The 52,964-nt window shown below is 50.6% G+C and carries 49 protein-coding genes, 1 tRNA gene and 1 pseudogene; 39 read left to right on the top strand and 12 right to left on the bottom strand.

The window, feature by feature from the left end; all coding sequences use genetic code 11:
* The first annotated feature begins 23 nt into the window (after nt 1-23).
* A tRNA-Gly gene (locus BIZ37_RS08415) sits at nt 24-99 on the top strand.
* A 786-nt stretch (nt 100-885) separates the two neighbouring features.
* Here BIZ37_RS08415 and queG read toward each other — a convergent pair.
* Nucleotides 886-2,013 carry a tRNA epoxyqueuosine(34) reductase QueG gene (queG, locus tag BIZ37_RS08410; protein ID WP_187461124.1) on the bottom strand — a complete coding sequence of 376 codons (1,128 nt, stop codon included), beginning with the start codon at nt 2,011-2,013 and terminating at the stop codon, nt 886-888.
* A gap of 181 nt (nt 2,014-2,194) precedes the next feature.
* Between queG and BIZ37_RS08405 the strand changes: the two genes are divergently transcribed.
* The 12 genes from BIZ37_RS08405 (at nt 2,195) to BIZ37_RS08350 (ending at nt 15,652) form a co-directional block, all read left to right on the top strand.
* Nucleotides 2,195-3,685: an NAD(P)H-hydrate dehydratase gene (locus tag BIZ37_RS08405; protein ID WP_187461121.1), complete on the top strand. Its 1,491-nt coding sequence runs from the start codon at nt 2,195-2,197 to the stop codon at nt 3,683-3,685.
* Nucleotides 3,686-3,692: 7 nt separating this feature from the next.
* On the top strand, nt 3,693-4,157 hold the full coding sequence (tsaE, locus tag BIZ37_RS08400; RefSeq protein ID WP_187461120.1) for a tRNA (adenosine(37)-N6)-threonylcarbamoyltransferase complex ATPase subunit type 1 TsaE: 465 nt from the start codon (nt 3,693-3,695) through the stop codon (nt 4,155-4,157).
* A 4-nt stretch (nt 4,158-4,161) separates the two neighbouring features.
* The gene (locus BIZ37_RS08395) at nt 4,162-6,063 is read left to right on the top strand and encodes a LysM peptidoglycan-binding domain-containing protein (protein WP_187461119.1); all 1,902 of its coding nucleotides are present in this window, start codon (nt 4,162-4,164) and stop codon (nt 6,061-6,063) included.
* A gap of 2 nt (nt 6,064-6,065) precedes the next feature.
* The gene (gene mutL / locus BIZ37_RS08390) at nt 6,066-8,198 is read left to right on the top strand and encodes a DNA mismatch repair endonuclease MutL (protein ID WP_187461118.1); all 2,133 of its coding nucleotides are present in this window, start codon (nt 6,066-6,068) and stop codon (nt 8,196-8,198) included.
* A complete protein-coding gene (gene miaA / locus BIZ37_RS08385; protein WP_107300932.1) occupies nt 8,191-9,126 on the top strand; it encodes a tRNA (adenosine(37)-N6)-dimethylallyltransferase MiaA in 936 nt (311 codons plus the stop codon). The genes mutL and miaA overlap by 8 nt, the downstream gene beginning before the upstream one ends.
* Nucleotides 9,127-9,212: 86 nt before the next feature.
* Nucleotides 9,213-9,482 (top strand): RNA chaperone Hfq, encoded by a 270-nt coding sequence (gene hfq, locus BIZ37_RS08380; protein ID WP_107300933.1) that lies wholly within the window; start codon nt 9,213-9,215, stop codon nt 9,480-9,482.
* Nucleotides 9,483-9,507: 25 nt separating this feature from the next.
* On the top strand, nt 9,508-10,797 hold the full coding sequence (hflX, locus tag BIZ37_RS08375; protein WP_107300934.1) for a ribosome rescue GTPase HflX: 1,290 nt from the start codon (nt 9,508-9,510) through the stop codon (nt 10,795-10,797).
* Nucleotides 10,798-10,853: 56 nt separating this feature from the next.
* Nucleotides 10,854-12,011, top strand: a complete 1,158-nt coding sequence (gene hflK, locus BIZ37_RS08370) for an FtsH protease activity modulator HflK (protein WP_107300935.1) — start codon at nt 10,854-10,856, stop codon at nt 12,009-12,011.
* A gap of 2 nt (nt 12,012-12,013) precedes the next feature.
* On the top strand, nt 12,014-13,012 hold the full coding sequence (gene hflC, locus BIZ37_RS08365) for a protease modulator HflC (RefSeq protein ID WP_187461117.1): 999 nt from the start codon (nt 12,014-12,016) through the stop codon (nt 13,010-13,012).
* Nucleotides 13,013-13,100: 88 nt separating this feature from the next.
* A complete protein-coding gene (locus BIZ37_RS08360; RefSeq protein WP_107300937.1) occupies nt 13,101-13,295 on the top strand; it encodes a DUF2065 domain-containing protein in 195 nt (64 codons plus the stop codon).
* 122 nt (nt 13,296-13,417) lie between these two features.
* The gene (locus BIZ37_RS08355) at nt 13,418-14,734 is read left to right on the top strand and encodes an adenylosuccinate synthase (RefSeq protein ID WP_107300938.1); all 1,317 of its coding nucleotides are present in this window, start codon (nt 13,418-13,420) and stop codon (nt 14,732-14,734) included.
* Between the two features lie 288 nt (nt 14,735-15,022).
* Nucleotides 15,023-15,652: a tetratricopeptide repeat protein gene (locus BIZ37_RS08350; protein ID WP_107300939.1), complete on the top strand. Its 630-nt coding sequence runs from the start codon at nt 15,023-15,025 to the stop codon at nt 15,650-15,652.
* 87 nt (nt 15,653-15,739) lie between these two features.
* On the opposite strand, the gene hmpA is transcribed toward BIZ37_RS08350, so the two are convergent.
* Nucleotides 15,740-16,924: an NO-inducible flavohemoprotein gene (gene hmpA / locus BIZ37_RS08345; protein ID WP_187461116.1), complete on the bottom strand. Its 1,185-nt coding sequence runs from the start codon at nt 16,922-16,924 to the stop codon at nt 15,740-15,742.
* A gap of 103 nt (nt 16,925-17,027) precedes the next feature.
* On the opposite strand from hmpA, the gene nsrR reads away from it, so the two are divergent.
* The 7 genes from nsrR to rplI all read left to right on the top strand — a co-directional run bounded on the left by nsrR (nt 17,028) and on the right by rplI (nt 22,651).
* The gene (nsrR, locus tag BIZ37_RS08340) at nt 17,028-17,459 is read left to right on the top strand and encodes a nitric oxide-sensing transcriptional repressor NsrR (RefSeq protein WP_107300941.1); all 432 of its coding nucleotides are present in this window, start codon (nt 17,028-17,030) and stop codon (nt 17,457-17,459) included.
* A 117-nt stretch (nt 17,460-17,576) separates the two neighbouring features.
* Nucleotides 17,577-20,132 (top strand): ribonuclease R, encoded by a 2,556-nt coding sequence (rnr, locus tag BIZ37_RS08335; RefSeq protein ID WP_187461115.1) that lies wholly within the window; start codon nt 17,577-17,579, stop codon nt 20,130-20,132.
* A gap of 3 nt (nt 20,133-20,135) precedes the next feature.
* A complete protein-coding gene (rlmB, locus tag BIZ37_RS08330) occupies nt 20,136-20,870 on the top strand; it encodes a 23S rRNA (guanosine(2251)-2'-O)-methyltransferase RlmB (RefSeq protein ID WP_107300943.1) in 735 nt (244 codons plus the stop codon).
* Between the two features lie 344 nt (nt 20,871-21,214).
* Nucleotides 21,215-21,607, top strand: coding sequence for a 30S ribosomal protein S6 (rpsF, locus tag BIZ37_RS08325; protein ID WP_107300944.1), 393 nt, complete (start codon nt 21,215-21,217; stop codon nt 21,605-21,607).
* 7 nt (nt 21,608-21,614) lie between these two features.
* A complete protein-coding gene (gene priB, locus BIZ37_RS08320) occupies nt 21,615-21,917 on the top strand; it encodes a primosomal replication protein N (protein ID WP_107300945.1) in 303 nt (100 codons plus the stop codon).
* A gap of 16 nt (nt 21,918-21,933) precedes the next feature.
* On the top strand, nt 21,934-22,161 hold the full coding sequence (rpsR, locus tag BIZ37_RS08315; protein WP_002539422.1) for a 30S ribosomal protein S18: 228 nt from the start codon (nt 21,934-21,936) through the stop codon (nt 22,159-22,161).
* Between the two features lie 37 nt (nt 22,162-22,198).
* Nucleotides 22,199-22,651, top strand: a complete 453-nt coding sequence (gene rplI, locus BIZ37_RS08310; RefSeq protein ID WP_107300946.1) for a 50S ribosomal protein L9 — start codon at nt 22,199-22,201, stop codon at nt 22,649-22,651.
* A 126-nt stretch (nt 22,652-22,777) separates the two neighbouring features.
* Here rplI and BIZ37_RS08305 read toward each other — a convergent pair whose 3' ends face one another.
* The gene (locus BIZ37_RS08305; protein WP_107300947.1) at nt 22,778-23,533 is read right to left on the bottom strand and encodes a YdiY family protein; all 756 of its coding nucleotides are present in this window, start codon (nt 23,531-23,533) and stop codon (nt 22,778-22,780) included.
* 226 nt (nt 23,534-23,759) lie between these two features.
* Here BIZ37_RS08305 and BIZ37_RS08300 point away from each other — a divergent pair, with 226 nt between their 5' ends.
* The 3 genes from BIZ37_RS08300 to BIZ37_RS08290 are packed head-to-tail and all read left to right on the top strand — an operon-like array spanning nt 23,760 to nt 27,594.
* Nucleotides 23,760-25,157 (top strand): replicative DNA helicase, encoded by a 1,398-nt coding sequence (locus BIZ37_RS08300; RefSeq protein WP_107300948.1) that lies wholly within the window; start codon nt 23,760-23,762, stop codon nt 25,155-25,157.
* Nucleotides 25,158-25,216: 59 nt separating this feature from the next.
* Complete coding sequence (gene alr / locus BIZ37_RS08295; protein ID WP_187461114.1) at nt 25,217-26,296, top strand: alanine racemase; 1,080 nt, start codon at nt 25,217-25,219, stop codon at nt 26,294-26,296.
* A gap of 47 nt (nt 26,297-26,343) precedes the next feature.
* Nucleotides 26,344-27,594, top strand: coding sequence for a BamA/TamA family outer membrane protein (locus BIZ37_RS08290; protein WP_187461113.1), 1,251 nt, complete (start codon nt 26,344-26,346; stop codon nt 27,592-27,594).
* A gap of 44 nt (nt 27,595-27,638) precedes the next feature.
* Here BIZ37_RS08290 and BIZ37_RS08285 read toward each other — a convergent pair whose 3' ends face one another.
* Nucleotides 27,639-28,058: a secondary thiamine-phosphate synthase enzyme YjbQ gene (locus BIZ37_RS08285; protein ID WP_187461112.1), complete on the bottom strand. Its 420-nt coding sequence runs from the start codon at nt 28,056-28,058 to the stop codon at nt 27,639-27,641.
* 293 nt (nt 28,059-28,351) lie between these two features.
* Here BIZ37_RS08285 and pgi point away from each other — a divergent pair, with 293 nt between their 5' ends.
* Entirely contained in the window at nt 28,352-30,004 is a 1,653-nt protein-coding gene (gene pgi, locus BIZ37_RS08280) for a glucose-6-phosphate isomerase (protein WP_107300952.1), read from the top strand.
* Nucleotides 30,005-30,075: 71 nt separating this feature from the next.
* Here pgi and BIZ37_RS08275 read toward each other — a convergent pair whose 3' ends face one another.
* The 3 genes from BIZ37_RS08275 to zur all read right to left on the bottom strand — a co-directional run bounded on the left by BIZ37_RS08275 (nt 30,076) and on the right by zur (nt 31,499).
* A complete protein-coding gene (locus tag BIZ37_RS08275) occupies nt 30,076-30,285 on the bottom strand; it encodes a cold-shock protein (RefSeq protein ID WP_036822839.1) in 210 nt (69 codons plus the stop codon).
* A 268-nt stretch (nt 30,286-30,553) separates the two neighbouring features.
* Nucleotides 30,554-31,018, bottom strand: coding sequence for a chemotaxis protein CheX (locus BIZ37_RS08270; RefSeq protein ID WP_187461111.1), 465 nt, complete (start codon nt 31,016-31,018; stop codon nt 30,554-30,556).
* 37 nt (nt 31,019-31,055) lie between these two features.
* Nucleotides 31,056-31,499, bottom strand: coding sequence for a zinc uptake transcriptional repressor Zur (gene zur / locus BIZ37_RS08265; protein WP_187461110.1), 444 nt, complete (start codon nt 31,497-31,499; stop codon nt 31,056-31,058).
* A 1,003-nt stretch (nt 31,500-32,502) separates the two neighbouring features.
* Here zur and dusA point away from each other — a divergent pair.
* The 7 genes from dusA to BIZ37_RS08230 all read left to right on the top strand — a co-directional run bounded on the left by dusA (nt 32,503) and on the right by BIZ37_RS08230 (nt 39,532).
* Entirely contained in the window at nt 32,503-33,522 is a 1,020-nt protein-coding gene (gene dusA / locus BIZ37_RS08260) for a tRNA dihydrouridine(20/20a) synthase DusA (protein WP_187461123.1), read from the top strand.
* Nucleotides 33,523-33,741: 219 nt separating this feature from the next.
* Entirely contained in the window at nt 33,742-33,972 is a 231-nt protein-coding gene (pspG, locus tag BIZ37_RS08255) for an envelope stress response protein PspG (RefSeq protein WP_187461109.1), read from the top strand.
* 148 nt (nt 33,973-34,120) lie between these two features.
* The gene (locus BIZ37_RS08250; RefSeq protein WP_187461108.1) at nt 34,121-34,765 is read left to right on the top strand and encodes a TIGR04219 family outer membrane beta-barrel protein; all 645 of its coding nucleotides are present in this window, start codon (nt 34,121-34,123) and stop codon (nt 34,763-34,765) included.
* Nucleotides 34,766-34,882: 117 nt separating this feature from the next.
* On the top strand, nt 34,883-35,116 hold the full coding sequence (locus BIZ37_RS08245; protein ID WP_107300958.1) for a thymidylate kinase: 234 nt from the start codon (nt 34,883-34,885) through the stop codon (nt 35,114-35,116).
* A gap of 147 nt (nt 35,117-35,263) precedes the next feature.
* The gene (locus BIZ37_RS08240; RefSeq protein ID WP_187461107.1) at nt 35,264-37,087 is read left to right on the top strand and encodes an assimilatory sulfite reductase (NADPH) flavoprotein subunit; all 1,824 of its coding nucleotides are present in this window, start codon (nt 35,264-35,266) and stop codon (nt 37,085-37,087) included.
* Nucleotides 37,087-38,778, top strand: a complete 1,692-nt coding sequence (cysI, locus tag BIZ37_RS08235; RefSeq protein WP_187461106.1) for an assimilatory sulfite reductase (NADPH) hemoprotein subunit — start codon at nt 37,087-37,089, stop codon at nt 38,776-38,778. The genes BIZ37_RS08240 and cysI overlap by 1 nt, the downstream gene beginning before the upstream one ends.
* Nucleotides 38,771-39,532 (top strand): phosphoadenylyl-sulfate reductase, encoded by a 762-nt coding sequence (locus BIZ37_RS08230; protein WP_187461105.1) that lies wholly within the window; start codon nt 38,771-38,773, stop codon nt 39,530-39,532. The genes cysI and BIZ37_RS08230 overlap by 8 nt, the downstream gene beginning before the upstream one ends.
* Nucleotides 39,533-39,663: 131 nt before the next feature.
* Here the strand turns inward: BIZ37_RS08230 and BIZ37_RS08225 are convergent, their stop codons facing one another.
* Together BIZ37_RS08225 and BIZ37_RS08220 are read right to left on the bottom strand one after the other, a co-directional pair.
* On the bottom strand, nt 39,664-40,152 hold the full coding sequence (locus BIZ37_RS08225) for a DUF2780 domain-containing protein (protein WP_187461104.1): 489 nt from the start codon (nt 40,150-40,152) through the stop codon (nt 39,664-39,666).
* A gap of 208 nt (nt 40,153-40,360) precedes the next feature.
* Entirely contained in the window at nt 40,361-40,981 is a 621-nt protein-coding gene (locus tag BIZ37_RS08220) for an FKBP-type peptidyl-prolyl cis-trans isomerase (RefSeq protein ID WP_107300963.1), read from the bottom strand.
* Nucleotides 40,982-41,103: 122 nt separating this feature from the next.
* Here BIZ37_RS08220 and BIZ37_RS08215 point away from each other — a divergent pair, with 122 nt between their 5' ends.
* Nucleotides 41,104-41,814 (top strand): LysM-like peptidoglycan-binding domain-containing protein, encoded by a 711-nt coding sequence (locus BIZ37_RS08215; RefSeq protein WP_187461103.1) that lies wholly within the window; start codon nt 41,104-41,106, stop codon nt 41,812-41,814.
* Nucleotides 41,815-41,901: 87 nt separating this feature from the next.
* On the opposite strand, the gene BIZ37_RS08210 is transcribed toward BIZ37_RS08215, so the two are convergent.
* From BIZ37_RS08210 to BIZ37_RS08200, 3 genes are all read right to left on the bottom strand, one after another.
* The gene (locus BIZ37_RS08210) at nt 41,902-42,351 is read right to left on the bottom strand and encodes a GNAT family N-acetyltransferase (protein ID WP_187461102.1); all 450 of its coding nucleotides are present in this window, start codon (nt 42,349-42,351) and stop codon (nt 41,902-41,904) included.
* Between the two features lie 96 nt (nt 42,352-42,447).
* Nucleotides 42,448-43,017, bottom strand: a complete 570-nt coding sequence (locus BIZ37_RS08205) for a Crp/Fnr family transcriptional regulator (RefSeq protein WP_187461101.1) — start codon at nt 43,015-43,017, stop codon at nt 42,448-42,450.
* Nucleotides 43,018-43,121: 104 nt separating this feature from the next.
* Nucleotides 43,122-45,083, bottom strand: coding sequence for a bifunctional 2',3'-cyclic-nucleotide 2'-phosphodiesterase/3'-nucleotidase (locus BIZ37_RS08200; protein WP_187461100.1), 1,962 nt, complete (start codon nt 45,081-45,083; stop codon nt 43,122-43,124).
* Nucleotides 45,084-45,494: 411 nt separating this feature from the next.
* Here BIZ37_RS08200 and cysG point away from each other — a divergent pair, with 411 nt between their 5' ends.
* The 7 genes and pseudogenes from cysG to BIZ37_RS30420 all read left to right on the top strand — a co-directional run bounded on the left by cysG (nt 45,495) and on the right by BIZ37_RS30420 (nt 52,322).
* Nucleotides 45,495-46,919, top strand: coding sequence for a siroheme synthase CysG (gene cysG, locus BIZ37_RS08195; RefSeq protein ID WP_107300968.1), 1,425 nt, complete (start codon nt 45,495-45,497; stop codon nt 46,917-46,919).
* A 13-nt stretch (nt 46,920-46,932) separates the two neighbouring features.
* Nucleotides 46,933-47,841, top strand: a complete 909-nt coding sequence (gene cysD / locus BIZ37_RS08190; protein WP_187461099.1) for a sulfate adenylyltransferase subunit CysD — start codon at nt 46,933-46,935, stop codon at nt 47,839-47,841.
* Between the two features lie 10 nt (nt 47,842-47,851).
* Complete coding sequence (cysN, locus tag BIZ37_RS08185; RefSeq protein WP_187461098.1) at nt 47,852-49,282, top strand: sulfate adenylyltransferase subunit CysN; 1,431 nt, start codon at nt 47,852-47,854, stop codon at nt 49,280-49,282.
* Between the two features lie 6 nt (nt 49,283-49,288).
* Complete coding sequence (locus BIZ37_RS08180; RefSeq protein WP_187461122.1) at nt 49,289-51,016, top strand: SLC13 family permease; 1,728 nt, start codon at nt 49,289-49,291, stop codon at nt 51,014-51,016.
* A gap of 23 nt (nt 51,017-51,039) precedes the next feature.
* Nucleotides 51,040-51,660 (top strand): adenylyl-sulfate kinase, encoded by a 621-nt coding sequence (gene cysC, locus BIZ37_RS08175; RefSeq protein WP_187461097.1) that lies wholly within the window; start codon nt 51,040-51,042, stop codon nt 51,658-51,660.
* A 40-nt stretch (nt 51,661-51,700) separates the two neighbouring features.
* Nucleotides 51,701-52,078, top strand: a pseudogene (locus BIZ37_RS30425) (3'(2'),5'-bisphosphate nucleotidase CysQ).
* Nucleotides 52,002-52,322: a 3'(2'),5'-bisphosphate nucleotidase CysQ gene (locus BIZ37_RS30420; RefSeq protein WP_255526704.1), complete on the top strand. Its 321-nt coding sequence runs from the start codon at nt 52,002-52,004 to the stop codon at nt 52,320-52,322. Before BIZ37_RS30425 ends, BIZ37_RS30420 begins: the two are co-directional and overlap by 77 nt.
* Nucleotides 52,323-52,964 lie beyond the last annotated feature (642 nt).

Here is a 52,964-nt window from a genome sequence, read left to right as displayed (position 1 = left end):
AACCAATTCTCTTTAGAGAATATGCGACACTAGCTCAGTTGGTAGAGCGCAACCTTGCCAAGGTTGAGGTCACGAGTTCGAACCTCGTGTGTCGCTCCAATTTCATTGCTGCCGCTGCTATAGGCAGGGGAACGGCAAAGCTACTACTGTGAAGTATTAGTTCAACTGCAACATTCCTGGGTTAATCGATTCTCGATAATCTTGTGTGTTGTCCCAATGTTCCATAACCGAAGTGTTATTGGGAACCATTATGAAGCGATCAGCTTCGAAAACATCATCGTAGATATTGCCCCTGCAGCCTTATGGCTGTTTATTTTTATCCTGCAATATCCAGATGCTCTGTTTAGTGTCAAAAGGCGACACAAGCTCTTTGAATGGTTTGATACGGGTAATGTAAATTGCCAGCAGGGAGCTGTGAATCGTATCTATCTTAATTTATCCCGACCAGCTTATGCCTGAATGCCTTGTCGTTCGTGGGTTTGAGCCTGTGGCGGATAGAAAATACTGAGATCGTGCACAGAGTTATCCACAAATATTTCTTGTGGGTAAGTCGGTTGATTACGTGTGCCGATACCGTGTGAACAAGTCTGTATTTATCTTTTTATTCTTCAATAAAACAATAATCGATAAAAAAATACCCACAGTGTAAGGTGTTGTTTTTTATAGTCTTGGTTTGAGTTATTCAAGACTTATATACAACTTGATCCACTCTGTGGATGTTTGGATAACTTTTTTTGAACCACCGATATTGGGCTGTGTTTAATATTGGGAATAGCAGATAAAGAGACAAAAATGAAAATGTTTTCCACATTAGTGCAGAAGCCTGATCAAGCTCTCACTATGTGTGGATAACGTTGCAATATGCTAGCTGGGCTATTTTTCCAGCTAGGCATCGCGTGGTAGGCCTTTTTCCACGATTCGCACCAGCCGTTTGGTGCTAGCGGGGAGTACGCTGACAGCATCTTGTTGGCGCTTTTCATGCTGTTTATCCTTCGCCCAACAGATATGTTCATCCAACAAAGCACTTTCACCCTCTCTGGACTCCAATGCCTCGATAATGTCTGGGCTGTAAGGGGCATTTCCCATCGCAATCGTCAAATTACGTAACCATTGGATATGACCGATACGGCGAATGGCAGAGCCTTCGGTATTCTTAAGGAAGGTTGCTTCTGTCCAAGCATAGAGTGTAGTCAAAGGCTGCAGCTTTAAGCTGTCACGGCAGTGATAATCCGCTTCTTTTGTCACTTCTGAAGAGCGGTTAAACGGGCAAACGAGTTGGCAATCATCACAGCCATACACCCGGTTACCGATGGCTTCTCGGAATTCTTCGGGTATCACACCATCAAACTCAATGGTCAGATAAGAAATACACCTTCTGGCATCAACGACACCTTCCTCGACAATGGCTTTGGTGGGGCAGCTTGTCATGCAGGCAACACACTTGCCGCACTGATTTTCTTCAGGCTTGTCGACAGGTAGAGGTAGGTCAATAAGCAGCTCGCCAAGAAAGAACCACGAGCCTGCCTGCTGGTTAAGTAACAAGGAGTGCTTGCCTGTCCATCCCAGCCCAGCCTTTTCAGCCAGTGGACGCTCCAGAATAGGGGCGGAGTCGACAAATGGGCGGTAGCCGAAGGGACCGACTTCCTGCTCAATCAGCTGGCCGAGCCGTTTTAGCCGGTTTCGAATCAGCTTGTGGTAGTCACGGCCAAGGGCATATCGACTGACATAGGCCGTTTCTGGATGGCTGAGGCTATAGGCAAAGCCTGCCTCGGGAGGTAAGTAGTCCATCCTTGCACTGATCACACGGACCGTACCTGGATGCAATTCAGCCGGTCTTGCGCGCATCATGCCATGGCGGGCCATCCAGTCCATGTCACCATGGTAGCCAGCCTCAAGCCAGCGCTGAAGCTGGGCTTCATGCTCGCTAAGATCGACATCGCTGATCCCAACCTGCTGGAAGCCGAGTTCTAGGCCCCATTGCTTGATTTTTTTGGTCAGATCGCGATAGTCGATAGTCATACTGGCTGTACCGGGATTAATTGGGGGCGGAAGTTTACCACAACCACAGCAAATGTTGAGAGGATCATCATGAAGATCTTTACCTGATATTCGTGCACAGTAAGGTTATCGTTAAAATGGACAGTATTAGGAAGGCTAAAACTCAGCAGGCCAAGCGGCGAAGGGGGAGTATGTCATGAGTGCGGAACAATGGTCTGGCAAATTATACCGGGCTGAGCAGGTCCGTCTTGGAGAACGTCAGGCGGCGGCCCAGCAATCGCTAGCCATGTACCAGTTGATGGAACGTGCCGGTATGGCGGTCTTTCAAGAGCTTAAGCAGGATTTTACCTGCCCGTGCTCGGTGCTGGTATGCTGTGGGGGCGGGAATAATGGTGGCGATGGGTATGTTGTTGCTCGTCTAGCCCGGGAAGCGGGCTACCAAGTAACGCTCTGGCAGATGGGGGAAGCCGCAAAATTGCAGGGCGATGCGGCATTGGCGAGGGATGCCTGGCTGGCTACTGGTGGGCAGATATTGCCGCCGGCGGCGGTGATCCCGGCGACGATCGATGTGGTCATTGATGCCCTGTTGGGAACAGGCCTCAGTGGCGAGGTGCGGCCCGAAGGGAAACAGCTGATCTCAATGATCAATCAGATCGCGCTTCCTGTTATTGCGATCGACATTCCCTCAGGGCTTTGTGCCGATACCGGAAGAGTCTTGGGTGGAGCGGTAAAAGCGCAATCGACCGTGACCTTTATTGGGTCCAAGCAGGGGTTGTGGACCGCACAGGCGGCAGAATATGTAGGGCGGGTAAAGTTTGCCGGCTTGCAGGTCGCTGATGACTTTGAACTGATTGAACCGCCTTCCGCCCGCTTGATCCAAGCCGGTGATGTTGCATCTTGCTTGCCCCCGAGATCCCGCAGTGCCCACAAAGGCGATCATGGTAGGATCATTTTGGCCGGCGGTGATCACGGTATGGGGGGCGCGATCCGGATGGCTTCAGAGGCCGCAGCACGTTCTGGGGCGGGTTTGACGGCCGTGTTGACGCAACCTGACAATGCGTTGTCAATTGTGATGGCGAGACCTGAAATAATGGCAATAGGTTGGCAGCAAACGGATAAGTCGGTATTGGCGCAGCGCCTAAAATGGGCAGATGTACTGGTTTTAGGACCGGGTTTGGGTCAATCCGATTGGAGTGAAGCATTGTACCGCCAATTGGCTGACTCGGAAAAAAGCCTAGTCGTCGATGCCGATGGATTGAACTTATTGGCGCGTTCACCAGACTATAAAAATAATCGTATAATTACTCCTCACCCTGGAGAAGCCGCGAGGTTGCTTGCTTGCTCGGTACAAGAGGTGGAAGCCGATCGCTTTCGTGCCGTAAGGGCCCTTCAGCAAAAGTATGGCGGAGTCGCTGTACTTAAAGGGGCCGGGACTCTAGTCGATGATGGTACCCAGTGCTGGGTGTGTGCGGCTGGCAACCCAGGTATGGCGACTGGTGGTATGGGTGATGTGCTATCCGGCATCATCGGGGCTTTGCTAGGCCAAGGTTTGTCCCTGGCTGCTGCGGCCCGGTGTGGTGTTTGGATCCATAGTACGGCAGCCGACCGCTGCGCTGAAGAGGGAGAGCGTGGTATGCTTGCCGGTGATTTGTTTCCTCATATTAGACAATTAGTAAATCCAAGATAAGAAGATAATGCATAGTTTTGAAATCCTGCTTGCCGATGAGCAGGCGACGGTAGATCTAGGCTACAAACTGGCACATGCCTGCCAGCGTCAGACCACCATTTATTTGCACGGTGATTTGGGGGCAGGAAAAACCACATTCAGTCGTGGCTTTATCCGTTCCCTCGGCCACCAGGGCAATGTGAAAAGCCCAACGTATACATTGGTCGAACCTTATGAACTGCCGCCTTGGCAGGTCTATCATTTTGATCTGTACCGCCTTGCCGATCCTGAGGAACTGGAGTTCATGGGGATCCGCGATTATTTTGCCGCAGATGCTATTTGTTTGGTGGAATGGCCAGAGAAAGGGGCAGGTCTGTTGCCAGAAGCCGATCTTGAACTGGACATGCGCTATCACGGTGAACAACGCAAAGTCACCCTGACCGCGAATAACCAATACGGTAGTGAACTCATTAAGCGCTTGGAGTTGTGTTGATAGGATGTCGTTACGGGCTTTTTTTCATGCTGTAGTTTTAGGGGCCAGTCTGTTTAGTTCACTGGCGATGGCAAATGAGCTGAAGGGTATCCGGGTTTGGCCGGCACCGGACGAAACTCGCGTGGTGCTGGACCTTTCCGAGGATGCGGTTTTCAGTTACTTCACCTTGACCAAGCCCGATCGCTTGGTGGTGGATCTCAAGCAGACAACATTGAAAACCAAGCTGCCTGTGGTGGTGAAGGACAGTGCAATCCTGACCAAAATCCGCAACAGCGGTGCACCGGAAAAAGGCACATACCGCCTGGTACTGGAAATGAAATCGGGCATGACCCCGAATCTATTCAAGCTGGCACCGACACCGGATGGGACTTATAGCCACCGTCTGGTGATGGATTTGCCACATGGCAAAGCTACAGCTGTAAAGAAGCCTGAACCGGCATCAAAACCAAGTGTAACCAACCAACAGGCAATCTTGCCTTATGGTACCGATGACATCATTGTTGCCATCGACCCCGGCCATGGTGGTGAAGACCCTGGCTCCATTGGCCCAAGCCGCTTGTATGAAAAGAAAGTGACGTTGGATATTGCCAAGAAGGTGGCAGCACGGATCAATGCGACACCGGGTATGAAGGCAGTGATGACCCGTCAGGGTGATTACTTCGTCAACCTCAACCGACGGACAGAAATTGCCCGCCAGAAACGTGCCCATCTATTGGTATCGATTCATGCTGATGGCTTCCACAAGCCACAACCGCGCGGGGCATCGGTTTGGGTACTCAATACCCGCCGTGCCAATAGCGAGATCGGCCGTTGGATTGAGCAGCACGAGAAGCAGTCAGAGTTGCTGGGCGGTGGTGATGTGCTGTCCGGTGGCAATGATGACCAGTACTTGAGTATGGCGGTACTCGACCTGCAGTTTAGCCACTCGCAAAAAGAAGGCTACGACGTGGCCAGCCGGGTACTGAAAGAAATGAGTAAGGTGACCACCTTGCACAAGAGCAAGCCGGAACATGCCAGCTTGGCAGTGCTTAAGTCACCAGATATCCCATCGCTGCTGGTTGAAACCGGTTTTATTACCAACCCGACCGAAGAGCGGCTGCTAAACTCGAAGTCACACCAGAATAAACTGGCGGAAGCGGTGTACCGCGGGGTACTGTCGTACTTCAACGAGAAGCCGCCGGAAGGGACCTTGTTTGCTTCTCGCAATCAGGGTATCAAGCATAAAGTGACCAGCGGCCAGTCGCTGAGCGTGATTGCCAATCGCTACGGTACGTCAGTCGCGGCGATCAAGCAGGCCAATAACCTCAAGTCAAATACCTTGAAGGTAGGGCAAGTGCTGGTGATCCCAGGTCAAGCACCCTTTACGGCTCCGGCCGCTGCAGCTGTGGCGACCACCACCAAAACGGTGACCCACACTGTTAAGCGTGGTGATTTCCTTGGCAAGATCGCTAACCAGTATGGGGTGACTGTTGCCAGCATCCGGCGTGACAACAACTTACGCTCCGATGAACTGGCGATTGGCCAAAAACTGAAAGTATCAGTGGCGGCGCCGGTAACGAGACCAGCCCCAGCCGTTGCCTCGACGACTGCGGCGACCACCACCAAAACGGTGACCCACACTGTTAAGAGGGGTGAGTTCCTTGGCAAGATTGCGGGCCAATATGGTGTTACCGTGGCCAGCATACGCAGTGCCAACAAGTTGCGTTCTGATGAGTTGGCCGTGGGGCAAAAGCTGAAAATTACGGTGAAGGCGCCGGCCTCGGTGATCCATACCGTGCAGCGTGGTGAGTTTCTCGGTAAAATTGCTGCCCGCTATGGTGTGACCGTGAGTCGCCTGCGTGAGGCAAACCAGTTACGCACCGATAAACTGGCGGTTGGACAAAAACTTACTATCCCGAGTAGTTGATTATGCCTATTCAGATCTTGCCAGCTCGGTTGGCGAACCAAATTGCGGCTGGCGAGGTTGTCGAGCGACCCGCATCGGTAGTCAAGGAGCTGGTTGAAAACAGTCTTGATGCCGGGGCAACTCGAATCGATATTGATATCGACAAGGGCGGCAGCCGGACTATTCGTATCCGTGATAACGGTAAGGGGATACCGAAAGACGAGCTCGGCTTGGCTTTGAGCCGCCACGCAACCTCAAAGATTGCGACCCTTGACGATCTCGAAGCCATTGCCAGTCTTGGCTTTCGTGGTGAGGCGCTGGCCAGTATCAGCTCGGTCTCGCGCCTGACCCTTACCTCTCGTACCGCTGAGCAGGAAGAAGCTTGGGCTGCCTACGCCGAAGGGCGGGACATGGAGGTACAGCTCAAACCTGCAGCCCACCCGGTCGGCACTACGCTGGAAGTGCTGGATCTGTTTTTCAACACCCCGGCCCGGCGCAAGTTCCTCCGTACCGAAAAAACCGAATTCGGCCATATCGATGAGCTGTTGAAGCGTATTGCGCTGAGCCGGATGGATGTCACCATCAACCTACGCCACAACGGCAAGGTGGTGCGTCAGTACCGTGCGGCGAATACCCAAATTCAGAAAGAACGCCGCTTGGCCGCAGTATGCGGGCAGGCGTTCTTGGATCATGCGCTGGCGGTTGAGTTGTCCCATGGCGATCTCAAGCTGGGTGGTTGGATTTGCAGCCCGCAAGGTGCCCGGGCGCAGAATGACATCCAGTACTGCTACGTCAACGGCAGGATGATGAAGGATAAGCTGATCAACCATGCTATCCGCCAGGCCTACGAGAGCAGCTTGGCGCCTGATCAGTATGCCGCTTATGTGCTGTTTATCGATGTCGACCCGCATCAGGTCGATGTCAACGTTCACCCGGCCAAGCATGAAGTGCGTTTCCATCAGGCTCGCTTGGTGCACGATTTTATCTGCCAGGGTTTGCAAAGCGCGTTGATTGAAGGGGCGGCGGATGATCCCGAGCAAGTTATGAATATTCCAGCGCCAAGGGCCAGTGCCCATGCGCCGCAGACCGCCTATTCATCTCCTGCATCAGGTGCTTCTTCATCACATGAACAGGGCATTGCTGAGCCAGATGCTGCCTTAGCTGCTATTGCGCGCACGCCAGACTACCCAAATAAGGCCCCCGCGCGCGATTGGCTGTCCAGTGGCGGCTCGGCAGGAAATACCGAAAGCAAAGAACCTCGTTCTCAGCGAACCGAGCCATCAGGCACTTCGGCATACCGTGAGCGCTCTACGCCAACTCACCCCCAATCCCAGGAACAGCATACTTATCGTGATAGCGATTATTCCTCAGGTGGATCTGGGAGTACGGGACGTGGTGGTAGCCGTGCACGTTATCAAGAAGAAGGGCCGAGCCCGGAAGAGGTTGAGGCCTATCAGCAGTTGATGCGCACCGTGGAGCCATCCCCTCAGCCTGCTTCAGCTGCGCAGGTACCGGCTCAACAGCATATGGCTCCGGCTATCTCCCAGCCACCGACTCGGCAGGATGCTATCGATACCGCCAATGGGATAGGTTTGGGCAAGGCGTTGTCACTGGTCGCAAAACAATATTTGCTGCTCAGCCGGGATGATGGTTTGGCACTCCTTTCTCTGGCCCGGGCACAGGGCCTGCGAACCAAAGGCCAATTGCGTTTAGCTCAGACTGAAGGGTTGAAGCCCCAGCCGCTGCTGATCCCGCATTCCATCCCCGTTGAGCCGAATATGATAGACTGCGCCGAGCAACATGCGATGCTGCTCAAGCAACTCGGTATCCAGCTCAAGGCTAAGAACAAACAGCAGCTGATTGTCTTGTCGGTATGCCAGCCACTGCGCCAGCAAAATTTGCAGCAATTGATCCCGGCGCTCCTGGCTTACTTGGCAGCAGTAGCCGAAGATCCTGAATCGCAGGGCTGGGATAAGCTACTGGACTGGCTTTCTGACCACCTGACCGTGGCCACTGAGGCCTACACCTTATCGCAGGGTATCCAGTTGGTCACCGAGCTTGAACAGCTGTGGGGCCCACAACTCGAACACTATTTTCCAGACTTGTTGCGTCCGGTTGACGTGAGCGCAGCAATAGAAGCTTTTAATTATGACTAAGCCACTACCTCAGGCAATTTTCCTGATGGGCCCGACTGCGTCGGGCAAGACCGATTTGGCGATCCGATTACGCCAACAACTACCTGTAGAGTTGATAAGCGTTGATTCAGCCCTTATCTATAAAGATATGGACATTGGCACCGCCAAACCGGATGCCGATGAACTGGCGCAGGCACCCCATCGATTGATCGATATTCGTGATCCAGCGCAAAGTTATTCAGCTGCGGACTTTCGCGCTGATGCACTGAAAGAAATGGCTGATATAGTTGCACAAGGGCGCATTCCTTTATTGGTTGGTGGTACTATGTTGTACTACAAAGCATTATTGGAAGGTTTGTCACCGTTGCCAGCGGCTGATCCAGCGATCCGAGCTCAGATAGAGCAGGAAGCGGCGGACAAAGGCTGGCAGGCGATGCATGAGGAGTTGGTACGGATTGACCCGGTTTCCGGGGCGCGCATCCACCCCAATGATCCTCAGCGCCTTTCACGCGCATTGGAAGTTTTTCGTATTTCGGGTAAAACTTTAACTGAGCTTACGAAAACTCAAGGTGATGCCTTGCCTTACAGGGTTCACCAGTTTGCAATAACTCCCACGGATAGGGCTGTGCTACATCGGCGGATCGAGCAACGTTTTGAAAAGATGATCGAAGCAGGTTTTGAACAGGAAGTTCGTGCTTTGTATGAACGAGGTGATCTGCACCCAGATCTACCTTCAATACGTTGTGTAGGCTACCGTCAGATGTGGGAATATTTGGACGGGCAGTGCTCTTTGGATGAAGCGGTATTTCGCGGCATCTGCGCCACCCGTCAATTGGCGAAGCGTCAGATCACTTGGCTGAGAAGCTGGAAAGACCTGACGTGGTTGGATAGCAGTGACCCAGAATCTGCGTTACAAACCGTCACAAACTCAGTTAGATGTGATGTTTGATTAGCGTGTATACTGATTACTGTTTTGCGTATTTTTAATTTTGTTCGTTGCTAACTACAACTACAAACAAATAAGGAAAAGAAATAATGGCTAAGGGGCAATCTTTGCAAGACCCATTTTTGAACGCTTTGCGTCGTGAAAGAATCCCAGTTTCAATCTACCTGGTTAACGGTATCAAGCTACAGGGCCAGATTGAGTCTTTTGATCAGTTTGTGATCCTACTGAAGAACACTGTTAACCAGATGGTATACAAGCACGCGATTTCTACTGTCGTGCCTGCACGTCCAGTTAATCACCACCACACAGGTGACCGCCCAGCTTCGGCAGACCGTTCACAAGAAAAAACCGAAGAATAATATTCTTCATTAAGGAGTTGATTGCTTGTTTGACCGTTATGAAACCGGTGAGCAGGCAATTCTTGTTCATATCAACTTCACTCAAGAAGGGGAGTGGGAAGACCTAAGCGAGTTTGAAATGCTGGTCTCCTCAGCGGGAGTCAATACGCTACGGGTAGTAACTGGTAGTCGTAAAACTCCCCACCCTAAGTTCTATGTGGGTGAAGGTAAAGCACAGGAAATTGCCGAAGCGGTTCGGGCTGAAGACGCCGAAATCGTCATATTCAACCATTCACTTTCTCCAGCGCAAGAGCGTAACCTGGAGCAAATTTGCAAATGTAGGGTACTGGACCGCACCGGTCTGATCCTTGATATCTTTGCACAGCGCGCGCGTACCCATGAGGGTAAGCTACAGGTAGAACTGGCGCAGCTACGTCACATCTCAACCCGCTTGATCCGCGGTTGGACCCACCTTGAACGACAGAAAGGCGGGATCGGCTTGCGTGGACCGGGTGAAACCCAGTTGGAAACGGACCGCCGTTTGCTTCGCGACCGAATCAAGACGATATTGCGCCGTCTTGAGAAAGTAGCCAAGCAGCGCGATCAGGGACGCCGGGCACGTAACCGTGCTGAAATCCCAACGATTTCACTGGTTGGTTATACCAACGCCGGTAAGTCGACGTTGTTTAACCGGGTCACCGATGCCGGCGTTTATGCCGCTGACCAGCTGTTTGCCACCCTAGATCCAACCCTGCGTAAGATTGACGTGGCCGATGTCGGTACCTCAATCTTGGCCGACACGGTAGGTTTTATTCGTCACCTGCCTCACGACTTAGTTGCAGCCTTCAAAGCAACCCTGAAAGAAACCCAGGACGCCAGTTTGCTGTTGCATGTCGTCGATGCCAGCGATGATCGTTTCCGTGAAAATATCGAAGCGGTTGATGCGGTACTCGAAGAAATCGACGCCAACGAGGTACCAACCTTGGTGGTGATGAATAAGATCGATAATCTGGAAGGGGCTTCGCCGCGTATTGAACGTGATGATACCGGTGTACCCCAGAGAGTGTGGGTCTCGGCGATGGAAGGACAGGGCATTGACCTGTTGTTCGACGCCCTGACCGAGCGCTTGTCGGGCACCATGGTGAAACATACCCTGCGATTACCACCGCAATTTATTGGTCGTTACCGCAGTAAATTTTACCAATTGGGCTGTATTGTCAGTGAGGAATACGACGACGATGGCAGCCTGAAAATCGACATTCGTTTGCCACTGGCAGAGTGGTCTAGGTTACAAAAAAGAGAAAGTACTTCGTTAGATGACTTTATCGTTGCTTAATGGACTGCTAGAGTAATAAAAAAACTGTCGTCATATCATATTGATGGAGTTCTATAATGGCGTGGAATGAGCCTGGTAACAACGGCGGCCGTGATAAAGACCCTTGGGGGAACAATAATCGCGGTGGTCGTGATCAAGGTCCGCCGGATCTCGATGAGGTTTTCTCAAAACTGAGTCGTAAATTCGGTGGCATTTTGGGGAATAAAAAGGGACCTTCGACTGGCGGCAGCGCTGCAGGTCTTGGGGTAATCGCAGTGTTGGCTGCAGCGGTATGGGGCTTTTCTGGTTTCTATACCATCGGCGAAGCGGAGCGCGGGGTTGTTCTGCGCTTCGGTAAATTCTACGAAATGGTAGATCCGGGCCTGAACTGGAAACCTACCTTTATCGATGAAGTCGAGCCAGTCAACGTACAGGCAATTCGTTCTTTGCGCAGCTCAGGCCTGATGCTGACCAAAGACGAAAACGTACTGAAAGTCGAAATGGACGTTCAGTACCGCGTGGCTGAGCCACAGAAATACCTGTTCAGCGTCACCAACGCGGATGACAGCTTGCGTCAGGCTACTGACTCTGCACTTCGTGCAGTGATCGGTGACTCGACCATGGATGAAGCCTTGACCACTGGTCGTCAGGTGATCCGTGCCAATACGCAAGAAGCTATCGATAGCATCATCCAGCGTTACGACATGGGTCTGTTGGTAGTTGACGTCAACTTCCAGTCTGCCCGTCCGCCGGAAGCGGTGAAAGACGCCTTCGATGATGCCATCGCAGCGCGAGAGGATGAGGAGCGTTTCGTTCGTGAAGCAGAAGCTTACAGCAATGACATCTTGCCTAAGGCAACTGGTCGTGCTGAGCGTCTGAAGAAAGAAGCGGAAGGTTACTCTGAGCGTGTGATTAACGGTGCACTCGGTGAAGTGGCACAGTTTGAAAAGCTGTTGCCTGAATACCTAGCTGCCACTGAAGTTACGCGTAACCGTCTGTACCTTGAGACAATGGAACGCGTTTACTCGAACACCAGCAAAGTGATGGTCGACTCGCAGTCAAGCGGCAACCTGCTTTACCTGCCATTGGACAAACTGGTTAACCCTGCCCAGCAGAGCAGCCAGCCAAAGAGTGGCTCGTCTAGCGATTACGGTATCGAACTTGAAAAAGTCGAGACCGCCCCAGTATCAACTGCTCCACGTAGTACCGATACTGGCCGTCAGGGGAGATTTTAATTATGCGTAAGTTAATGATCCCTGTGATTGTTGTCTTTATCGCGACATTGCTAATGTCAATGTTCGTGGTCCAAGAAGGCGAGCGCGGTATTGTGGTTCGTTTCGGCCGTATCCTTAAGGCGCCTGATTCGGATGTAGCAAAGATCTACGAGCCGGGCCTGCACTTCAAAGTGCCGGTGTTTGACCGTGTCCGTACCCTGGATGCCCGTATTCAGACTATGGATGACCAGGCTGACCGTTTCGTAACGTCTGAGAAAAAAGACGTGATCATCGATACCTACGTGAAGTGGCGTATTGAAGACTTCGGCCAGTACTACCTAACTACCGGTGGTGGTGATGTCTCAACGGCAGAAGCGCTATTGAAACGTAAGGTGGTCGACAGCCTACGTGCGGAGATCGGTTCTCGTGAAATCAAGCAAATTGTTTCTGGCCCAGATCGTGGTGGGCAGGTAGACAATACTGCTTTGGCTGAAGAAGATGACGCACCAGCGTCTGAAATCGTGGCTGAAGTTGCTCCTCGTAAAGAGGTTGAAGGCCAGCGTGATCAAATCATGGCCAATGTATTGGCCGACATCAAAGTCAGCGCGTTTAAAGACTTGGGTGTTGAGGTGGTTGACTTCCGAATGAAGAAAATCAACCTGCCAGATGAGATCAGTGAATCTATCTACCGCCGTATGCGTGCTGAGCGTGAGTCGGTTGCCCGTAAGCACCGTTCTCAAGGTCGTGAGAAAGCGGAAGTTATCCGTGCTCAGTCTGAGCTAGAAGTTGCGAAGATCATCGCGGATGCTGACCGTCAGGCGCGTGTTGTGCGTGGTGCTGCAGATGCAGAAACCGCTCAAATCTACGCAGGTGCGTTCAACAAGAACCCGGAGTTCTATAACTTCCTACGTTCTCTGAAAGCGTACGAGAATAGCTTCAACTCGAAGAACGATATCTTGGTGGTTGACCCGAATACGGAATTCTTCAAATACATGAAAGAGTCCAGCGCGGTCGCTAACTAAGCACCATTAAGGTTGTGATTAAAAGGCAAGACTTCGGTCTTGCCTTTTTTATTGGGTATAATCCGGCCACCAACGCGAGGAGATGACAATGAGTAAGGCAATCTGGATGGCATTGGGGCTAGTGCTTGTGTTTGAAGGACTTGGCCCTTTGTTGGCCCCTCGGGGCTGGCGAGAAATGGTGAGCCAATTGAGTCAGCAGGATGACAATTCCCTGCGCCGAATAGGTGGCTGCCTAGTGGTCGCCGGCAGTGTTATCGCCTATATGATGTACACTAGTATGTAAATTCCGCTAGCATGTTTGCGTGACAGCCTTCTTGCGGTTTTGTGGCTTATGGTCAAAAAATGACTGCAAGCCAACGTTGAAGGTGCTAGAATCCCTTTTTAACTACTGATAGACGAAGAAAGATGGCAAATAATGTAGTCGTTCTTGGCACCCAATGGGGTGACGAAGGTAAAGGTAAGATCGTAGATCTATTGACCGAAGATGCAAAATACGTAGTGCGCTACCAAGGTGGTCACAACGCTGGTCACACCCTAGTCATTGACGGTGAAAAAACTGTCCTTCACCTGATCCCATCAGGTATCCTACGTGACAACGTTAAATGTATCATCGGTAACGGTGTTGTACTTTCTCCAGACGCACTGATGAAAGAAATGGGCCCACTAGAAGAACGTGGTATCCCTGTTCGTGAACGTCTGTTCCTGTCAGAAGCTTGTCCGCTAATCCTTCCATACCACATCGCTCTTGACCAGGCGCGTGAAATCGCACGTGGTAAGAAAGCGATCGGTACAACTGGCCGTGGTATCGGTCCAGCTTACGAAGATAAAGTTGCTCGTCGTGGCCTACGTGTTGGCGACCTATTCGATAAAGAAGCATTTGCCGAGAAGCTTAAAGAAGTAATGGCTTACCACAACTTCCAGCTTGAGCATTACTACAATGCTGAGCCGGTAAGCTACGAAGAAGTTCTAGAAAACATCATGGCTCAGGCTGATATCCTGACTGCAATGGTTATCGACGTAACTAAAGAACTTGATGATGCACGTCTACGTGGTGACAAGATCATGTTCGAAGGTGCGCAGGGTACACTGCTTGATATCGATCACGGTACTTACCCGTACGTAACCTCTTCAAACACAACTGCTGGTGGTGTTGCTGCAGGTTCTGGCTTCGGTCCTCGCCACCTTGGTTACATCCTGGGTATTGCGAAAGCTTACTGCACCCGTGTTGGCGCAGGTCCTTTCCCGACAGAGCTTTACGACGGTCAAGACAAGCAAGACCCTGTTGGTAAGCACCTAGGTGAAGTAGGTAACGAGTTTGGCGCAACGACGGGTCGTCTACGCCGTACCGGTTGGTTTGATGCAGTTGCTATGCGTCGTGCTATCCAGATCAACTCAATCACTGGCTTCTGCCTAACCAAGCTAGACGTACTAGATGGCCTGGAAGAGATCAAGATCTGTACTGGCTACAAGACGAAAGATGGCGAAATCCTAGAAGTCTCTCCAATGGCGGCTGACGCTTACGAGAACATCGAGCCAATCTACGAAACAGTACCTGGTTGGTCTGAAACAACATTCGGTGCTAAGTCTCTGGATGCACTGCCACAGACAGCGCTAGACTACATCGCTCGTATCGAAGAGCTAACTGGTGTTCCAGTTGACATCATCTCTACCGGTCCTGACCGTAACGAGACAATCATCAAGGTTCACCCATACGGTGAGTAATTGCTGATTGCAGTGCGTTAGTACTGTAGCGGTATTGATAGATACGAAAGCCAGCCCATCGGGCTGGCTTTTTTTATGGTTATTTTATTGATTACCTGCAGGAACATAATCCTTTAGAGATGCTGCTGATGTGGGGGTTAGTTCCAAAATTGACCTAACACGATTGCGTCAAAATCCTCTTTAGACTATGTCATAAAGCGTCGGGAAATTGCCGTTTTAGGTGTTTTTTCTCTAAAGTCTTCTGCTCTGCCGCCGATAACGTTAGCACGTTTGGAAAGAGATCTGTCCATGAGCTTACGCCCGTTAATCTTTGCTATTGCCTTGTGCAGCGCGATGCCTGCTTCCGCATTGGAAGAAGTGGGTGATGCTGTGCCTGTGTACAGCGAAAACGAGCTTAACCGGATGTTCGTTTCCAACAATCACTTGCAGCAGGTGCAGGCTGACGATTGCCAACTGGTCCAGGATATCGAGGCCAGGGCGATTCGGGTCGAGTCTCCCTCCTACCAATTTCTCTATGGCGACATGCTTGCCTGGGGTGTGTGTGTTGAGCGTGATGTCGAGCTTGGTGTTCATTATATGCAGTCTGCGGCTCAGCAGGGCTCTCCAGCCGCGTTGGAGCAGCTCGGGCGCTATTACGCCCGTGGCACCTTGGTTCAGCAAGATCGGGAGCGGGCGATCCCCTACCTGCGTGAAGCGGCTGCGATGGGCAATGTTGATGCCCGTATCCAACTTGCCGAGTTACTGTTGAGTAATTACGGTAGCCCGCTCGATTTTGAAGATGCCTATCGCTGGTTGTATAACACGGTGACGGCAAGTCAAAGCAAACATAACAAGATAGCGAGCTTGCGCCGTGGGCTGGAAAATCGTATGCCAGCCAATGTGATTGCCAGGGCAAAACGACGGGACAGTTTCTGGTAGGAAATAGATTGGCTGGGGCGAAGCCTTGGGGGAGATAAAAAAGAGAGGCCGGGGCCTCTCTTTTTGCAATTAGATAACCTTTTGCAATTAGATAACTTTGTGCGGGCCGAAGCATTCGTAGTGAAGTTGCTCCTCGGCAACGCCCATCTCCAGTAGCTGTTTGGCAACATGCTGCATGAAGCCAACCGGACCGCAGAAGTAATAGTGCATACCTGGTGTTACGACCAAGTCTTTGACTTTGCCAAGGTCCATCATACCGTCAAACTGGAAGTCCTCTGCTTGGCTGTCTGAGGCCAGTGGCTCATGGTACCAAGTATTGCTAGTAAAGTGATCATGCTCGGCAACCATGCGTGCGATGGTATGTTTGAAGGCATGGTGGCCGCCGTTCTCGGCAGCGTGCAACCAGTGCACATTAGCCTGGTGACCTGTTAAGGTTTCAAGCATCGACAGGGTCGGCGTCAGCCCGACACCGGCAGAAATCAAGGCTACCGGAGTGGTTGCTTCGACATCAAGGAAGAAGTCACCGGCTGGTGGGGCAAGCTGGACTTTATCTCCCACTTTCAGGGTGTCATGTAGGTAGCTTGACACCTTGCCGCCTTCTTCTCGTTTGACCGAAATACGGTACTGGTCGGCCTGTGGCGCAGAAGACAGGCTGTATTGGCGGATTTCTTGGAACTCGAAGCCCTCAGGCTGGAGATAGATCCCAAGATATTGGCCTGGCTGGTAGCCGGCAACTTCGCCGCCGTCGGCAGGTTTGAAGGTGAAGCTAGTGATCACTGCGCTCTCTTGGGTTTTCTCAGTCAAGATGAACTCTCGGGTGCCACGCCAGCCCCCCGACTTGCCTTCGTTTTCCTGATAGATCTCTTCTTCACGCTTGATAAAGATATCTGCAAGTAGGCCGTAGGCCTCTGCCCATGCATCCAACACCTCTTGGCCTGGGGATAGTAGATCGTCAATGGTACCTAACAGGTGGCTACCGACAATCGCATACTGCTCGGCGGTAATCATAAAGCTGGTGTGTTTATGGGCAATTTTCTCAACGGCAGGCAGCAGGGCCGGTAGGTTTTCAATATTGTTGGCGTAGGCACAGATTGCATTGAATAGCGCTTCGCGTTGATCGCCGTTGCGCTGGTTGCTCATGTTGAAAATATCTTTGAGTTCAGGGTTGTGGCTGAACATGCGATCGTAGAAATGGGCCGTTAAGGCTGGTCCGGTCTGGGCAATGACCGGGGCAGTCGCTTTGACAATATCGATAGTTTGGGAGCTGAGCATGACTTTACCTTTAATGGTGTATTTATAATATATGTTATAAGTTGTATCGTATCTGTATCTTTTAGTCAATAACCAGATTAAAATGTCGTCAGGAGGAGTTATTGTGCAACTGACGAGTTTTACCGATTACGGCCTACGTGCCCTTATATACTTAGCAACCCTGCCGCAGGGTGAGCTGGCGAGCATTACCAAAGTGACCGAGGTATACGGTGTGTCACGTAACCACATGGTGAAGATCATCAACAAGCTTGGACAGCTGGGTTATGTTGAAACCGTGCGCGGTAAAAATGGCGGGATCCGTCTTGGCATGCCGGCCGATAAAATTATAGTCGGTGATGTCGTGCGGGCTATTGAGCCGCTACAGATCGTCAATTGCAGTGAGGACTTTTGCCACATTACTCCAGCCTGCCGATTGAAAGGCATCCTGTTCGATGCACGCCAGGCGTTCCTCAACGAGCTGGATAACCACACCCTGTCAGAAATGATAGATGACAACCCGCCTTTGCGTGTCTTGTTGGACCAGCCTGAGCTGTAAAACAAAATCAATAACTTCAAATTCTCTCTGGGGAGCTAAATTTTCGACTTGGCTCCCGTCTGTTCACCTAGGGCGCGGATATACTTGAAGTATCTCTTCGCCAACTTGGATCTAATTATGTCAAAAGGTACTACCGATTTACCGGTCGATCCTTTTCGCGATCGCGAAGCATCAAACTACGAAAATCCTATTCCTAGCCGCGAAATGCTGCTGGAAGTGATTCGCGGTTATTCGACGCCAGTCAGCCGCGATCAGTTATTCGAAGAACTGAAACTTGAAGGCGAAGACCAATATGAAGGTCTGCGCCGTCGCCTGCGCGCCATGGAGCGTGATGGCCAGCTAATTTTTACCCGTCGTCAGTGCTATGCCTTGCCAGAGCGCCTCGATTTGATCAAAGGCCATGTGATTGGCCACCGGGACGGATTTGGCTTCCTTCGCCCGGAAGGCACCCGCAGCAAGGAAGAAGACTTGCTGCTTCCCCACCACCAAATGCGTGGTGTGATCCACGGTGATTACATTCTGGCCCAGGTGGCTGGTACGGATAAGCGTGGCCGCCGCGAAGGGCGCGTAGTCCGTGTACTGCAGCATTACGAAGGCCAGATTGTCGGCCGCTTCTTTATCGAAGACGGCATGGGCTATGTAGTGCCGGACGACTCCCGTATTGCCCAGGATATCGTGATCCCGAATGACCAGCGCATGGGTGCGCGAATGGGTAACGTAGTAGTGGTTGAAATCAACCAGCGAGCTACCCGCCAGTACAATGCCGTAGGCAAGGTTGTTGAGGTATTGGGCGAGAACATGGCGCCGGGGATGGAAATCGAAATTGCCCTGCGTACCCACGATATCCCCCATGAATGGCCGGCGGAAGTTGAGAAACAGATCCAGGGGCTCGGCGAAGAAGTTCCTGAGGAGGCCAAGCAGGGCCGAGTTGACTTGCGTAAGCTGCCATTGGTGACGATTGATGGCGAAGATGCCCGTGATTTCGATGATGCGGTCTACTGTGAGCGCAAGAAGTCTGGGGGCTGGCGCCTGTGGGTTGCGATTGCCGATGTCTCCCACTATGTCCGCCCGGATTCAGCGCTGGATACCGAAGCAGTGCGCCGTGGTAACTCGGTGTATTTCCCTTCTCAAGTGATCCCGATGCTGCCGGAAGTCCTGTCCAACGGCCTGTGCTCGCTTAACCCGCAGGTTGACCGGCTGTGTATGGTGTGCGAGATGACCATCTCGGCATCCGGTAAGCTCTCTGGCTATAAGCACTACGAAGCGGTGATGAACTCCCATGCACGTCTGACTTATACCAAGGTCAGCAAGATGCTGGAAGGCGACGAGGAACTGCGCGAGCGCTATGCTCCGCTGGTGCCGCATCTTGAAGAGCTATATGGCATGTATAAAGTGCTCAAGACTGCACGTGAAGAGCGTGGGGCCATTGAGTTCGAAACTATAGAAACCCAGTTTATCTTCAATGCCGATCGTAAGATTGACCGTATTGTGCCGGCAGAGCGTAACGATGCCCACAAGATCATTGAAGAGTGTATGATCCTGGCTAATATTGCCTCGGCCTCGTTTGTCGAGAAGGCCAAAGAACCAGCGTTGTACCGGGTACACGATACCCCGGGTGAAGAGCGCCTTACAGGTTTCCGCGACTTCCTCGGCGAACTCGGCCTGCAGCTTTCTGGTGGTTTGGAACCTGCGCCGAAGGACTATGCTGCCTTGGCTGCGATGATCCAGAGCCGCCCGGACCATGAACTGATCCAGACCATGCTGCTGCGTTCGATGAAACAAGCGGTTTATCAGGCGGATAATATTGGCCACTTTGGTCTGGCCCTGAAGCGCTATGCCCACTTCACTTCGCCGATCCGCCGCTATCCGGACTTGACCTTGCACCGTGCGATCAAGTATTTGGTGGCCAAGCAGGAAGGGACCAACAAGGACCGCTGGACACCGACCGGAGGTTACCATTACTCCTTTGATGATATGGATACCCTGGGTGAGCAGTGCTCGATGACCGAGCGCCGTGCCGATGACGCGACCCGCGATGTGGCTGACTGGCTGAAGTGTGAGTACATGCAGGACCATGTCGGTGACGAGTTCGAGGGTGTGATTGCCAACGTAACGGGTTTTGGCTTCTTTGTTCGCCTCAACGAACTGAATATCGACGGCCTTGTCCATATCTCCAACTTGGCCAATGATTACTACCAGTATGATCCAATTGGCCAGCGCTTGATTGGTGATAGCTCCGGCCAGGTATATCGCCTGGGTGATACGGTGAAGGTCAAAGTGGCGTCGATTAATCTCAATGACCGCCAGATCGACTTTGACATCGTAGGCAGTAACCGCAAGCCGCGCGGGGCTGGCAAAACCGCCAAGAACCGAGAGAAAAAGCAACGCATGCGAAAAGCCGAGGGCATGCAGCGCCAGAGCATGAAGGTATACCGCGTTAAAGACGGTGAGGCCGAACAAGAGTCGCGTTCGAAGTCGAAGAAAGAACGTAGCTCAGTGCGCCAGAAGCTAAAAGCCGGTGCTATCCCGAAACTCGAGGGAGACAAGGCACCGGAAGGCAAAGGCGGTAAGCAGGGCGGCAAGGGTAAGCCGTCCGCAAAGAAAAAATCGACCAAGGTACGCAAGAAGAAACAGCGTGCCGGGAAGAAAGAACGAGCAGCTAAGAAGAATTAATCCATGAGTAATAACATGATTTTCGGCATTCATGCCGTGAAAGCCGTTTTGGCGGCAGACCCTTCTCGCTTCATCGAAGTTTTTGTATTGAAGGGCCGTGAAGATGACCGTTTGTTGCCGGTGATCAACGAGCTACAAATGCTGGGGATCACTATCCAGCAGGCTGGGCGTAAGGCTCTTGATGATAAAGCCCAAGGCGCATCGCACCAGGGCATTATCGCCCGTGTCCGCCCTGGCAAGCAGTACAACGAGAATGATATCGATGACGTGTTGGCGGGCAAAGAAAACCCACTGTTGTTGGTACTCGATGGCGTAACCGACCCGCATAACCTAGGCGCCTGCCTGCGTAACGCGGATGCTGCGGGCGCGGTAGCCGTGATTGTGCCGAAGGACCGCTCGGCACAGCTTAACGCAACAGCAAGCAAGGTCGCTTGTGGTGCTGCTGAAGTGGTACCGCTTATCCGTGTGACCAACCTGGCCCGCACTCTACGTGCGCTACAGGACAAAGGCGTATGGGTCGTAGGTACCGCTGGTGAGGCCACTCACGATCTTTACCAAAGCAAGCTGACCGGTCCGCTGGCAATTGTGATGGGCGCCGAAGGTGAGGGCATGCGTCGCCTGACCCGTGAAACCTGTGACGACCTGATCAAAATCCCAATGGCAGGCTCGGTTTCAAGCTTGAATGTATCGGTAGCAACGGGTATCTGTCTGTTCGAAGCAGTACGCCAGAGGCAGTAAGAGAACTCGGCAAGGGGCAATAGGCCCTTGGCAAGGGGAAGAGCAGGAGTAATGTGAAAACGTTGCTCCTGCTTTTTTGTGAGAATAGGCAAAAAGTTTCAAACACATTGATAGAAAGTCGTCATGTAGAAAACTTGCATTGCCCATTGCCCATTGCCCATTGCCCATTGCCCATTGCCCATTGCCCATTGCCCATTGCCACTTTGTCACAAATTTCTCTTGCTTCAATTGTCCATTCTCTGTACTATTCTGCCTCCAAATTCTCGGTTATTTATTTTAGTTCCTTGCTTCTCTTGGTTAACCGAGCCAATCCGAGAAGCTGATTAATCCGTAAGGAGCAACCCATGCGTCATTACGAAATCGTATTCATGGTGCACCCAGATCAGAGCGAGCAGGTTGCTGGCATGGTCGAGCGTTACACTGGTGCAATCAAAGATTCTGGTGGTCAGATTCACCGTCTAGAAGATTGGGGCCGTCGTCAACTGGCTTACCCAATCAACAAACTGCACAAAGCACACTACGTTCTAATGAACGTTGAAGCTGAGCAGTCTGTAATTGACGAGCTAGAGTCTAACTTCCGCTTCAACGACGCTGTGATCCGTAACATGATCATGCGCACTAAAGGCGCTATCACTGAGCCATCTCCAATGATGAAGGCTAAAGAAGAGCGTGCCCCACGTCGTGAAGAGCGTGCAGAGCAACCTGCACAGTCTGAAGGCGAAGCTGCAGCTGAGTAATTGTTAAATGACCAATCGTCTGGAGTTATCTGGCGTTATTGCCAAAGACCCCAAACGAAGCCGGTCGCTGGCAGGTGTGCCTCATTGTCACTTTGTGCTTGAGCATCGCTCCTACCAGAAAGAAGCTGACCTACCACGCCAGGTGTATTGCTACATCAACGTGGTAGTAAGCGGGCAAGGTCAACAAGTTCTCACTCAAGATTTAGCTATCGGCAGCCACATTAAGGTAGGCGGTTTTGTCTCCTACCACACCGGACGTAATGGTCTAGGTAAATTAGTGTTGCATGCTGATCACATTGAAAAAATTTAGTTCAGGAGATAAGCCCATGGCACGTTTCTTCCGTCGTCGTAAGTTCTGCCGTTTCACTGCAGAAGGCGTACAAGAGATTGACTACAAAGACGTAGCAACTCTTAAAAACTACATCACTGAAGCTGGTAAAATTGTACCAAGTCGTATCACTGGTACTCGCGCTAAATACCAGCGTCAGCTAGCTCGCGCTATCAAGCGTTCTCGTTACCTAGCACTTCTACCATACACTGACAAGCATCAGTAATCGGTAGCGGTTTAATTAAGTTTAAGAGGACAAGATAATGCAAGTTATTCTACTTGATAAAATCGGTAACCTAGGTGGCCTTGGCGATCAGGTTAACGTTAAAGCGGGTTTTGCTCGTAACTTCCTTATCCCACAGGGCAAGGCAGTAATGGCTACTAAAGCTAACGTTGAAATGTTCGAAGCTCGTCGTGCTGAGCTAGAAGCTAAAGTTGCTGAGCAACTGACTGCTGCTGAAGCACGCGCTGAGAAAGTTAACGCGCTTGAAGCTGTAGTTATCGCATCTAAAGCTGGTGACGAAGGTAAACTATTCGGTTCTATCGGTACTCGTGACATCGCTGACGCAATCACTGCGGCTGGCGTTGAAGTAGCGAAGAGCGAAGTTCGCCTACCTGAAGGTGCACTACGTACGACTGGCGAATTCGAGATCAGCATCCAGCTGCACTCTGACGTATTCGCAACTGTTAACCTAAACGTTGTTGCTGAAGACTAATAGCGTTTTGTGTTGATTGCTTAAAACCAGCCTCCGGGCTGGTTTTTTTATGCCTGTAAAATATGAAGAGGTGTATAGGGGCCTGATGCTGAGCGAATGGGCTAGGCAGAAACGGTGTCTTAGGGGTTACATCTTGAACAGCAGGTTGACCGTCATAGCCGAGTCACGTTTCTTCAGGCCGTCCGGTACCCAGCTGTTAAGTTTCTGGTTGTTGCTGATTTTGATGGCGACAAAGTCACTGATGGCGGTGGTGAGGTTGAATTCTGCCTCCATGGTGCTGTTACTGTTACCGGCAATACCCGTAAGTCGTACACCCAATTCAACGGTTTTTGACGGCTTCCAAGTCATCTTGGCGTTGCCACGGAGGATCAGCTCGTCGACGGTTTCTTGCACGATAATATCATCGTCGTCGATTTCATCGAGGTTGGGTTCTTGGTGGCGGTAGCCAGGGCCGGCTTCCACTTCCATCTGGAAGGTTTCTCGCCTTACTAACTGGTAACCCAAACCGGTCGCGAAGGTAAAGTCGGTGAAGTAGGGACCATAGCGGTCATCAACGTAGTTGATGTTGCCCAGCACATAGGTCCGCTCATTGATCTTCATATCGCTCTGAAGCTCGACCTGTCCCTTGCGCTTGTCTTCCTCGCCGTCTTTTTCTGCCAGCAGGAACCTGAATTCACCGGTATGTCGATACTGGTTTTTGACATAGGTGCCCCCAAGGCGGGTGTTGAGGGTTTGTGAGTCCGAGTTTCCCCCAAGAGACTGGTAGCCAAGTTCAAGCTCGGTGCTCAGTGGCGGCGGGATCCGGGTTGGACGCTCATCACTGGTGGCGGCATTGGCATGGGTGCTGGCAAGCAGTACTAAAGCTAACAGGGTTCTTGCCAAGCGGCCTCCTCATTGGGTGAAACAGTAATTGACCAAACCCGGCATTCTAACCGATTTATGTCATCTTTTGGTCAGGAATCGTGGGTCGAATGTATCAAATTGCTCGCAGGGCTCTATTATGTCATTTCTGGAGGGAAAATCGCTATCAACGCTATATTGATAGATGGACTCGTTCTGAATTAAGGTATAATGCTCGGCTTAGTTTCCGGCAATCATTTCAATTCCTATGGCAGAGAATCGCAAACCGAACCCCAAAAAAGACTCCCAGATGGACGCGCTCAAGATGGCGCCGCACTCGCTGGAGGCTGAGCAGTCGGTCCTCGGCGGCTTGATGCTGGACAATGAGAAGTGGGATGTTGTTGCCGAGAAGGTGGTGGCCAAAGACTTCTACAGTCGCCCGCACCGCATTGTTTTCGAAGGGGCAGCAGCCTTGCTCGAAGCGGGTCAACCGCTTGACTTGATCACCTTGTCCGAGCACCTTGAGCGAGCAGACCAGCTCGAGGATGTCGGTGGTTTTGCTTATCTGGCAGAGCTTGCCAAGAACACCCCTTCAGCGGCCAATATTCTGGCCTATGCCGAGATTGTGCGTGAGCGGGCATTGATCCGTGACATGATCAGTGTGGCTAACGAAATTGCCGACGCAGGTTATGATCCCCAGGGCCGTGATAGTGAAGAATTGCTGGATATGGCCGAGAGTAAAGTTTTCGCCATTGCCGAGCAGCGTACTTCGGAAAACGAAGGCCCGCAGAATGTCGATACTATCCTGGAGAAAACCCTCGAGCGTATTGAGCTGCTGTACCAGACACCGCAAGATGGCGTGACTGGGGTATCGACGGGCTTTACCGACCTGAACAAGAAAACCGCCGGCCTGCAGGGCTCGGATCTGATCATCGTTGCCGCCCGTCCATCGATGGGTAAAACCACCTTTGCCATGAACTTGTGTGAAAACGCGGCCATGGAGCAGGAAAAGCCGGTACTTATCTTCTCGCTGGAGATGCCATCAGAGCAGATCATGATGCGTATGCTGGCCTCCCTGTCACGGGTAGACCAGACCAAAATCCGTACCGGTCAGTTGGATGACGAGGACTGGGCGCGCATTTCGTCGACCATGGGTATTCTGATGGAAAAGAAGAATATGTATATCGACGATAGCTCGGGCCTGACGCCGACCGAAGTGCGCTCCCGTGCCCGCCGTATCGCCCGCGACCATGGCGGTCTCAGCCTTATCATGATTGACTACCTGCAGCTGATGCGGGTACCAGGCCTGCAAGATAACCGTACCTTGGAAATCGCCGAGATTTCACGCTCGCTCAAAGCGTTGGCCAAAGAGCTCAATGTGCCGGTGGTTGCCCTGTCGCAGCTTAACCGCTCGTTGGAGCAGCGTGCCGATAAACGCCCGGTTAACTCTGACTTGCGTGAATCGGGAGCGATCGAGCAGGATGCCGATTTGATCATGTTCATTTATCGTGACGAGGTTTACCACGAAGACAGTGCCCTAAAAGGCATTGCTGAAATTATTCTGGGTAAGCAGCGTAACGGTCCGATCGGTACGGTACGATTGACCTTCCAGGGCCAGTTCTCCCGGTTCGACAATTATGCCGGTCCGGCCTTCGATGACGAATAAGGCTATTTAAGCTTAAGATGCAGTACCGGTTTGCCGGGCAATAATGAGTAGGAACATAGATGAAAGCGGCAACAGCGTATATCAATACCGAGGCATTGACTCACAACCTGCAGCAAATCCGCTGCCAGGCGCCAAACAGCAAGATACTGGCCGTGGTGAAGGCAAATGGTTATGGCCATGGGCTGGAATATGTGGCGAAAAGCCTACCTGATGTCGATGGCTTTGGTGTTGCCCGTATTGAAGAAGCCTTGACCCTGCGTGCTGGTGGCGTGGTCAAGCCGGTGTTGTTGCTGGAAGGCTTTTATGCCCCTTCTGATCTGCCCGTGTTAGTAACTAACAATATCCATACCGTGGTCCACTCGATTGAACAGCTGGAAGCTTTAGAGCGAGCGGAGTTGGATAGCCCTGTTGTGGTATGGCTGAAAATCGATACCGGCATGCATCGCTTGGGCGTACGTCCCGAGCAATATGCCGAATTCGTCGAGCGTCTCCATGCCTGCCCGAATGTGGCAAAACCGCTGCGTTATATGAGCCACTTTGGTTGTGCGGATGAACTGGCGAGTGATGTCACGCCACGCCAGATAGATGCTTTCATGGCGTTGACCGAGGGTTGCCGTGGCGAGCGATCGCTAGCAGCTTCTGCCGGGATATTGGCTTGGCCTGATAGCCACTTGGAATGGATCCGACCTGGGATCATTATGTACGGTGTATCGCCGTTTGCTGAACCGGCACGCGGTGCCGAATCCTATAACTTGAAACCGGTTATGACACTGACCTCAAGCCTGATCGCTGTTCGCGAGGTGAAGAAAGGTGAGTCAGTAGGGTATGGTGGGATCTGGACCAGCGAGCGTGATACTAAGGTTGGCGTTATCGCGATTGGCTATGGTGATGGCTATCCGCGTACTGCGCCTAACGGTACCCCGGTAATGGTCAATGGCCGTATTGTCCCAATGGCTGGCCGGGTATCTATGGACATGCTGACCGTTGATCTGGGGCCAGATTCTACGGATAAAGTCGGTGACGAGGCCATTTTATGGGGAGAGGGATTACCAGCCGAGATTGTTGCCGAGCACATTGGAACTATTGCTTATGAGCTGGTGACTAAACTCACATCCAGGGTTGCCATGGCGTATCAGTAATTGGCTTACTTTTATCCAAAAACGACAAACGAATTAACTCATATACAATGACAAGAATTATCAAAGCCGCAGCAATGGTTGCGGCTTTTTCATGCTCAACGACTGCTTTGGCCGATAGTTGGCCGACATGGGATCCCGAGACAGCCTTCGTGCCTTTTGCGTTTTCGACGGATGCCATGGGTGTATCGGTTGGTATGGCCGGCTTGCTCAAAGGGGCTGGACAGCCTCAGGCGGCTTTACTGGGGGCTGGGGTATACAGTGAAAAGGGAACCTGGCTCACTTACCTTGGGGCCAGCAACTATATTATCAGCCAAGACAGCCGGTGGTTGTTTGGCGCTGAGTTGTTTGATGCCAGTTACAAACAGTTTGATTACTACCTTGGTGAAGCGTCGAGCAACGGGTCATCGGTTGATGACAAGGTGGTTGCGGATGCCAAAGAGTCGCAATATCGCTTGTCAATGAGGTATATCCTGCCACTGGGGGCCGGCGAGAGCCAGGGTATCAGAGCTGCATTGATGCCGGTCCGCAAACTGACTGGCCATACGCCGTGGGAAAGTGGTGTGAGTTCGTTGGAGTTTAGGCCGTTTTATCAGGGACGGGAGTTCGATGATTTGCCGACCTCCCAAATCGAGCCGGCTGACTTTAGTGAAGTTGAAGAAGTCTGGGGGCTGGAGACCCGTTTTGACTGGGATAACCGTAACAATACCCGTAACCCTACCGAAGGTAGCCAGAGCCAGTTTTCGGTGACCTATGATCCTGGTAGTAGTGATCGTCCAAGCTGGTGGAAGTGGGAGTTTGAACAGAGCTGGTTCTGGTCATTCGGTAACCTCGGTGAGTTGTTTGACCAGCAGATCCTCGCATTGAACATTTACACGGCAGATACCCCAAGCTGGAACAGTACCGAAAAGGTCAATGGCACTGATACTTTCCGTCGGCCGCCTGCCTATGCCGGTAACCGTCTGGGGGGCTTGTACCGCCTGAGGAGTTTTTCCGGAGGCCGTTTCGTCGACAGGGCGGCGATGAGCTATAGCATGGAATACCGGGTAATGCCTGACTGGCAACCGCTGGAGGACTGGCCGGTATTTGAATGGTATGACGTGCCATGGTGGCAATGGGTGGCCTTCGTCGATGTCGGCAGGGTTGCCGACGAGTACGATTTGGCCGAACTCCACAGTGACATGAAATGGAGCGTCGGTGGTGCGGTTCGATTCCAGGTTGAAGGGATCGTGGTGCGAACGGAAATGGCTTGGGGCAGCGAAGACAGCCTGTTCCGGGTCATGATCAACCAGCCTTTCTAGTTTCCTTTCTTTTTTACAGGGTGGCGCATCTTGCGCCCCCTGTCCTATTCTCCCTGCAAGGTAATAACAAGGCGGCGGCTACCGCCATGGTCACGGTGCTCGCCAAGGTACACACCCTGCCAGGTACCCAATGCAAATCGGCCGTTGGTGATTGGCATACTGATGCTGGTGCCAAGCATGGAGGTCTTGATATGGGCAGGCATATCATCATCCCCCTCGTAGGTATGTTGGTAGTAAGGGGCACGTTCCGGCACAGCCTGATTGAAGTGGGCTTCCATATCACTGCGAACGGTAGGGGCAGCATTTTCGTTAAGTGTCAGACTGGCCGAGGTGTGCTGGATAAACAAGTGGGCAAGCCCGACGTTTATCTGAGCGAGCTCAGGAATTTGTTGTTCAATTTCATCGGTAATGAGGTGGAAGCCGCGGGCTCGTGGGCGTAGTTGGATTGTTTTTTGGTACCACATCGTTATTATTCCTTTTATTACACGAGCAAGAAACGTGTCATATAGTCAATATATGCCGGTTTCCTGAGCTTACCATTTACTCTCAAGTTTCGTGACCTGACGCAATGAAGGTAGGTATCCCTTCACGTCATAATTATTCATAAGTTGTAAAATTACAAAAATTTAGCTGACCTGTTAACTTGAGCTACACTAGGGTCAACAAAACGAACAACATTTACTAAGATCGGGGATCCATTGCTTGGATTATGCTGACAAGACTAATGGATTAACAATTAAAAATCAGGAACTTCATCATGTTGAAAAACATCAATCCGACTCACACTGAGGCGTGGAAAGCGCTAACTGCACACTTCGAAGACGCTCAGGACCTTCAGCTTAGCGAGCTGTTTGCCAATGACGGCGAGCGTTTCAACAAGTTCTCTGCCAACTTCGGCGATGACATCCTTCTGGATTACTCCAAGAACCTGATCACTGAAGAAACCATGAGCAAGTTGTTTGCTTTGGCTGAGCAGACTGAACTGAAAGCGGCGATTGCAGACCTGTTCAGCGGTGAGAAGATCAACCAGACAGAAGGCCGTGCAGTTCTGCACTCGGCACTGCGTAACCGCAGCAACACGCCAGTTATGGTTGACGGCGAAGACGTGATGCCAAACGTCAATGCGGTACTGGAAAAGATGAAAGGCTTCACTGCACGTATTGTTGACGGTGAATGGAAAGGTTACACCGGCAAAGAAATCACTGACGTGGTGAACATCGGTATCGGTGGTTCGGACCTTGGTCCTTACATGGTGACTGAAGCGCTGGCACCATACAAAACTCGCCTGAACATGCACTTTGTTTCTAACGTAGATGGCACTCACATTGCAGAGACACTGAAAGGTCTTAACCCAGAAACTACGCTGTTCCTGATCGCATCTAAGACCTTCACCACCCAGGAAACCATGACCAATGCCCACTCGGCGCGTGATTGGTTCTTGGCTTCTGCAAGTGATCAGGCTCACGTTGCGAAGCACTTCGCTGCACTTTCTACCAACGCGCAGTCTGTAGCGGATTTCGGTATCGATACTGACAACATGTTCGAGTTCTGGGACTGGGTTGGCGGTCGTTACTCGCTATGTTCGGCAATCGGCCTATCTATTAGCCTGGCTATCGGCTTCGACAACTTTGTTGAGTTGCTAGAAGGTGCCCATGCGATGGACCAGCACTTCACTGAAGCGCCGCTTGAGCAAAACCTACCGGTTATCCTTGCCCTGATCGGCATTTGGTACAACAACTTCCACGGCGCAGAAACTGAGGCTATCTTGCCTTACGATCAGTACCTGCACCGTTTTGCGGCTTACTTCCAGCAAGGTAACATGGAATCGAACGGTAAGTGTGTTGACCGTGGCGGCAACCCAATTGACTACCAAACGGGTCCAATTATCTGGGGTGAACCAGGCACAAATGGCCAGCATGCGTTCTACCAGCTTATCCACCAAGGTACCAAGCTGATCCCTTGTGACTTCATTGCTCCGGCAATCAGCCACAACCCACTGAGCGATCATCATCCGAAGCTGATGGCGAACTTCTTTGCCCAGACTGAAGCGTTGGCATTCGGTAAGAGCAAAGAGCAGGTTGAAGCAGAATTCCTGGCTGCTGGCAAAACGTTGGAAGAAGTTGCTGAGCTAGTACCGTTCAAGGTATTTGACGGTAACCGCCCAACTAACTCTATCCTGGTTAAGCAAGTAACACCGACGGTATTGGGTTCATTGATCGCACTTTACGAGCACAAGATCTTCACCCAGGGCGTGATCTGGAATATCTTCAGCTTTGACCAGTGGGGTGTTGAGCTAGGCAAGCAACTAGCCAACAATATCCTGCCTGAACTAGGCGGCGCAGAGGCTGTAGCTAGCCATGATAGCTCGACCAACGGTCTGATCAATGCATTCAAACAGTGGCGCCAGTAATCGCTAGCTGATTGGAAGCAATAAAAAACGCCGCTTTGCGGCGTTTTTTTATGAAGGGCTTTTCGGCGGCATTAAGACAGCGCAACAACTTCGCTCGCTTGTGGACCTTTCTGACCATCTGTCACGATAAACTCGACATTTTGACCTTCATGTAGGGTGCGACGGCCCTGAGCCTGAATAGCACTGAAGTGAACGAATACATCTTTGCCATCAGCACCAGAGATGAAGCCAAAGCCCTTTTCATCGTTGAACCATTTTACGGTTCCAGTCAGTTTGTTCATGTTACGATCTTTCCTTTGAATGAGGGTATTTCCTTGCTTAGCCCCACGGGTAAGCAAAATGACGCGCGGGGGACATCAAATGTATAAGTGTCTTGATGCCTATCCAGCATATCGAGTCTAGATCGAATATATGACAGTTGGTAGTCTTTTATCTGAGATTTGTGGCAACTTCACATAAAAATCAAAGTGATAAGTTTGATGATAGGTTGCGGTAAGGACTTTCAACCAGCGAGGCCAGTTGAAAGTCTAAGGAACGGATGAAGTAAGATTATCCGTCAAAACAGATTTCGATAAAGGCTTTACCGTACTCGGAATCAAACGGCATGATAATTATCGCGCCATCACACTTGTGGGTAATGGTATGGCCGCGACCAGATACGACTGCCGGGGTAGCCATATCGAATTCGTAGCCTTTCTCTGCCAGGATGCGCTTGGCTCCACCGGTCACCATGTTGGTGATTTCACCCACCATATCTGTGACCTCTTCATTGATGCTATGTGGGCGCTCACCCAGCATTCTTTGCATGATTTCTAGTGCAAGTCCCTCATCAAAGGTAATCGACATTGATCCTTTGGTTTTCGGGCCAACCATACCAATCAAACCGGAGACATCGCCTCGGGCAATTTCATCTTTTTTGAGTCGGGGTTTCTGTGGAGCCAGCTCCATCGACGCCATGGTTTTGAGAACATTCAAAAGTGACGCCAGGAAAGGGTTTACGAATTCTGCGCGCATAATCTAATAACGACTGTCTCTGTCTGAATAAAATAACTTACTTGTTTTTACACTGCTGGCAAACACCATGACTTTCAACAACATGGTTTGTGACTTCAAAGCCTCGTTGCTCTGCTCGCTGGCGAAGAAGCTTAGCAAGCTCTTCATCATGGCACTCTTCGACATTCCCGCACTGGCTACAGATTAGCAGCTGAGAAAAATGATCAGCATGGCCTAGTAGACAACAGGCAATATAGCTGTTGGTTGACTCGACTTTGTGGACAAAGCCTTGGGCAAGGAGAAAATCGAGGGCTCGGTAGATTGTCGGAGGCTTCGCCTGGGGTTCGCTTTCACGTAGCAAATCCAACAGTTCGTAGGCACTGATCGAGCTATGATGCTCGATGATCAATGTCAGAACCTTCAGTCTTTGAGGCGTCAGTCTTACTCCTCGTTGCTCACAGAGCTGCTGGGCGGTTGCCAGCAACTGACCTTTATTTGCCATATAACCTCAAAATACAAGCGATAAGTACTCCATATTACCACACTCATTCCCAAAGTGACCTCTGTAATAACGTTTCCGTTATTTGTGCCGGAAAATTGTCGCCAAGCAGTGTTAGGTGTATCGGTCATTACAGATTATTACCATCTTGCTTTGCTTTTTGATTTACATACACCTTAAAGCTGTACGTTTTCTTTGTGTGGTTTTTGTTGTTTGTAAAGTATTGATTTTATTGGTTTTTTATTCACGTTCAGCTTTTTGAGGTTTTTCCCGTCTGAACTGTTTTCATTTTGCTTGTGATGCCTCAAAAGCTAATTTGATTTAAAATCAATGGCTTATGTTTATTTTCAAAATGTTATTTTTCATTTTGCCTACCATGTTACTCAAGGTTTCATCAATTGGCCTATTATGTTCTTTTTGAAGTTAGTTTTTAGCCTATGATGATCTATTTACTTAGAATAATTGGCACATCATGATCTAATTAGTGCCTCTGTTTGGATCATGATGATCTTTTTGCTTGTTTCTAAGTTGATGAGATCGCCAGATTATTATGTACAGCAAAAATAATTTTGTTCAGGGTAAAGCTGCTCTTGACTTCTGATGCTTGGGGTTGTGCTTTTATATATTATAAATATCAATAGCTTATGTGTATGTGCAGCTTTCTTGGTTTTATTCTGGGGTTGCTGGTATCCAAAAGCTTATTTAGCTGTACATTGAAATGATGTTTGCAATTAAGTCACTGTTTTTATTTTGTTATTTAGTGTTATTAAAAATATACCTGTGTTCTTTTTACCTTTTGGTATTGCCGGATTAATGTTGCTTTTTACAGTCTTGCTAGCCTTGAATTGCAGGCTAAGCAAGATGCGATTTGGGATAGTGCTAGGAATAGGGTAGAATCCGCCTCCTTGCAGCGTTGTAAGATCCTTGGTTTGGGTGTAGCCCCTACCAGAAACGATAGATTTAGCGGTCGATAATGAGGTTTCCGATGACAGATACTGCTGTTGTAATGAACGAACAGTCTAACGATGAGCAAACACAGCTGGGCCAGTACCCGGACTGTCGTTTATCTATTGCGCCGATGCTCGATTGGACTGACCGCCATTGCCGCTATTTCCATCGCTTGATCAGTGAGCGTACCCAGCTTTATACCGAGATGGTGACAACGGGCGCCATTATCCACGGTAAGGGTGATTATCTAGCTTACAACGAAGAAGAGCATCCGTTGGTACTGCAGCTGGGTGGCTCAAACCCTGCCGAGCTTGCGCAGTGTGCCAAGCTCGCTGCTGAGCGTGGTTACGATGAGATCAACCTCAACGTTGGTTGCCCGTCTGATAGGGTCCAGAATGGCCGTTTTGGTGCTTGCCTGATGGGCGAAGCAGAGCTAGTGGCCCAGTGTGTTTCTGCTATGCGTGAAGTGGTAGACATTCCGGTATCGGTGAAGACCCGTATTGGTATTGATGAGCAGGACTCGTATGAATTCCTGACTGACTTTATCCGCATCGTCAGCGAAAAAGGCGGCTGTGAGGATTTTACTATCCACGCCCGTAAAGCATGGTTGAGCGGTTTGAGTCCTAAGGAAAACCGTGAGATCCCACCGCTGGACTACCCACGTGTCTACCAATTGAAGAAAGACTTTTCACACCTGACCATGGGGATCAATGGTGGGGTGAAAACCATGGAAGAGATTGAAGCCCACCTCCAACATATGGATGGGGTAATGGTAGGCCGTGAAGCATATCAAAACCCGTATTTGCTTGCTGAAGTGGATCAGCGCCTGTATGGCTTGGACAAGCCGATGAAAAAGCGCCGCGAGATTGTTGAAGCCATGTTCCCGTATATTGAACGTGAGTTGGCCAAAGGCACTTACCTCAACCACATCAGCCGCCATATGCTGGGCCTGTTCCAAAATATGCCAGGTGCACGTCAGTGGCGTCGCCATATTAGCGAGAATGCCCATAAGCCAGGTTCTGGTATTGAGGTGCTGGAGCAGGCAATGGCGAAGATCCCTGCCCACCTTGATGTCTAACCCTCCGGGGCCACAGTGGTGAAAAAGGCCAATTAGTTGGCGAAATCGACCAATATTTCGATGTTAAAGGCATACCGTTTTGCGGTATGCCTTTTTTAATGTGCTGATATTTATAGAGTAAATGGTATTTCAATAACTTGGTCCACTTTGTGCAATACCTAAATCATTGGCGGCAGTGATATTGCCAATAATATTTACGGGATGCCCGAGGAGGGAGCGATGATCGAGTTTTTATTTTTGTTGGCGTTTGCCGTGGTACTGGTCTGTACCGGTGTCAGTATTTTGGGAATGGCATTGGCAGTTGCCGCTGGGTTTGTGGTGATGGCTATCGCAGGCATGATTGGGGTGATGTTCAAATTACTGCCTTGGCTGTTGCTGGTTGCCGTTGCAGTGTGGTTTTACCGCGAGCACAAAGCCGAGCAGACTCACAGGAAGCGCTACTACCGCTAACCGGTGCTTTACCTATGTCCTAAAAATAGAATGTAAAATTTTGAAAGGAAAGTAGATGATTGACATTACAGGTGAAGTTTTCTTAATCGGCATCTGATATAGTCTGGCCGTTTTTTATCTAAATACTAATAAAGAGCGGAGACTCAAAATGAAAAAATTAGCGCTTTCTGCGGTAGCCGCTGCTGTCGCACTGTCTGCGGCAGTACCTGCCCATGCAGCAACGCTTTTTGGGGTGAAAGCCGGTGCCGATGCCTGGTTCACCGATGCCAAAGTTAATGATAGCCGTAGCGATACTGACAGCAATACTTCAGGTTCTTACTACGTGGCGTTCGAGCACTTTGTACCATTGGTACCAAATTTCCGTCTGCGATACACCGATGTGGACAACGGAATTGTTTCCTTTGGCCAGACTGAATACACCGCTTACTACGAAATCCTGGATAACGATGCCGTAGCATTTGATATCGGTGTAACTATGACCAAGTTCAACTCGGGCAAGTTCGATGGTGAGAGCTTCAGCGAGTGGCAGCCAAACATCTACGGTAATGTTGAGCTGGGTATTCCTATGACACCGTTGTCACTATTTGGTGATCTTAACTTCGGTAACTACGACAGCACCAGCACGGTTGATGGCCAGGCGGGCGTGAAATGGAGCATTCCATTGGTTGCCGCTGATCTGAACCTACGCGCGGGCTACCGTGTGATGGACTACGAGTTTGACTTCATCAAGAGCACCAAAGACGCTGAATTCTTTGCCGATGGTTGGTTCCTAGGTGTAGAAATCGATATCTAAACGATTATTTCAAAGCCTCGATTCCAAAGCCACGAGAAATCGTGGCTTTTTTGTTGCCTGTTTTCTCGGTTTTGTACCACCTTTATAAAAGGTGAAACTGTAAAAGGGCTGGGGCTTATGACGTTAACCGAGTTGCAGAACCTCTATACCAATAGCGAGATTGTGGAAGCCGTGATTGAGCCTTCTATTCAGGCTAATGGATGGATTGTTGAGTTCCGCCATCGTCGGGGCGGGTTTGTTCCCCTCACTGATGGTTCGGGCAGTGAAAAGTGCTATCACGATATCGACACTGCCACCGAGCGGGCATTCGAAGTCGGTTTTCACCAAGTGAGAATAGCCGATACCTTCTGAATTACTTAGAAAAACTGCAGCTGAGCCTGCAGTTTTTTTTACCCTTCTCCCTTACAAATCGTTATAAAACATTCTTATCTATTCTTTCTTGTTATTTCTCTGAGTAGCTAATCTAACCCATACGCAATGTATAGGGATCGTCGTGTCATGTTACTTAAGGAACTTTCAGCTCTGGCCAGCCCGCTAAATGATCAGCAAATAGGTCAACTCCAGCAGGCTGCCGCCGAGTTATCGCCACAACAGTTGGCGTGGATCAGTGGATATTTTTGGGGCCTCAGCCAAACACAGGTGGCTGGGCAAACTCAGTCTTCTCCGGCACCGGCTCTTGCCGCCAGCACACAACCTGCCGGTAAGCTGACCATCATTTATGCTTCCCAGACCGGGAATGCCAAGGGGGTTGCCGAGCAACTGAAAGAAGAGGCCGATGCCAAAGGCATCAAGGCCGATATTTTTGCCGCTGGGGATTACAAGGGCAAGAACCTCGCCAAAGAAACCCATGTCATTATCGTGGCCTCTACCCATGGTGAAGGGGAAGCGCCGGATGATGCCATTGAGCTGCATGAATTCCTGCAATCGAAAAAGGCTCCGAAACTGCCGAATTTGCAATATGCCGTGGTGGGGCTGGGCGACTCCAGTTATGAGTTTTTCTGCCAGACTGCGAAAGATTTTGATGCCTTCCTTGGCAAACAGGGTGCAACCGCTTTCCACCCTCGCCTAGATTGCGATGTGGATTATGAGTCTGCGGCAACAGCGTGGCGTGCCGAGGCGCTAGACAAGGTAGAGGAAGCCTTAAAATCAGAGCAGGGAGCTGCCGATGTGGTTCAGCTGCCGCTGGGCCAAGCTTCACCGACAGTATCAGCGTACAACAAGAAGAACCCATACCCTGCAGCACTGCTGGCCAGCCAGAAAATTACCGGCCGACAGTCAGGCAAAGATGTCCGCCATGTGGAAATTGATCTTGAAGGCTCAGGGCTGACCTACCAGCCGGGTGATGCGCTTGGTGTGTGGTATGACAATGATCCTGCCCTTGTTGAAGCAATTCTAGCTAAGACAGGGCTCGCCTCTGAACAGCAAGTCGATGTTGATGGTGAATCAATATCGCTGCGTGATGCCCTCATCAAACATTATGAGATCACGCTGTCTAATCCGCAGCTAGTCACCAAATATGCCGAACTATCAGGCAGCAAAAAGCTGGCTAAGTTGGTCGAAGACAAAGACAAGCTGCGTGAATACGCCGGCAACACCCAAATTATTGATGTACTGGGTGAGAAAAAGGCTGCCTTGAGTGCTGAGCAGTTGCTGGGGTTGTTGCGCCGCCTCACCCCGCGCCTGTACTCGATTGCCTCAAGTCAGGAAGAGGTGGGCGAGGAAGTCCATTTGACCGTAGGGCTGGTGGAATACCACAAAGGCGAAGAAACCCGCCAGGGTGGAGCATCCGGTTACCTTGCTCAGCGTTTGGAGGAAGGCGACAGCGTCAGGGTCTTTGTCGAGCCGAATAACCACTTCAAACTGCCTGAAGATGATAATACCCCGGTGATCATGGTTGGCCCAGGAACCGGCATCGCGCCTTTCCGAGCTTTTGTCCAAGAGCGTGACAACCGTGATGCTGAAGGTAAGAACTGGTTGTTCTTTGGCGACCGTATCTTCACCGAAGACTTCCTGTATCAGGTTGAATGGCAGAAGTATTTGAAATCTGGCGTGGTGGATAGGATTGATGTGGCGTTTAGCCGTGATCAGGCCGAGAAGGTCTATGTCCAGCACCGCCTGTTAGAGCATGCTGCCGAAGTGTGGCAATGGTTGCAAGATGGCGCCCATATCTATGTGTGTGGGGATGCCACCCGCATGGCCAAAGATGTCCACGACGCGTTGGTGACAATCATCGAGCAGCAAGGTAAACAGAGCCGCGATCAGGCCGAGCAATATTTGAGTGAACTACGCAAGAGCAAGCGTTATCAAAAGGATGTGTACTAATGAGCGAGCAAAAACTGTCGGATAACGAACGCCTAAAGCGTGAAAGTAACTTCCTGCGTGGCACCATTGTTGAAGATTTGAATGATCGTATCACCGGTGGTTTTACCGCCGACAACTTCCAACTGATCCGTTTCCACGGCATGTACCAACAAGACGATCGTGATATCCGTGCCGAGCGTGCCAAGCAGAAACTCGAGCCTCTGCATAATGTGATGCTGCGGGCGAGGATGCCGGGTGGGGTGATCACCCCCAAGCAGTGGTTGGCGATTGATAAGTTTGCCGAGGAGCACTCGCTGTATGGCAGCCTGCGTTTAACCACCCGTCAGACATTCCAGTTCCACGGTGTACTGAAACCGAATATCAAGCTGATGCACCAGACATTGAACAAGATCGGTATCGACTCCATCGCCACAGCGGGGGATGTGAACCGTAATGTGTTGTGTACCACCAACCCGGTAGAGTCCGAGTTGCATCAGCAAGCCTATGAGTGGGCGAAGAAAATCAGTGAGCACCTGTTGCCGAAAACCCGTGCCTATGCCGAGATTTGGCTCGATGGTGAAAAGTTGGAGACCACGGACGAAGAGCCAATTCTGGGTAGCAATTACTTGCCGAGGAAGTTCAAGACAACCGTGGTGATCCCGCCGCAGAATGATGTCGATGTCCATGCCAATGACCTGAACTTCGTCGCGATCGCCGAAGAAGGCCAGTTGGTGGGCTTCAATGTACTGGTGGGCGGTGGCTTGGCGATGACCCACGGCGATAAGGCGACCTATCCGCGCAAGGCCGATGACTTTGGCTTTGTACCGCTGGAAAATACTTTGGATATCGCGGCGGCGGTGGTAACCACCCAGCGTGATTGGGGTAACCGTTCTAACCGTAAGAACGCCAAGACCAAATACACCCTAGATAGAGTCGGTGTCGATGTCTTCAAGGCTGAAGTCGAGAAGCGGGCAGGGATCACCTTTGCCCCAAGCCGTCCTTATGAATTTACCGAGCGTGGCGATCGCATCGGCTGGGTGGAAGGCATTGATGGCAAGCATCACCTGACGTTGTTTATTGAAAATGGCCGTTTGCTCGATTATCCGGGTAAGCCTTTGAAAACAGGGGCTGCGGAAATTGCGAAAATCCACAAAGGTGATTTCCGTATGACCGCCAACCAGAATTTGATTGTTGCAGGGGTGCCTGCCAGTGAGAAAAGTAAGATCGAAAAGATCGCGCGCGATCACGGCCTGATCGATGATGGTGTGTCCGAGCAACGGAAAAATGCCATGGCATGTGTCTCACTGCCAACCTGTCCGTTGGCAATGGCCGAAGCGGAGCGCTTCCTGCCAGAGTTTGTAACCGACATCGAACAGTTGCTGGAAAAACACAGCCTGCCGAAGGATGACAATATCATCTTGCGTGTTACCGGTTGTCCGAATGGCTGTGGCCGGGCCATGTTGGCGGAAGTGGGGTTGGTTGGTAAGGCGCCGGGACGCTACAACTTGCACCTCGGTGGAAACCGTAATGGTACCCGAATCCCGAAAATGTACCGCGAGAATATCACGGTCGAGCAAATCCTGACTGAACTGGATAGCTTGGTTGGCCGTTGGGCCAAGGAGCGTGAAGCAGGGGAAGACTTTGGCGATTTCACTATTCGTGCCGGGATCATCGAACCGGTTCTGATATCTAAGAGGGATTTTTATGCCTGATAGCCAATACGCCGCGTTGTTGCAGGCCAGCAAGGTGGAACAAATCCTCAAACTGGCTGAGATCAATGCCGAACTTGATGCGATGTCAGCCCCGCAGCGTATTCGCTGGGCGCTGGATAACTTGCCGCAGCAGTTTGCCCTTGCCTCGAGTTTTGGTATTCAGTCGGCGGTGATGTTACATATGGTGACCCGGATCAAACCGGATATTCCGGTGATTCTAACCGATACCGGGTATCTTTTTCCGGAGACCTACCAGTTTGTCGATCAGTTGACCGAGCGGCTGAAATTGAACTTGCATGTCTACCGTGCAGAGCTCAGTCCGAACTGGCAGGAAGCGCGATTCGGTAAACTGTGGGAGCAAGGTCTAGATGGGATCAAACAGTACAACCGCATCAACAAGGTCGAGCCGATGCGCCGTGCCTTGGATGAGCTTGGTGTTTCTGCCTGGTTCTCCGGTTTGCGTCGTGAGCAGTCACAAAGCCGGGCTACTTTGCCGGTGTTGGCGGTACAGAACGGTTTGTTCAAATTCCTGCCACTGATCGACTGGAGCGATCGCGATATTGAGCAGTATCTTGCCGAGCACCAACTGCCTTACCATACACTCAAGGATGAAGGTTACCTTTCTGTCGGTGATACCCATACGACCCAGAAATGGCAGCTGGGTATGAAGGAAGAAGAAACCCGCTTCTTTGGCCTCAAACGAGAGTGCGGCCTGCATGAAGATGATGTCGAAGCCGATGGATCCGGTATCTAGCTAGCGTGTGCGGGCAGGTATCCGAAAAAAAACCTTACTCATTGCTGGGTAAGGCTTTTTTACATCATGCTGACAGAAGAATCCCACTTGCGCGGTATCTTTGCGCGCGATTTTTTTGAGGGCTATGCCATCTAGCCTGCGGCCTGCCAGATACTACCAAGGTTATCAAGCAATCCGGCGCTGGCTCCTTGGTCGCCAAGAAATTGCATCACGACCGGAATAAACTGGCTTACCATACTTGCATCCATACCTAGGGCACTGAATACCTGATTGATGGTATCCATGTTACCCAACAAGGCGCTGGTACCCGGTGGTAAGCTGCCGGTCAGGGCATCAAGACCGGGGATCATATTGGTCAATTCGGTTGCCTGATCACCGCCAAGTTGGCTTGCAGCGATGGAAAGCAGGGCTCCAGCCCCACCTGCGGCTTGTTCGGTAGAGACATCAAGTTGGCTGCTGAGTAAATCGGTCAGAGGGTTGTTGAGTGTCGAAGCCGCTTCTTCATCCCCGCCGCCAAATAAGTCTGAAAGGCTGAAGGCATGACTGGTTACAGGCAAAATTAAACTGCCGACAAGCAGTAGTAGCCAAGTTTTGGCGCGGGCTTGGGTCAATAGGTACATCTTTCGCAATCCTCCATGTAGGCGTCGACTATAGGTGTCCCATTTAAGATTAGTCAGGAATGCGGGTGAGATACCAAATTCTGTGGCAAAAAATGAATTAAAAGATAAAAAAAGCCAAACTTTGGTTAGGATGGTCGTTAGATAAAGGGATTGCTGGATACAAAAAACGGTACCGAAGCACCGTTTTTGTCATCAATCGCGGAGGCGATTAAAGGATGTCTAGTAGTTCTACTTCGAATACTAGAGCTGCATATGGAGGGATCGCTGCACCTGCGCCGCGCTCACCGTATGCTAGGTTCTGTGGGATGTATAGTTTCCACTTAGAACCAACAGGCATCATCTGTAGAGCTTCAACCCAACCAGCGATTACGCCAGTTACTGGGAACTCTGCAGGCTGGCCGCGAGAAACAGAGCTGTCGAATACAGTACCGTCAGTTAGCTGACCGTGGTAGTGAACACGAACTTGCTTGTCTGAAGTAGGGATTTCACCGTTACCTTCAACAAGAACTTCGTACTGAAGACCAGATTCAGTTACTGTAACTTCTGAGCGTAGTGCGTTATCTTTTAGGAACGCTTCGCCTTCTGCAGCAGCCGCTTGAGCTTGTTCTTGACGAACAGCTTCTGCACGAGTGTGTAGATCGCGTAGTGCGTTGTTGATGTCGTCAACTTCGATTTCTGGCATGTCGCCAGTTAGAGAAGTCGCGATACCTTTAGCGATAGCAGCAACATTTAGGCCCTCTAGACCGCTTTGAGCTAGCTGCTGGCCCATTTGAAGACCGATACCGTAGCTTGCTTTAGTTTCAACTGTATCTAGTTTAACGTCAGACATGGTGTCATCTCTTTAGTAGAGTGAATAAAGCAGGCAGGATAACAGTTTCTCCCCCTAGGGGTAAACCATTGTAACAAGCTGTCGATGGATAGCGTGAATTTGATAGCGCTGGAGTGTTGTTTATGGGACAGGCCAAACGCCGTTCGAACAAAAAGAGTGAATTTACGTGGCCTCGTATCTCCTTGGATAAGGAGGCGTTGAAACAGGGAAGTACGGCTATCCGTGCCAAGTTTGCTCCGTTGGCAAGCAAATGGCAGCAGTTACCTAAATTGCATCGCCGTGCCCTGATGGTACTGGTGCCGGTGGTTGGGGTATTGCTGATCCTACCTGGTGGTGGTGACAAGGCTTCACAACCCACGTCTTCAGAGCCAGTTCGCCGTGAACTGTCCCTGAACCTGGAAAGCAAGCAACCAGAGCGCGTTGCTGTGGGTGAAAGGGAAGAGCCGGTATCTCCGCCTCGCCCTTCCCGGATTACGCCGCTGGAGCCGGTCGAAAGTCAGCCTGTTGCTTCGAAGCCAAAAGTGAAACCGGTGGAGAAAAACAGCACTTCCACGCAGTCGGCCAGTGCTGACTGGCAGCGCTATCAGGTGAAAAGCGGCGAGACCCTGGCTAACATTTTCCGGCAGCACAATTTACCGCTTAACGACCTCTATGCCGTCGCAGCCATCGAAGGGGACGACAAGCCCCTGAGCCGGATCAAGGCGGGGCAATGGATGCGCTATCGCCAGACTGCCCAGGGTGGTTTGGATGCGTTGCAAATTGAAGGGCGTAGTGGCGAGCCGATTTTGTTCTTCCGCCGCTCGGATGGCAGTTTTGTCCGCCGTACCCAGTAAGCGATCGGGATAACCGAAAAAAGCCACTCCGGTGGCTTTTTTGCTATCTGGTTACTGTGCTCGTGGTTGCTCTGGCTACCGGTATTGTTATTTGGTGAGGCGCATATCGATATGTGGGATACCGTCTTCCAGGTACTCTTCTGAAAAAGCCTCGAAGCCATATCTTTGGTAATAATGCTGTAAATGCGATTGGGCGCCAATCTCGACAGTCTCTCCGGGCCACAATTGCTCGGTCATGGTGATGCCTTGTTCAAGCAGTTGGTAGCCAACTCCCTTACCTCGGGCCACTGGGGCGGTAACGACCCGGCCGATACTCACTGCGTCATAGGTGGTACCTGCCGGTAACAGGCGGAGATAGGCGACAAGCGTATTGTCTTGGTAGCCAAGTAAGTGGTGAGTACCAGCCTGCCTGTCATGGTCGTCCAATTCTGGGTAAGCACATTCCTGCTCGACCACAAAGACATCGCAGCGCAGTTTGAGCAGGTCATAGAGTTGGTGGGTGGTCAGTTGGTCAAAGCTGAGGCACTGCCATTGCATGTCGTTCTCCTGATGGTACGTATTATTCACTCTTCCCTGAGGATAAATTACCTCAAAGGCGTTGGCATTAACTTAAGGCAAGTTGGCTTAAATCGATTAACTTTCTTCGCTGAGCCTGGCGCGAATACGGCTTAGGCTGGTGGCAGTAATACCCAGATAAGAAGCAATCTGGTAGTCGGCAAGCTGTGCCTGTAATTCTGGGAAATGGTCGCAGAACAAGGTATAGCGCTCTTCTGGGGTATGGATCAGCATAAAGCGTTCTTTATGCTCTTTGAATAACAGTTGCCTTTCGAGCAACGCCATATAGAGGCCGGGACAACAGGTTTTCCACTGCTCGAGCACTGCCAATGGTAGGGCGAGAATGTGGCTGGCCGACAAGGTTTCCAATAAGTACTCGGAAGGCTGCTTGGTCAGTAAGCTTTCAAAGCCAAGGATAAGTTCTTGCTCCCAATAGAACTCCTTGCTGAACTGGCGGCCTTCAGCCGTCAGGTAGCAGGCATGGCAGGTCCCATCGACAAGGAAGAAAGCATAGCTTGGCTGTTCCCCTTGATTGAGCAATATGTGGCGGGTCGGTAACTCCATCGGCTCTGCGAGTGAAAGGGATAGGTTGATCGTTTCCTCATCGGCACCATGGTCTCGTAGGTATTGGGCTAGGGCTGTCTTCATTGTCTGCTCACAGGGTTGGGTGTCACATTGACCGAGGTTTTATCATAACAAAAAAATACCGCAGCCGAGGCTGCGGTATGGTCAATGGTAATCAGCTAACTGACTTACTTTTGTAAGTCGATACGGTATACCGCAAATCCGATCTCGTCAGTACCGGTTTTCTCCATTGGGTACTGCGCCTTCTCCTTGATGAAGCTTGCCGCTTTGTCACCCGGAGACGTTTCGAATGTGATGTTTAGCGTTTTCTCACTTTTCAGTGGAGCGAAGTGCCAGTTGTTATCGGCACTTGGGGTGACTTCACCCTGCTCTTTGCTAACGCGGGTGATGTAGTCTGCCACAATCGTGCGGTTTTCATCTGGCGAAGCAAAGGCAATGAAGTCTTCACCGGTACCGGCAAACTTGCCGCTGTAAGCACGGTAGTTGTTGGTTGCGATGATAAATGGCTGCGCAGGATCAACCGGCTTACCGTTGAATGTTAGGTTCTGGATACGTTCAGCCTTGTCGTTGATCAGTTTGCAGTCACCGTCATAACGGGCTGGCTGCGATACATCGATGCTGTAGTTCACGCCGTCGATCACATCGAAGTTATAGGTACGGAAACCGTCCCAGTTGATCAGGCCTTGCTGCTTGTCGCTGTTGAGGTCAATTTGGTTGAACTGGCCAGCAGAACATTCAAGCCATTCTTTCACTTCTTTTCCGGTGACCTTCAATGCCACTAGAGTGTTCGGATATAGGTAGAGGTCAGCCGCATTACGGAAGGTCAACTGGCCGGACTCGACTTCAGTAAAGTTTGTTGGATCGTTACCACGGCCACCGGCTTTGAACGGAGCCGCAGCAGAGAGTACAGGAATACCGTCTAGGTCTGGGTCACCTTGGATAAAGCGCTCAACATAATCTTGTTGGGCAAGGCTGACGATTTGGACTGTTGGATCATCCTGCACTAGGGCCAGGAAGCTGTACATAACGTCGTTGGCTTTACCGATTGGTTGGTTGACGAACTCGCGGGTTCCGTCGTGCTCAGCCTTGATTGCTTCAACCATCTTCTCGTCAGCTTCTACAATAGCTTCGCCTTTGATCTTGTCGAAGATAGGACGGGCTTCGGTCTGCGCGCTGGTAACCGTCCAGCTGTCGCCTTTTTGTTTCAGTACCAGGTCAATCACACCCAGGTGATCACCCCAGCGTCCAGGCATCACAGAAGGCACACCGTTGATGGTGCCTTTTTCCACATCGGTATTTGGTAGGTTCGCAAAGGCTTTGCTTGGGAACACCGCGTGTGAGTGGCCGAAGGCAATGGCATCGATGCCTTCAACTTCGGTGAGGTAGTATACCGAGTTTTCAGCCATCACCTTATAAGGGTCGGCGGATACACCAGAGTGCGGGATCGCCACGATGATGTCAGCACCTTCTGCCTTCATTTGCGGCACATACTTCTCGGCAGACTGTTTGATATCTTCAGCCTTGACCTTGCCTTCCAGGTGGCGTTTGTCCCATACCATGATTTGCGGCGGAACAAAGCCGATGTAACCAATCTTCACCTCATGTTCGGCACCGTCGGTATCTTTGAAGGTGTGTGACTTGATCACATAAGGAGTGAACAGGTTTTTACCGGTTTTCAGATCGTAGACGTTGGCGTTGACGTAAGGGAAGTTTGCACCAGCGATAGCTTTGTCGAGGAAGTCCAAGCCGTAGTTGAACTCATGGTTACCGATGTTACCTACTTCGTAGTTCAGCTGGTTCATCGCCTTGTAAACCGGGTGGATATCTCCCGCTTCAAGCCCTTTGGCTGCCATGTAGTCACCCATTGGGCTACCTTGGATCAAATCACCGTTATCAACCAAAACACTATTGGTTACTTCAGACTGGGCTTGCTTTACCAATGTAGCAGTACGAACCAAGCCGGTCTTCTTGGTCGGCTTGTCTTTGTAATAGTCAAAGTCCATGACATTGGTATGGATATCCGTTGTTTCCAGGATGCGAAGCTTGATGGTGTCTGCTGTAGCCGGTCCTGCCATAGCCAGCATTCCACCCAAGATCGCTAGGGATAAGGGTTTGGCTGATAACTTCATAATTTTCTCCGTGAGTGTCGGTATAGGAAAGCGTGCATAAGGTAACAAAAACGCTCCCAAATTTGCGCAAAAGAATAGCTTTTATGTGTGATTAATCGCGTTTTTTTGCGCTTTTTCTCATGTTGTCGAAAACGGTTGCCTCTGAAAGGAACATTTCGGCTACGCATAAGCCTAGGCCAAAAAGGTATAGCTTATGAGTAATTCGCCTATATCACTGTGATGAATGGTTTCTTACGTGACAATTGCAGGCTTTTGCCTAAATAAACTGATTTATTACTGTTTTTATCTAGGGGGCGAGAGATAAATTTTGGGGCGAACTTTTTGGAATAAAAAATGAAATTTAAGAATTTCAGGTAATAAATCACCGCAACTATAGTGCTTCTATCAATGGATTCTTAGGGGCACTCTCACATGGATTATCTGCCGATTTTTGCGGATTTAAAGCGCCGGCCATGCTTGGTTGTCGGTGGCAATGATATTGCCTGGCGCAAAGCAAAGATGCTGCTCAAGGCAGGGGCTGACGTAAAGGTTATCAGCCCGGAACTGTCACCGCTTTTCCAACAAGCCGTCGATAACGGTCAGTTGACGCATGTGGCAGAGGAGTTTTCACCCCACCACCTAGACGGTGTCTTCTTGGCTATCGCAGCCACAGAGCGCAAGGCCGTGAATGCACTGGTTTATCAATCTGCCAATCAGCGTCAGGTTCTGGTGAATGTGGTAGATGATACCCAGCGCTGCAGCTTCATTGTGCCATCTGTCATCGATCGCTCCCCAATAATTGTCGCGGTGTCGTCATCAGGGCAAGCGCCGGTGTTAGCTCGGTTGATCCGCGAAAAACTCGAAGCGTTGCTGCCACAGCATCTAGGCAAGATGGCAACGATTGCCGGACGCTTCCGTTCCCGCCTAGCTCAAACCGTAACGTCTTTCTCTGCGCGCCGACGGTTCTGGGAGCAAGCCTTTAACGGACGCTTTGCATCTTTGGTCGCTGCAGGCCAGTTTGACTCGGCCGAAAAGGAGCTGGAGCAACTTAGTCAAGGTCAATCAAACCGTGGTGAAGTGGCCTTAATAGGTGCCGGCCCAGGAGATGCTGGCTTGCTGACACTTAGGGCGTTGCAGTTATTGCAACAAGCCGATGTCGTGCTGTTTGATTATTTGGTTTCGGAAGAAGTGATGGAACTGGTTCGCCGTGATGCCGAACGGGTGTGTGTCGGTAAAAAGGCTGGCTTTCACAGTGTGCCCCAAGCCGAAACCAACCGTCTGCTGGTGGAATATGCCTCGCAAGGTAAGCGTGTGGTCCGTCTTAAAGGCGGTGACCCTTTTGTCTTCGGCCGTGGTGGCGAGGAGCTGGAAGTCTTGTTCGATCACAATATTCCATTTGAGGTCGTCCCTGGTATCACCGCCGCTGCTGGCGCGACTGCGTATGCCGGCATTCCTCTAACGCACAGGGATCACGCCCAGACTGCGATGTTTGTCACCGGGCATCTCAAGGCGGGCAGTGATCAACTTGATTGGCAAACCTTGGCGCGTGGCAACCAGACTCTAGTGATTTATATGGGCTTGATGAATGCCTCTGATATCAGGCTGCAACTCATCGAGCACGGCCGCGCAGCCTCTACCCCAGTTGCCATTATTGAACGCGGCACCCAACCCACCCAGAAAATATACAAAGGCCAACTCGATGAGTTGGACGAGTTAGCTCAACAGGCGGCTTCCCCAGCACTGATTGTGGTCGGTGAAGTGGTCAACCTATCAGAAAAATTACATTGGTTCGGAAAGCAACCACAACCTGCTCATCCCGAGATGGATCAGCAAGGTGCCGTGGTGAAACTGGCTTAGCATGGAGAGAGTAATGGACCCGAAACGATTTACCCACTTAAAGCAACTTGAAGCGGAGAGTATTCATATTATCCGTGAGGTTGCTGCCGAGTTTGATAACCCCGTCATGATGTACTCCATCGGTAAGGACTCCTCGGTCATGCTGCACCTTGCCCGTAAGGCGTTTTACCCGGGCAAGATCCCGTTTCCGTTGCTGCACGTCGATACCGACTGGAAGTTCCGGGAAATGATTGAGTTCCGCGACCGCACCGCAGAGAAGTACGGTTTTGATTTGTTGGTACACAAGAACCCAGAAGGCTTGGCGATGGGGGTTGGCCCGTTTACCCATGGTTCGTCCAAACATACCGATATCATGAAGACCCAGGGCCTCAAGCAGGCATTGAACAAATACGGCTTCGATGCGGCCTTTGGTGGGGCGCGACGTGATGAAGAAAAGTCCCGGGCGAAAGAGCGGGTGTACTCTTTCCGTGACAAAAACCATACCTGGGATCCGAAAAACCAACGCCCGGAGCTATGGAAAACGTATAACGGCCAGATTAACAAGGGTGAAAGTATCCGGGTATTCCCGTTGTCTAATTGGACCGAGTTGGATATCTGGCAATACATCTACTTAGAAGGTATCGAGATAGTTCCTTTGTATCTATCGGCAGTTCGCCCCGTCGTTGAGCGTGACGGTATGCTGATCATGGTCGACGATGACCGGATGAAGCTTGAGCCGGGTGAGAAGGTCGAGCAAAAGAGTGTGCGGTTCAGAACCTTGGGGTGTTATCCATTAACCGGTGCCATCGAGTCCGAGGCCGATACGTTGCCGAGCATTATCGAAGAGATGCTGGTAGCGACTTCCAGTGAGCGACAAGGGCGGGCCATTGACCACGACCAGTCTGGCTCGATGGAACTCAAGAAACGTCAGGGATACTTCTAAGGAGAGAATAATGAATAGTGCAATAGAACAACAAGTGGCCGAGCTGGGGATTGAAGCCTACCTCGACCAGCACCAAAACAAATCCCTGCTGCGTTTTTTGACTTGTGGCTCAGTAGATGATGGTAAGAGTACCTTGATTGGCCGCTTGCTCCATGACTCCCAGCAGATTTATGAAGATCAGCTTGCCGCGATCCATGCCGATAGTCAGAAGGTTGGCACTACTGGTGATAAGCCTGACTTGGCTTTGCTGGTGGACGGCCTGCAGGCCGAGCGCGAGCAGGGGATCACCATTGATGTTGCTTACCGTTATTTCTCGACGAAAAAGCGCAAGTTCATCATTGCCGATACCCCGGGTCACGAGCAGTACACCCGGAATATGGCAACGGGCGCTTCGACTTGTGATGTCGCGGTTATCTTGATTGATGCCCGTAAAGGGGTGCTGGATCAGACCCGTCGTCATTCCTATATCGCCAGTTTGCTGGGGATCCGTCATTTCATCGTGGCAATCAATAAAATGGATCTGGTGGGCTTTGAGCAGTCGCGCTTTGAGTCTATCCGCGATGAGTACCTGACATTTGCCGAGCAGCTCAACCCGCAATTGAATATCAAACTGGTGCCGCTATCAGCGTTGGAAGGGGATAACGTGGTTGATCTCAGCGATCAAACGCCGTGGTATCAAGGTGAATCCCTACTGGAGATGCTTGAATCGGTCGATATCAATGTCGATCGCCAGTCAGGTGACTTCCGTTTGCCGGTTCAGTATGTCAACCGACCAAACCTGGACTTCCGTGGGTTTGCTGGTACCGTCGCCTCAGGCACGGTGAAGGTGGGTGATAGCGTTAAGGTACTGCCATCGGGTAAACAGTCACAGGTCGAGCGCATTGTCACCTTTGATGGTGATTTACCTGCCGCTTTTGCTGGTCAGGCAGTTACCCTGACGCTGGGCGATGAAATAGATATCAGCCGTGGCGATACCTTGGTAGCCGCTGATAATGAGGCCGTACTGGGTAACCACCTGCTGGCTGATATTGTCTGGATGGCCGAGGCACCACTGGAGGTGGGGCGCCAATACGACATAAAAATCGCAGGCAAGAAAACCGTGGGTAACATCTCGGCCATTCGCCACCAGGTCGATATCAATAATCTCGGCCAGTTTGAAACCGCTAGTCTGCCACTCAATGGTATCGGCCTGTGTGAAGTGACCTTGACCGAATCTATATCCGTGGATCCTTATCTCCATAGCCCGGATACCGGTGGTTTCATCGTTATCGATCGCTTGACCAATGTGACCGTGGGGGCCGGGATGGTGCGCGAAGCGCTGGTTGGCGGACAAGATATTGCATCCACCTCGGTCTCTGCATTTGAAGTCGAGCTAAATGCCCTGATACGCAAACACTTCCCTCATTGGCAGGCGAAGGATATCAGTAAGTTGCTGGGGTAAGTGATGATGCAATGGGAACAAGGAATGGTTCTCGCCATGTTAATGGTGATAGTAACCTGCCTGCTGACAACAAGGATCAAGCCTGCTTATTTGTTTGCAGGGGCGGCCTTTATTGGCTTCCAGGCTGGGATGATTGACTTGCCAACTTTGGCTGGCAATTTTACTAACTCCTCATTGTTAACCTTGGTGTTACTGATCCTTGTTTCTATTGGCTTGGAAAAAACCCGCTTGATTAGTTGGGTTGGCAAGCAAATATCGAGTGGAGGGCAATCGACGGTAGTGGCAAAGTTGGGCCTGTCTACCGCTTTTCTCTCCTCCTTTACCAATAACACTGCCGTGGTGGTTTCTTTGATTGGTGCTATCAAACGAAATCAACGCCACGCCCCGTCACGCTTGCTGATCCCCTTGTCCTATACAGCAATCCTTGGGGGAACGTTAACCCTAATCGGTACTTCGACAAATTTGATCATTAATAGCTTTGTCGAAGACGCCGGGTTACCCAGCTTAAGTTTCTTTGCCCCCACGACTATTGGGTTGGCAGTACTCGTGATCGGTTTGCTGATTCTTATCCCGTTAAGTTACCTCCTTCCTATTTATGACGAGAACACGCAAGACGACCTGCCCTACTTTTTAGAAGCCAAAGTGGTAGGTGGCTCACCGCTGGTCGGAAAAACGGTTGCCGAAAACGGGTTGAGGGCACTGCGTCGGTTGTTTTTGGCGGAAATTATCCGTGATGGGGAGACATTAGCGCCGGTATGCCCTGATACCCAGCTCAAAGCAGGGGACACGCTGCTATTTTGTGGTGACGTGGAAAGCGTAACGACCCTTCAGGAAATTAATGGCCTTCAGTTGTTTGGCCAGCATCATCTTAATGGTCAGTCAATGCTGGAAGTCATTGTCAGCCATTCAGCAGGGATCCGTGGCAAGACATTGAAGAGCGTTCAATTCCGTGAGCGTTTTGATGCGGTAGTGGTGGCGATCCGTCGTGGTCATGAAAGATTAGCTGGTGGGCTCGGAAATATAGAGCTTCATGCCGGGGATACTTTGGTGATTGTTCCGGGTAAAACATTCAATAGTAAGAAGCAGCAGCTTAATCGTGAGTTTGTTCTGGTCAATGGCTTGGACTCCAGTGCCAGGCTCGATAGTCAAAAGAGCTTCACGGTCCTGCTTGGCTTTATGATGGTGATTGCTGCCGCGTTACTGAATGTCCTGCCTATTATAAAGGGCTTGGCAGCGTATCTAGTCTTGCTGATAGCTTCTGGAGTGGTGACATTTACTGAACTCAAACGCCGTTTTCCCATTGATATTGTCGTGATTGTTGGCTCAGCGTTGTCTTTGGCACAGTTGATGCTCTCTAGCGGTCTCTCTGAGCGCATGGGTGAGATGTTAATGACGGGATTTGCCGATTGGGGGATGTATGGTGCATTGATTGCGGTATACCTATTGACCTTGGTATTAACCGAACTGGTCACCAATAATGCAGCAGCAGCCCTGGCCTTTCCTATTGCCTACAGTCTGTCTATTAGCTATAGCGTTGATCCTATGCCATTCATCATGGCTATTTTATTTGGTGCCAGTGCGAGTTTTATCTCTCCCTACGGATATCAGACCAACCTCTTGGTATATAGCGTAGGCAATTACAAACTGAAAGATTACTTGCGAATAGGGCTTCCTATCTCATTGGTTTACTCGGTTGTTGTATTAGCCTTGATTCCTCGTCTTTTCCCTTTTTAATCTGACTGTAAATGGAGTTTTCTATGACGTCGGCTATTTCTACAGCCAAAAATGACAACATCGTTTGGCATACACATCAAATCGACAAAGCTTACCGGGCAAAACAAAAGAACCAACAAGCTTCTGTACTCTGGTTCACGGGACTAAGTGGGGCAGGTAAGTCGACGATTGCAGGCGCATTGGAGCAGCGCTTGGCTGAGTTGGGTTATCATACCTATCTGCTCGATGGTGATAATGTTCGTCATGGCTTATGCCAGGATCTTGGTTTTTCCACTGAAGATCGACGCGAAAATATCCGCCGAATCGGTGAAGTAGCAAAACTCATGGCGGATGCCGGGCTGATTGTGTTGAGTGCGTTTATTTCACCGCATCGTCATGAGCGCCAGTTGGTGCGGGATATGTTACCGTCGGGAGAGTTCTTGGAAGTGTTTGTTGATACTCCTTTGGATGAATGTGAAAGGCGGGACCCGAAAGGACTTTATAAAAAAGCGAGGGCAGGGGAGATCAAGCAGTTTACGGGTATTGATTCTGAATATGAGCAACCCTTGAATGCCGAAATCCACTTAGCGGCAGGCCATCATAGTGTCCAGCAACTTGTAGATCTCTGTGTGGATGCCCTCAAAGCTCGCAAGATAATTGAATGACAGTAGGAGTGAAGCGACGGAAAAAGACGATCGCAGCCCGGTGACTGCTGCTGATTTAGCTGCGAATACGATTATCATGGAGAAGCTGGCACTACTGACTCCAGATATTCCTATCGTCTCTGAGGAGTCTGCACAAACCACTTGGTCAGAGAGAAAAGACTGGCGGGCATTCTGGTTAGTGGACCCGTTAGATGGGACCAAAGAATACTTACGCAAGAATGGCTAGTTCACCGTAAATATCGCGCTGATTGAAAATGGACGTCCTGTGCTAGCGGTTGTCTATGCGCCTGCATTAGAGATAAGCTGGTTGGGAAATGGCAGTCAGGCATGGAGTGTCAGTAATGATGAATGGAGCCCTATCAAGACAGACACCGGTTATAGTAGGGAGTCGCTCTCATCCAAGTCCGCTGTTAGCTGAAGGTTTGGCGCAGTTCCCTCTATATAAGATGAAAGAAGCGGGGGCATCCCTAAAGTTTTGTCTTGTTGCCGAAGGAAAAGCGCAGTTCTACCCTCGTTTAGGGCCGACTATGATGTGGGATACCGCTGCTGGGCAATGTATCGCTGAAAGTGCTGGGGGCCAGGTTAAAACCCTTGATGGAGTCCCTTTGTCATATCATCGCGAAGATTTACTCAATCCATTCTTTGTTGTTAGCTATCTTTAATACCCCAATCTGAAAAATTTCTTAAGGTTGTACCACTCTCCTATCATTTGTTGTCTACGCTTAACGGTACGCTGCAAAAAAGGAGAGAGACACCTACTGCTTGGCTGTTTTTTGTATTTATTCCGTTTTTACGCTCTTTTTGTCATCAGTTGGCAAAAAAAGTCAAAAAAAGCATTGCCAATAGTTCACGCCTCCCTATAATGCCGCCTCACCAACGCAGTGACGGCTTCTTAGTAAGCTATTCACAAATTGTGGATAACTTGTTGGTGAATGGCTCGGCAAATTTTATTGCCAATTTGGGGTTGACCTTGAGTTGGAAATCTTTAGAATTGCCTGCCTTGCTTGAGTTGACGAACTGAGTTCTTCAAAAGAACACGAATTGTTTTCTCAAGTGTTGTCAATAAAGGGTTTCGAAAAAATAATTTGAAATTTGTTGTTGACATCAAGGGTTGCGCTGGTAAGATACGCAGCCTCGACCAACACAAGGTGTTGAGTCAACGTTCTTTAACAATTTGACCATGCAATCTGTGTGGGCACTCGTGGAATGATAGTCAACAAAAGAATTATCAATGAAACTGAGTGACCAAATCGATTCGCTTCTTTTTAAGAAGAGTATCGGCACAGTCAATTCAATCATTACTT

This window comes from Photobacterium sp. BZF1, from assembly GCF_014349205.1.
Classification (GTDB): Bacteria; Pseudomonadota; Gammaproteobacteria; order Enterobacterales; family Vibrionaceae; genus Photobacterium.
This window is presented reverse-complemented; position numbering and strand designations above follow the sequence as displayed.

What these genes read in the sequence shown, in the direction of transcription:
- BIZ37_RS08405 (WP_187461121.1), top strand. Translation starts at nt 2,195, where the DNA reads ATGAGTGCGGAACAATGGTCTGGCAAATTATACCGGGCTGAGCAGGTC.
- pgi (WP_107300952.1), top strand. Translation starts at nt 28,352, where the DNA reads ATGTTGAAAAACATCAATCCGACTCACACTGAGGCGTGGAAAGCGCTA.
- hflK (WP_107300935.1), top strand. Translation starts at nt 10,854, where the DNA reads ATGGCGTGGAATGAGCCTGGTAACAACGGCGGCCGTGATAAAGACCCT.
- cysN (WP_187461098.1), top strand. Translation starts at nt 47,852, where the DNA reads ATGAATAGTGCAATAGAACAACAAGTGGCCGAGCTGGGGATTGAAGCC.
- cysG (WP_107300968.1), top strand. Translation starts at nt 45,495, where the DNA reads ATGGATTATCTGCCGATTTTTGCGGATTTAAAGCGCCGGCCATGCTTG.
- BIZ37_RS08200 (WP_187461100.1), bottom strand. Translation starts at nt 45,083, where the DNA reads ATGAAGTTATCAGCCAAACCCTTATCCCTAGCGATCTTGGGTGGAATG.
- BIZ37_RS08180 (WP_187461122.1), top strand. Translation starts at nt 49,289, where the DNA reads ATGCAATGGGAACAAGGAATGGTTCTCGCCATGTTAATGGTGATAGTA.
- tsaE (WP_187461120.1), top strand. Translation starts at nt 3,693, where the DNA reads ATGCATAGTTTTGAAATCCTGCTTGCCGATGAGCAGGCGACGGTAGAT.
- BIZ37_RS08290 (WP_187461113.1), top strand. Translation starts at nt 26,344, where the DNA reads ATGACAAGAATTATCAAAGCCGCAGCAATGGTTGCGGCTTTTTCATGC.
- BIZ37_RS08215 (WP_187461103.1), top strand. Translation starts at nt 41,104, where the DNA reads ATGGGACAGGCCAAACGCCGTTCGAACAAAAAGAGTGAATTTACGTGG.
- BIZ37_RS08220 (WP_107300963.1), bottom strand. Translation starts at nt 40,981, where the DNA reads ATGTCTGACGTTAAACTAGATACAGTTGAAACTAAAGCAAGCTACGGT.
- BIZ37_RS08285 (WP_187461112.1), bottom strand. Translation starts at nt 28,058, where the DNA reads ATGTGGTACCAAAAAACAATCCAACTACGCCCACGAGCCCGCGGCTTC.
- BIZ37_RS08350 (WP_107300939.1), top strand. Translation starts at nt 15,023, where the DNA reads ATGAGCTTACGCCCGTTAATCTTTGCTATTGCCTTGTGCAGCGCGATG.
- rplI (WP_107300946.1), top strand. Translation starts at nt 22,199, where the DNA reads ATGCAAGTTATTCTACTTGATAAAATCGGTAACCTAGGTGGCCTTGGC.
- BIZ37_RS08210 (WP_187461102.1), bottom strand. Translation starts at nt 42,351, where the DNA reads ATGCAATGGCAGTGCCTCAGCTTTGACCAACTGACCACCCACCAACTC.
- rnr (WP_187461115.1), top strand. Translation starts at nt 17,577, where the DNA reads ATGTCAAAAGGTACTACCGATTTACCGGTCGATCCTTTTCGCGATCGC.
- BIZ37_RS08300 (WP_107300948.1), top strand. Translation starts at nt 23,760, where the DNA reads ATGGCAGAGAATCGCAAACCGAACCCCAAAAAAGACTCCCAGATGGAC.
- BIZ37_RS08395 (WP_187461119.1), top strand. Translation starts at nt 4,162, where the DNA reads ATGTCGTTACGGGCTTTTTTTCATGCTGTAGTTTTAGGGGCCAGTCTG.
- zur (WP_187461110.1), bottom strand. Translation starts at nt 31,499, where the DNA reads ATGGCAAATAAAGGTCAGTTGCTGGCAACCGCCCAGCAGCTCTGTGAG.
- BIZ37_RS08270 (WP_187461111.1), bottom strand. Translation starts at nt 31,018, where the DNA reads ATGCGCGCAGAATTCGTAAACCCTTTCCTGGCGTCACTTTTGAATGTT.
- mutL (WP_187461118.1), top strand. Translation starts at nt 6,066, where the DNA reads ATGCCTATTCAGATCTTGCCAGCTCGGTTGGCGAACCAAATTGCGGCT.
- BIZ37_RS08240 (WP_187461107.1), top strand. Translation starts at nt 35,264, where the DNA reads ATGTTACTTAAGGAACTTTCAGCTCTGGCCAGCCCGCTAAATGATCAG.
- BIZ37_RS08225 (WP_187461104.1), bottom strand. Translation starts at nt 40,152, where the DNA reads ATGTACCTATTGACCCAAGCCCGCGCCAAAACTTGGCTACTACTGCTT.
- BIZ37_RS08230 (WP_187461105.1), top strand. Translation starts at nt 38,771, where the DNA reads ATGCCTGATAGCCAATACGCCGCGTTGTTGCAGGCCAGCAAGGTGGAA.
- rlmB (WP_107300943.1), top strand. Translation starts at nt 20,136, where the DNA reads ATGAGTAATAACATGATTTTCGGCATTCATGCCGTGAAAGCCGTTTTG.
- BIZ37_RS30420 (WP_255526704.1), top strand. Translation starts at nt 52,002, where the DNA reads ATGATGAATGGAGCCCTATCAAGACAGACACCGGTTATAGTAGGGAGT.
- BIZ37_RS08250 (WP_187461108.1), top strand. Translation starts at nt 34,121, where the DNA reads ATGAAAAAATTAGCGCTTTCTGCGGTAGCCGCTGCTGTCGCACTGTCT.
- priB (WP_107300945.1), top strand. Translation starts at nt 21,615, where the DNA reads ATGACCAATCGTCTGGAGTTATCTGGCGTTATTGCCAAAGACCCCAAA.
- BIZ37_RS08355 (WP_107300938.1), top strand. Translation starts at nt 13,418, where the DNA reads ATGGCAAATAATGTAGTCGTTCTTGGCACCCAATGGGGTGACGAAGGT.
- BIZ37_RS08360 (WP_107300937.1), top strand. Translation starts at nt 13,101, where the DNA reads ATGAGTAAGGCAATCTGGATGGCATTGGGGCTAGTGCTTGTGTTTGAA.
- BIZ37_RS08205 (WP_187461101.1), bottom strand. Translation starts at nt 43,017, where the DNA reads ATGAAGACAGCCCTAGCCCAATACCTACGAGACCATGGTGCCGATGAG.
- rpsR (WP_002539422.1), top strand. Translation starts at nt 21,934, where the DNA reads ATGGCACGTTTCTTCCGTCGTCGTAAGTTCTGCCGTTTCACTGCAGAA.
- alr (WP_187461114.1), top strand. Translation starts at nt 25,217, where the DNA reads ATGAAAGCGGCAACAGCGTATATCAATACCGAGGCATTGACTCACAAC.
- dusA (WP_187461123.1), top strand. Translation starts at nt 32,503, where the DNA reads ATGAACGAACAGTCTAACGATGAGCAAACACAGCTGGGCCAGTACCCG.
- BIZ37_RS08245 (WP_107300958.1), top strand. Translation starts at nt 34,883, where the DNA reads ATGACGTTAACCGAGTTGCAGAACCTCTATACCAATAGCGAGATTGTG.
- pspG (WP_187461109.1), top strand. Translation starts at nt 33,742, where the DNA reads ATGATCGAGTTTTTATTTTTGTTGGCGTTTGCCGTGGTACTGGTCTGT.
- hflC (WP_187461117.1), top strand. Translation starts at nt 12,014, where the DNA reads ATGCGTAAGTTAATGATCCCTGTGATTGTTGTCTTTATCGCGACATTG.
- hmpA (WP_187461116.1), bottom strand. Translation starts at nt 16,924, where the DNA reads ATGCTCAGCTCCCAAACTATCGATATTGTCAAAGCGACTGCCCCGGTC.
- rpsF (WP_107300944.1), top strand. Translation starts at nt 21,215, where the DNA reads ATGCGTCATTACGAAATCGTATTCATGGTGCACCCAGATCAGAGCGAG.
- cysI (WP_187461106.1), top strand. Translation starts at nt 37,087, where the DNA reads ATGAGCGAGCAAAAACTGTCGGATAACGAACGCCTAAAGCGTGAAAGT.
- cysD (WP_187461099.1), top strand. Translation starts at nt 46,933, where the DNA reads ATGGACCCGAAACGATTTACCCACTTAAAGCAACTTGAAGCGGAGAGT.
- hfq (WP_107300933.1), top strand. Translation starts at nt 9,213, where the DNA reads ATGGCTAAGGGGCAATCTTTGCAAGACCCATTTTTGAACGCTTTGCGT.
- cysC (WP_187461097.1), top strand. Translation starts at nt 51,040, where the DNA reads ATGACGTCGGCTATTTCTACAGCCAAAAATGACAACATCGTTTGGCAT.
- miaA (WP_107300932.1), top strand. Translation starts at nt 8,191, where the DNA reads ATGACTAAGCCACTACCTCAGGCAATTTTCCTGATGGGCCCGACTGCG.
- BIZ37_RS08275 (WP_036822839.1), bottom strand. Translation starts at nt 30,285, where the DNA reads ATGAACAAACTGACTGGAACCGTAAAATGGTTCAACGATGAAAAGGGC.